This is a genomic window from Bacillus sp. F56 (genome assembly GCF_001748205.1).
GTDB lineage: Bacteria > Bacillota > Bacilli > Bacillales > Bacillaceae > Bacillus > Bacillus stercoris.
In genome coordinates, this window is record NZ_BDFC01000015.1 from 1 (window position 1) to 55,255 (window position 55,255).

The window sequence follows — 55,255 nt, forward strand, 5'->3', positions numbered from 1 at the left end:
ATCATTTTGTCCACTTCGTTCAAGCGACTTTATTATTATAACTCGTTGACTCAGTGAAGTCAATAACTTTTTTGAAGTTCTTTTTTTCGTTATCGCCTTGTTTAGCGGCAACGAATAATAATATACCACCTTGTAAATAATAGTGCAATAGTTTTTTTGAAGAAATACTAAGCAATTTAAAAAGAGCGGTATCCTCCATAGAGAAAGGATACCGCTCTTCTTTATTAGCGTTGTCTCATTTGCGGGAATAACAGCACATCGCGAATAGAAGGGGCATTCGTCAACAGCATAACCAGACGGTCGATACCGATGCCTAAACCTCCTGTTGGCGGCATACCGTATTCCAGAGCTTCAACAAAGTCTTCATCCATTAGATGAGCTTCATCATTACCGGCTTCACGTTCTTTTAATTGCTCTTCAAAGCGTTCTCTTTGATCAATAGGATCATTCAGCTCTGTAAACGCGTTGGCATGTTCACGGCCGACGATAAACAGTTCAAAACGGTCTGTAAAACGCGGGTCCTCAGGGTTTTTCTTAGCAAGAGGAGAAATTTCTACAGGATGCCCGTAAATAAACGTTGGCTGAATAAGCGTTTCTTCAATTTTTTGTTCGAAGAATTCGTTGATGATATGCCCTACTGTCATAGAATCTTTAATTTCTATACCGTGTTCTTTTGCATATTCACGCGCCTGTTCAACAGTAACCTCTTTCCAGAAATCAACGCCAGTCGCTTCTTTGACTGCGTCAACCATATGGATTCTTTTCCACTCCGGTTTAAGGTCGATTTGTTCTTCCCCGTATTGAATTGTAGTTGTGCCAAGCACTTCTTGGGCGATATGAGCGACAAGGTTTTCAGTTAAGCTCATGATATCTTTATAGTCCGCATATGCTTCATATAATTCAATCATCGTAAATTCAGGGTTATGGCGTGTAGAGACACCTTCGTTACGGAAAACACGGCCGATTTCATATACTTTTTCTAAACCGCCGACAATTAGGCGTTTTAGGTGTAGTTCAATTGCAATACGCATATAGAGTGGAATATCTAATGCATTGTGGTGAGTGATAAATGGACGTGCAGAAGCTCCCCCAGGAATGCTGTGCATTGTAGGTGTTTCTACTTCTAAGTATCCATGATCATCAAGATATCTTCTCATAGCTTGAATGATCTTGCTTCGGGTAATGAATGTATGTTTGCTGTCTGGGTTTACGATAAGATCCAGGTAGCGTTGACGATAGCGCTGCTCAACGTCTTTTAAACCATGGTATTTGTCAGGAAGCGGACGAAGCGCTTTTGTCAGCAATTCAAAGGAAGTTGCCTTAACAGACAATTCGCCTACATTTGTTTTGAAGACTTTTCCGGTTACGCCGATCAGATCACCAAGGTCAGAAGACTTGAAGATTTCATACTGGTCGTCACCGACACTGTCTTTTCTTACGTAGATTTGGATTTGCCCTTCTAAGTCCTGAATATGAGCAAAGCCGGCTTTTCCTTTGCCGCGTTTTGTCATCATGCGGCCTGCGATTGTAACTTCAATCGCTTTTTCTTCTAACTCTTCTTTGGTTAGATCTTGATATGCCGAAATAACTTCTTGAGACTGATGAGTTCTTTCAAAACGCGCCCCAAATGGATCGATGCCGTTATCTCTCAGCTGATTCATTTTATCGCGTCTGACTTGCAGCTGATCATTCAATTCTTCATGGTTATGCTCTTCTTGACTCATTGTTATCACTCCATTACAGATATTGTTTCATGAAAAAAGCAGAAAAACTGCCAGCGCAAAACTAGCAGTGAGCAGCAAATAGAGGTGGGTATTATCCTACTTTTGCATTTTGAAGCTCTTTTGCCTCAACTTCAACCGTAAACGCATCTAAAAGCTGTACAAACTCTTCTCTTGTCTCGCAATGATTGATTTCATTACGAACGTTCGCATTGCCTTTTACACCTTTCAGATACCATGCAGCATGCTTTCTCATTTCTCTTACCGCTACGTTTTCACCTTTTAAGTCAATCAGGCGGTCAAGATGCAGTTTGCATACGGCCATTTTTTCGCGTACTTGCGGCTCTTCTTTTAATTCACCTGTTTCAAGATACTGAACCGTACGGTAAATCATCCACGGGTTGCCCAATGCAGCGCGTCCGATCATGACACCGTCTACTCCTGTTTCATCAAGCATGCGCTTAGCATCCTGCGGTGTCTTAACATCGCCGTTTCCGATAACCGGAATTGAAACGGATTGTTTCACTTCCTTGATGATGTCCCAGTTTGCCGTTCCTTCATACATCTGCACTCTCGTACGGCCGTGAAGCGCAACTGCTTTACCGCCCGCACGTTCTACAGCTTGTGCATTTTTCACTGCGAAAATATGGTCTTCATCCCAGCCCATTCTCATTTTCACTGTTACTGGCTTATCAACGGCATCCACTACTGCAGAAACCATTTCATAAATCTTATCAGGATCAAGAAGCCATTTGGCTCCCGCATCGCATTTTGTAATCTTTGGCACAGGACATCCCATGTTAATATCAATGATATCAGCAGTTGTGTTCTGGTCTACAAACTTCGCCGCTTCCACAAGGGTATCCTTTTGTCCTCCGAAAATTTGTAGGCTTAGAGGCTTCTCACGTTCATCGATATAAAGCATACCCATTGTTCTTGCATTGTTGTAAAGGATCGCTTTGTCACTGACCATTTCAGCGCATACCAATCCGGCTCCGAATTCCTTTACAGTCAATCTGAACGCAGAGTTGCAGACACCAGCCATAGGTGCAAGCACAACCCGGTTTTTCAATTGAATATCTCCGATTTTGAACAATTTTTCTCCTCCTTTCGTTTGTTCTATTTTTCTGGCGGTGCCAATTCGTCCGCACTTATATTTAAAACATCTGCCGCATCTTGAATGATGACAGCCGACGGCAATCGGTTTCCGCGTTCAATTTCGCCGAGAATAGAAACTGATATACCTAACGCCTTTGCAAATCCTTCTTGAGTATAACCTTTCAGCTTTCTGAATGCACGAATTCGTCTACCCCAGATTTCTGCTTCCATACTCTTACACCTTCTTGGTTTGTTTCAGCGCTTGTAGCCTCTTTTTCAACCTGCTGGCAAATTTCCGCAAGCGGCGCAAGGACAAACAAACGCTCATACATTCTCGGATGCGGAACAATTAGTTGCTCTGTTTCAATATTTTCACGATTAAATAACAAAATGTCAAGGTCTGCCGTCCGCGGCCCCCATCTTACTTCCCTTGTTCTGCCTAATTCGTTTTCTATCTGCTGCGTCAGTTCAAGGAGTTCAAAAGGGTTTAGTGATGTTTTGATTTCAACAGCCATATTCAAAAACTCATCTTGGTCTTCGTATCCGACTGGGTCAGTTTCGTAAATTGACGACACTTTAGTGACTGTCACTGCAGCATGCTGATGCAGCAGGGCCACTGCTTGCCTTAAATACGTTTCTCTATTTCCAATGTTAGATCCAAGTGCAATATAAGCTATGTTGTTCATGACTTTTTTCTCGTGATTTCAATTGCTACTGATTTATAGTGTCCGGGAATTGGCGGATCTGGCTTAATGACTTTCACCGTACATTGCTGAACCGGCTGAAATTGTTTGAGAACAGTGTCGGCGATACGTGCTGCCAGCGTTTCCACCAATTTTACAGGCTCCCCTTCCACGATATCTTTACATACGTGATAGAGCTCAGCATAGTTGATCGTTTGCTCAAGGTCGTCTGTTTGTCCGGCTTTGCTTAAATCCAGCTCAGCGGTTAAATCGACTTTGAACCGCTGGCCAAGTTTGTTTTCTTCTTTGAACACACCGTGATATCCGTAAAACTCCATACCTTCTACATAAACTTTATCCATGGTGCACCCCTCCCTTATTCAGCATCGCGTCCATCATTTTCGACATTCTGGCAATTTGTTTTACATCATGGACCCTGACAATGTCACAGCCTTTTTGAATGCCGAGACACACAGTCGCGCCTGTGCCTTCAGCCCGCTCCTCGGGCGGAAGATCCAGAACACGTCCGATGAATCTTTTGCGGGAGGTTGCCAGAAGAACCGGATATCCCAATCCGCTGAAAATCTCCAGCTTGTTCATCACTGCCAAGTTGTCGTGATAGGTTTTCGCGAAACCGATACCGGGATCAAGAATAATGTTCTTCTCGTCTACTCCAGCCTCAACAGCAATTTTTACACTCTCCATTAAGTCCGACAGCATATCCGGCAATAAGTCATTGTAGTTTCTTTCTGGGCGGTTATGCATGAGAACAATTGGAACATTGTGTTCAGCTGCAACGGAAGCCATCCTCGGATCATGTTTGGCTCCCCAAATATCATTGATAATGGATGCGCCGGCTTTCACAGCTTCATCTGCGACAGAAGCCTTGTACGTATCTACAGAAATAGGAACACCAAGCTCCTTTGTAATTCGCTCAATCACCGGAATGACTCTGGACATCTCCTCATCCTCAGACACGCACTCAGCGCCAGGCCTTGTCGATTCTCCTCCGATATCTATGAGATGGGCACCGTCATCGATCATCTCTTTCGCGTGCAGCAGTGCCTTGTCCAAGCTGTCATACTTCCCGCCGTCCGAGAAAGAGTCAGGCGTTACGTTTAAAATTCCCATCACCAGCGTCTTCTCTTTATATGATAAAGCGCTGGGCTTGGTGTGGATGACTTGTGTTTGATTTATCGTTTGCTGCGCCATGCTCTTCCTCCCTTTTCATGTATCATGTTCTTTATCTCTTTTTTATATAGCAATTGAAGAGCGGAGACTGCTTCTCCGCTTTGGCTTCCATAGGTTACCTCTTCTATTTTAGTAAAGGGGATGATTTCAAGAACCGAGTTCGTCATCCACGCTTCGTCAGCTGTCAAGAGAGCTTCTAGCTCGTATCGGCCCGTTTTGAGATCCAGACCTGCATTCTTTGCATTTTCTATGATAAAACGCCTCGTGACGCCGTCCAGAATACCAGTATCAAGCGATGGCGTATAGATACAGCTGCCTTTTCTCCAGAAGACATTAGATATGATACCCTCTGCAACAGCTCCATCCTCCGTTAAGAATATTCCCTCGACACGCGGGTCATTTCCAATCTCCCGTTTCGCATACATATTATTTAGATAATGATGAGATTTTAACCGGAACGATCCCTCTGGAGTGTTTCTACGAATCGATAAAACCTTTCCTTCTTTTTGCAAAGGGAGGCTTTCTGGTTTCAGCTGATTTACAAAGCATAAAACAGTCGGCTTATCGTATGTCTGGGCGACAAAGCCTTTATCGCTGATCCCCGCTGATATGTTCAGTCTGACGCGGGCATTTCCATCCTTAATATCATTTAGCTTTAGCAGCTTGTCCAACATCTCAAGGATCTCATGCTTTGAAACAGTATATTCAATTTGCAGATCCTTAAGCGCGCGTTCAAGCCGTTCTATATGCCAATCAATCAAAAATGGACAGCCTTCGTAGAGCCTGAAGGTTTCGAAAACACCGATTCCGTATAAAAACCCATGGTCAAAAGGAGAAAGAACTGCATCTTTCTCCTCCATATACCGGCCGTTCACATATATCATCACGCAATAACTTCCTTGCGGTATGTCTCAATAAAATTTCTGAGCATTTCTTTTCCAAAGGAGGTCATGATAGACTCGGGGTGAAATTGCACGCCCTCTATCGGGAGGTCATTGTGGCGAATAGCCATGATTTCTCCTTCTTTCGTTTGGGCTGTTATTGTAAAACAGCTTGGCAGCGTCTCAGGTTTTACGATCAGTGAGTGGTAACGTGTCGCAACAAGAGGATTTTTCAATCCTTCAAAAATGGTCTTGCCGTCATGCTCGATATCCGAGGTTTTCCCGTGCATAAGCCGTTCTGCCCTAACCACGTCGCCACCGAACACTTGTGCAATGGACTGATGTCCGAGGCACACACCGAAAATAGGAATTTTCCCTGCAAAATGTTTAATGGCTTCGAGGCTGATTCCCGCCTCATCAGGGCTGCACGGTCCGGGAGATATCATCAGAAAGTCCGGAGACAGTTCTTCAATTTCTTCGATTGTGATGCTGTCATTGCGTTTCACAACCAGCTCTTCCCCAAGCTCGCCCAAATACTGTACCAAGTTGTACGTGAATGAATCGTAGTTATCAATCATTAAAATCATTTCTCCGCTCACCTCATCTAATTTTTGTCTCTTCTTTGCTCAGCTCTAACGCCTTTTGCATCGCAAAAGCTTTTTTGAATGATTCCCTGTATTCATGCTTTGGAACAGAATCAATCACAACTCCTGCGCCGGACTGCATAAATGCCTGCCCTCCGGTTGCATAAATGGTTCGAATAACGATATTAAACTGCAGATCGTGATTATATCCAAACCATCCTATAGATCCAGTATAAAGCCCGCGGCGTGTCGGCTCAAGTTCTTCTATAATTTCCATTGTCCTTACTTTTGGTGCACCTGTAATGGTCCCCCCAGGAAACACAGCATGAATAATATCTACAGCATCATACCCATCCTGCAGTTCACCCTGGACGTTAGACACAATGTGCATCACATGCGAGTATTTTTCAATCGCCATGAATTCATTCACGCGCACAGACCCGTAACGTGATACTCTTCCCAGATCATTTCGCTCAAGATCAACCAGCATGACATGTTCCGCGCGTTCTTTTTCGTTGTGGATCAATTCGTTTGCAAGCGCCTCATCTTCTTCATTCGTTTTCCCTCTGGAACGGGTGCCAGCGATCGGTCTCGTCTCTAATCGTTTGCCCTTTTTGCTGACAAGCAGTTCAGGCGATCCGCAAATGATTTGGAAATCAGGCGTTTCTAAATACGCCATGTACGGAGAAGGATTTACTTCTCTCAAGGTTTTGTAAATTTGATATGGATGAGCTGGCAGTGACTGTGACTGCCTTATTGATAGATTAACTTGAAACACATCTCCGTTGGCAATGTATTGTTTGATTTTCTCTACAGCTTGTGAGAATCCATCCTCGGTAAATGGCGCCGCGAAGGAACCATCTGTTTTAGGCTTCATCTCTCGCGAAGGGACAGCGGGAAGCTCATTCAGCCACATCTGCTCTAACTCAGATAGCTTCACATCCGCTGTTTCCTGATCAGAGTCATTTACATGAGTAATCAGCCATAGAGATTCTTCTTGATGGTCATAAACCGCTATATCATCAAAAACAAGAAAATAAATATCTGGCGTTTCTAGATCATCTAACGAGAGCATTTTAAAATTTTCAATATAACGTGCGTAATCATAGCTGAGAAACCCGATTGCTCCGCCTTGAAAGTCGGGGAACTCATGATTCGTTTCTGTTTCCAATGTTTTAAACCAGCTGTGGAAAGCCCGTAATGGGTCACCTTCTCTAAACAGCATGTCATCACCATGCTTAATAGTCGTTATTCCGTCTTTTCCTTTTACAGTCGCAATTGGATCAAGACCGGCTATACTGTATCTGCCGCCTCTTGCACTTTCGAGAAGTACATGGTGTTTTCGGGATTGCGCAAGTTTCTCAAATTGTTGTAAGAATGAGTCTTTTTGAAAAGGTACTTTTTTGCCTGCCGGTCTGCGTTGTGCCATTTGTATCATTCCTCTATTTTCTTTTTTGCTTGTTTTCATTGTAAAGCAATGTTGTTAGTGAAAAAAGTGAATTTCTCTTCCAAGAATAACATTCGTCGCAGACATGGCATATTTGATGCACGAAATATAAAAAAACTCCCGGCGAACCGGGAGTTTTGGCTTTTTTAATCGAATTGATACAGCGGCGTGCTTAGATAACGTTCACCGTTACTTGGAATGATGGCCAATACTTTTTTGCCTTTTCCGAGTTTTTTCGCTACTTGAAGTGCAGCATAAATTGCCGCACCTGATGAGATGCCTCCGAGAATTCCTTCTTCACGTGCAGCTCTGCGGGCATATTCAAATGCTTCTTCATTCTTCACAGGGAAAATTTCATCGTATACTTCAGTGTTTAAGATGTCCGGCACGAATCCAGCTCCGATTCCCTGAATTTTGTGGGGGCCTGGTTTTCCTCCTGAAAGCACTGGGGAATCTGACGGTTCAACAGCGTAAATCTTGATGGAAGGGTATGCTTCCTTCAGTACTTCGCCAGCTCCCGTAATCGTTCCGCCTGTGCCAATTCCGGCTACAAATGCGTCAAGCTGGTCGTCACCGAATTGCTCAACGATTTCTTTACCCGTTGTTTGGCGGTGAATTTCTGGGTTAGACGGGTTGTTGAACTGCTGCGGCACAAAGTATCCGTGCTTTTCAGCAAGCTCTTCAGCTTTCTGAATGGCGCCTTTCATGCCTTCCGCGCCAGGAGTCAGCACAAGCTCAGCACCGTATGCGCGAAGAAGGTTGCGGCGCTCCATGCTCATTGTATCAGGCATAACCAAAATAGCTTTTAATCCTTTAGCAGCAGCAACCATTGCAAGCCCGATTCCAGTATTTCCGCTTGTCGGTTCAATGATTGTATCACCGGCTTTTAATTTTCCTTCTTTTTCAGCCGCTTCAATCATGGCTAAACCGATACGGTCTTTTACACTGCTTCCAGGGTTCATGTATTCAAGCTTTAGATATACATCCGCACTGTTTTCATCTGCAAGGCGATTTAATTTAACGATTGGCGTATTCCCAATTAATTCAGTAATGGAGTTTGCTACACGTACCATTCTCGACACCTCAATTTCCGACTATTTGTATTGGTATTATGTATATAATCTATCAATTTCAAAATTTTTTGTCAATCACTTAGTACTTTTTTCCCCATAAAACCAAGATACATCAGCTTCTTTCCATAGTGTTTTAACTGTCGCTTTATCGCCAAGCTGATCCATTGCGATTTGCCGTCTGATCTGGTCCTTTACTTCATCATATGAGAATGTTCTTGCTTTTAGTTTTTCTTTCAGCTGGATAATGGCATATCCATTGCTGACCTTGATGGGTTCCTGAGACCATTCATCCGTTTTGAGTGTTTTCGCCTCTTCAATGTATGCTGACGGAATGTTGTCTGATGCCTCTGTGACAAAACCTAAATCTCCGCCGTATGGTGATGTATATCTGTCAGTAGATCTCTCCGCCGCGACAGCTTCAAAGCTTGAGCCGCCTTTCAGTTCTTTCAGGACTTCTCTCGCTTCTTCTTCATCTTTTACAACAATGTGCCGAATTCGATACGAATCATCAAACTGATATAGTTCCTTATTTTTATGATAAAATGATTCCAATTCTTTGTTTGAGATGTCGATATCCCTTGTTAACAATTGTTCAAGGAGGATATTATAACGAATTTGGTCTTTCCACTCTTTCTCAGTCGTATGTTCATCTTCGTAAAAGGAATTATTGACCGCTTTGATCAGCAAAAACTCCCGATCAATTTCGCTTTTGGATACTTTAAGGTTGTTCTTTTTGGCCAGCTGCTCAACGACTCGGACATTGATCATATCTTCAAGCGTTGACTTCCCATACTGGTCTTCCATTTCTTTCAGCCATTCTTCTCTTGTCACACTCTTGCCTCCGATAGTCGCAATAGACTCACCGGATGACGATGCGCCGGCTTGGGATTTCGTCAGCGTATACGCAACAGCAATACAGCAAACCAACAGCGCCCCTAAAATAATGGTCCAGATTGTTCTTGATTTCAAACCTGCTCTCAGCCCCTTTTCTCAAATTAAAAACCCGCTAAAGAGCTTAGCGGGTAGTTTGGTCACGAAGCCCTTCCAGCTCTTCTTTTGTAAATAAGTACTTTTCATTACAAAAATGGCATACTGCTTCGGCTTGTCCATCTTCTTCTATCATATCTTGAATTTCTTTTTTGCCTAGTCCTAAAATGGCTGTTTCGAACCGTTCTTTTGAACAAGGACAATGGAATCTGACAGGCATTGTTTCCAAAATCTCTGGTTTCTCACCTAGGACTTCTTCTAAAATTTCTTCGGGTGTCAATCCCTTTTGGATGAGCTTAGAAATCGGCTCAACTTGAGATAGGCGCTGTTCAATTTTTGTGATGGTTTCGTCATCTGTTCCCGGCATCAGCTGAATAATAAAGCCCCCTGCCGCAAGAATGGTATTGTCAGGATTGACAAGCACACCTACACCCACTGATGAAGGTACCTGCTCAGATGACACAAGATAGTAAGTAAAATCATCTCCTAATTCTCCTGAAACGATTTCTACTTGTCCTGTGAAGAACTCACGCAAACCTAAATCTTTTACAACACTTAACGTTCCGCTTGTTCCAACCGCACGTCTGACATCAAGCTTGCCTTGTTCATTTAAATCGAAATGAACTTGTGGGTTAGAGACATAGGCTCTGACTTCTCCTTTGGCATTGGCATCAGCTACAATAGCTCCAATCGGACCTCCGCCCTCGACTTTCACAGTCAGCTTATCTTCGCCCTTCAGCATAGCGCCGAGCATAAGTGAAGCTGTCATTGTGCGCCCTAATGCAGCGGATGCTGTCGGCCACGTACCATGGCGTCTCTGTCCTTCATTTACCATATCAGTCGTTCTCGCTGCATAAGCCCGAACTTTTCCGTCATACGCAAGTGCTTTTACTAAATAATCCATTACAAAACCTCCTATACACTTCCTACGCGGTTTCTTTCATAAATCAATTCCAGCCCTTTTAGGGTTAGGAATGGATCAACGATATCAATACAATCTGACTCGTTTGCAATGAGCGGCGCCAGTCCTCCTGTCGCAATGACCTTTGGTTCCTGTTTTGCCTGCCATTTCATTCGCTTAACGATTCCTTCCACTTGGCCGACATAGCCAAATAAAATTCCAGATTGCATCGCGCTTACAGTGTTTTTTCCGATAATATTGTCGGGCCGGGTAATTTCGATACGCGGTAGCTTCGCTGCACGTGAGTAAAGCGCCTCTGTCGAAATTGTAATCCCAGGAGCAATCGCCCCGCCCATGTATTGTTTATTTTCGTCAATATAGCAGTAAGTTGTGGCCGTTCCGAAATCAACGACAATTAATGGATTGCCGTATAAGTGTATCGCAGCGACAGCATTTACGATTCTGTCTGCCCCCACTTCTTTCGGATTGTCGTATTTTATATTTAAACCAGTTTTCATACCCGGACCGACAATTTGCGGTTCGATATGAAAGTATTTTGTGCACATTCTTTCTAACGCAAACATGATTGGCGGCACTACTGATGAAATAATGATGCCATCTATCTGTTCAAACATAAGCCCGGAATGCTCAAATAACGAGCGTAAAATCATTCCAAACTCATCTTCTGTTTTATGCCTGCTTGTTTCTATACGCCAGTGATATTCTAATTTTCCATCATGATATACACCAAGTACAGTATTGGTGTTCCCAACATCGATAACCAGTAACAACCTCTATCACCACTTTTGAATAGTTTCTCTACTTTACTTTTTACAAACATTCTACAATACCATACACGATCAGCGGCTCATTTGTAAACAAATCGATACCAGAATTGGATGATTGTAAAAGACGCAGCTGAGCCCATCATTTACATAAAAAAACTGCCAGCGTCAGCCGGCAGTTTTTAGAGAGAAAGCGAATTATTCTTTCGTATCGTCTTTCTTTTCTTCTGTTTTTGTCAGAATGTTTACTTTCACATCATCATTCTTCTCATCATCAGAGAAATTGCGTTCTGGCAATGTTCCATGATCGACAAGGTGTTTGATTTGTTCAGCGTCAAGCGTTTCAACTTTCAGAAGCGTTTGGGCAATCAATTCAAGCTTGTCACGATTTTCAGTCAGGATTTGTTTCGCGCGCTCATAGCACTCTTTGATGATGCGCTGAATTTCCTGATCAATTTCGTAAGCGATTTGATCACTGTAGTTCTGTTCGTTGTTGAAATCACGGCCTAAGAATACCTGACCGCCCTGAGACTGTCCAAATTGCAACGGCCCCAGTTTTTCTGACATACCGAATTCCGTAACCATTCGTCTTGCAATATTCGTCGCACGCTGGAAGTCATTGTGCGCTCCTGTGCTGACTTCACCGAAGATAATCTCTTCAGCAACACGCCCGCCCAAGAGGCCGACAATTTTATCAAGCAGCTCCGGCTTCGTTTGGAAGTAACGGTCTTCTCTTGGCAGCATAACAGCATAACCGCCAGCCTGACCCCGAGGTACAATCGTTACTTTATGAACCATATCTGCCTCATCTAAAACGAGTCCGATAACAGTGTGTCCGCCTTCGTGATAAGCCACGATATTGCGTTCTTTCTTGGAGATAACGCGGCTCTTCTTAGCAGGTCCGGCAATTACACGGTCCGTCGCTTCGTCAATATCACGCGCATCGATTTTTTTCTTATTTTGACGAGCCGCCACAAGCGCAGCTTCATTCAAGAGATTTTCTAAGTCAGCGCCTGAGAAGCCTGGTGTTCTCATGGCAATTGATTTAAGGTTAACCGTTTCATCCAGCGGTTTGTTTCTCGCATGGACTTTCAATACAGCTTCACGGCCAATGACATCTGGACGATCCACTGTGATTTGACGGTCAAAACGTCCCGGACGAAGTAAGGCTGGGTCCAAGATGTCCGCACGGTTCGTCGCAGCAATGATGATAATTCCTTCATTAGCGCTGAATCCGTCCATTTCAACAAGCAATTGGTTTAGCGTCTGTTCACGTTCATCGTGTCCGCCGCCGAGACCCGCTCCACGCTGGCGTCCCACTGCGTCAATTTCATCAATGAAAATCAAACAAGGCGCATTCTTTTTCGCATTTTCAAACAAGTCACGCACACGGGAAGCACCGACACCTACAAACATTTCAACGAAATCAGATCCGCTGATGCTGAAGAAAGGTACGCCGGCTTCACCTGCACAAGCCTTGGCGAGCAATGTTTTACCGGTACCCGGAGGTCCGACTAAAAGCACGCCTTTCGGTATTCTGGCGCCAAGCTCGGCAAACTTGCGGGGATCTTTCAGAAACTCAACAACTTCAACGAGTTCTTGCTTTTCTTCGTCAGCCCCTGCAACGTCTTTAAATTTGACGCGTTTCTTTTCCTCTGTATACAGCTTCGCCTTACTCTTACCAAAGTTCATGACACGGCTGCCGCCGCCTTGAGCCTGATTGAGCAGGAAGAAAAACAGAATAAAGATAATAACAAACGGGATGATGGTCGTCAGGAATGTCACCCATCCGCTTGTTTCTTGAGCGGGATCAACCTTTACGTCCGTTTTTTTCAAAGCGTTAAATATCTGGTCTGCTCCCTTTCCTTCAGGAACATGAGTCAAAAAGTATTGATCTTTGTCGTAGTTTTTCAGCTGCCCTTTTACCTCATAAACACCTCTGACAGGCTGAACCGATACGCTATCAACTTTCCCGTCATCCAGGTTTTTGATGAACGTACTGTACGACATATTTTCTGTTTTCGGATTTGAGGTCTGGAAGTAGCTCACAACCCCGATTACTACTAATAAAATAAGTAAATAAAAAATGGTATTACGGAAGACCCGATTCATTCCTTACCTCCTCCCACAGTAAGCACAACTATGTTCAATAGTACCATAGAAAATCATTCCAATACAAACAATAACCATCTCGGAAGCAGGCTGCCGATCAGCTTTCATAAACTGCCGGTTTTAACACTCCGATATAAGGCAGATTGCGATAGCGCTCAGCATAATCAAGTCCGTAACCCACTACAAACGCGTCAGGAACTTCAAAACCTACAAAGTCTGCTTTGATGTCCGCTTTTCTTCCGCTCGGTTTATCCAAAAGGGTAACAATCTTAATTGATTTTGCTTTACGGTATCGGAAGAGCTCTACGAGATAACTTAAGGTTAACCCACTGTCGATGATATCTTCAATAATTAAGATGTCCCGGCCCTCTACAGATGTATCCAAATCTTTAATGATTTTGACTTCTCCAGAAGAAACCGTAGAATTTCCGTAGCTTGATACATCCATGAAATCCATTTCCAAATATGTATCAATATGCTTGATAAGATCCGCCATAAAAGGAAGTGCTCCTTTTAACACACCGATTGCCAACGGAAATGTATCTTGATACTCGCTCGTTAATTCTGCGCCTAACTCTTTTACTTTCTCTTGTATCTCTGCCTCTGAGATCAGTACTTTCTCGATATCATGTTTCATCATGATTTTGCTTGCCCCCTACACTTTTCATGCTGTCTATATTGTAATACAATGCGGTCGCTGTTTGGAATCACAAGATCTTCAAAAATTGATTTTTTCAAGCCAGGTATCCAGATAATTTCACCGCTTGCGTCCGTCACAATCGGCCAGTTGTCTCTTTCTTGGAGAGGCATTTTCTTATCAATAAATATATCCTTTACCTTTTTTGAGCCGTTCATCCCTTTTAGTTTGATCCGGTCTCCAGCTTTTCTCGTCCGGATTGTTAAGGGAAATTGCACCTTTTTTTCACTTGTGATAAAAACAGCATTCCCATGTTCTTCAGGCGAATCCGTATAATGCTTTGCCTCTATCAGATATCCATTGGGGAGCACTGCCGTTTCATCAGCAGCTCCGCTTATTTGGTATTCAAAGGGAACATTTTTGCACTGCCATTGTTCAAATGTAAACAAACATGTCTGATATGATTTGACCACCTTCAGCCCTTTCGGAAAGTCCAATACTCCTGAAGGACCGCCATTTTCCGCCCAATCAAGAAACTGTTGAATGTGATGGGCTGAAAAGGATGATGGAACGTTTTCATAAAGATAGTTTAATATTAGTTGAACTCCTCTTCTTTGTAAAGGCATCGGGAGGGCAAGCAATTGAGAGGAATTGATTTCAACTGATGTATTAGACTGGCTTGTGATTACTTTATTCATTTCATCTTTCGTTAATGACTGTAAGAATTGCTCATCTTCCGTCAGTGCTTCACTCACTTTTTGAAACCTTTTATGCACATCCGGAGACTCCTTTTTCAAGAACGGGAGCACTGTTTTTCTGAATCTGTTTCTCGTGTAGTCATCTTTGGCGTTGCTTTCATCCGTCCGGTAGCTCAAGCCGTTTTCACGGCAATAGCGAAGGATCTCTTCCTTTGTAATCGTTAGGAACGGCCTGATGATCCGCCCCGTCCCAAAACGTCTAACCGGCTGCATTCCCGCAAGCCCCGTTCCAAGCGCGCCCTTAGCCAATCTCATAAGCATTGTTTCAACCTGGTCATCTCCATGATGAGCAAGCGCCAGATAGTCCGCTTGTTGCTTTGACATGATTTCCTCAAAAAACTGATAGCGGCAATCACGTGCTGCAGCCTGCTTATTGAGTCCTTTTTCCTGTGCATATGCGGTTACATTGATTTGAGCCGTTTCACACACGAGCTGTTGAGCCTTACAATAAGCTTGGACAAAACGCATATCCTCCTCGGATTCCGCGCCTCTGAACCGATGATCAACGTGAGCTGCAATAATATTTGCTGAACGGCCGCATAAAGTATGCAATGCGTGAAGAAGAGCCATTGAGTCCGGACCGCCGGAAACGCCTACAATAATTGTCGCCCCTTTTAACGTAAGATTGTGTTTGTTTAAAAAATCTTTGACACTTTTCACAATGTCCTCCTCACAATGAGCAGGTATTTTAAAGATATTCATATCCTATCACTTTCAATCCCTCCAAGCAAAGAAGAAGCATAGGCTCTGGAGTTTGCGCCATTCAGATTAAGAAAAAGATAATGTAGGCGAAATAAAGCGCTAAAACACTGATCACGATGAGCGTTGTTTCAAATAGCCCCCCCGGCTTAGCCGGTTTCTGTTTTGGGGTGTACCGGGTCTTCGCTACTTTTCCTTGACGAGGTTTTTGCTGCCTCTGTCGTGCGGCAGGCTGAGGTGATGTTTTTATAGGTTGTTTTCTTTGTACTGCTTTTTGCCCCGCGTCGAGCATATCCTTCTTCATTTCATCTGCGGATTGATATTCTCCGTTCAAGGCTGAAAGAAGCACTTTTTTATACTTATGCAGCAACGGGTTACCTTCAATGAGCGACCTAAGCTGTTCTTGGGGCTGGTTTGTTTTCTTAAATTCTTTTTTGTGCACACTGTTGATCATAATCATAGCAACCGCGAACAAATCGTAGGATGGCTCTGCCTTTCTTGTTCCATACCCCCAATAGCCTCTGTCATAAAACTCCGTATACTCTTTTATCGCCCGGCCTTCCTTTGTCGTGCCGCCCACATCAATACAGCGGATCCTTGCGGGAGGGCCAGTTACGATCAGATTATCAGGTTTAAGATCGCCGAATATCCATCCTTGCTGGTGAAGCAGCGATAAACTGGATAATAGCTGAATCATTAATACCGGTATCCATTCTGCTCCTTTATCACTGACATACTTCAAAAGCAGCGGCCCTTTTATGTATTCCATTGCATAAAATGAAACTTTCGTATTGGCACTGGGAATATAGGCATCATCCGTATCAAAAAAAGAAGGCCCCATCGTAACGGACTGGGCCTTTGAGAAAGATTTCAAGACATTCACTTCAGAAGTAATAGACAGGCTGTCATCACTCACCTTTAAGGCAACATGTCCATCTGATGCTTCTGCCAAATACACAATTCCATTGGCCCCTTTACCAAGCTGTTTACGCAATGTATAAGTGTTTCCATTCCACTTGCCTTTGATTGTCGTGCCAGGCTTTAGGCTACATGCCAAACTCGTCAAAGCGTCGTTCATCATCTGCCAGCATGCCCCTTCTTGAGCGTATTTTTTCAAATTGCAGTGTCGCTTCACGAATCGCCGGACCTGTCGGCGTGATGCCCCCTGTCGAAAGCTTTGCAAAGAGGGTGGAAAGAGATTGTAGCTTCGGTGTCCAGTTCAGCACAAGCTCGACCTCTTGTTTTTTCCCGGGAAATATACACATCGCAAATTCGTTATTCCCGATTCGGGAATTGAGGCTGACAGACAAATCAATCAGCGCCTCTTTTACTGTTGGAAGCTTTGGCGCCATGCTTGCACTTGTATCAACAAGAACCAAAACCTGAAGATGCACCGTTTCTCCAAGCTCGTCTACCACTTCCATGACTTCGCCGCGTTTTTCCGGAGAAAGCTCTTCCATTTCCACATTCTTTCCGAGAATTTGTTTCAGTTCTTGATTGACGACACCTTGCAGGGTTTGCGTCATCGCTTTTTTTGTTACCATTTGAACGGTTTGTGAAAGCTGAGATGCATAAACGACCTGGTGCACGCCGCCTCCGGCAAGTGCAATCCCTTCTACTTCCTTCATAGCCTCAGGGTCAATTTGATTTTCTTCCATTATACCTATGACGTTTACCGTAATCCCCTGCTCTTTAGCAAAAGCAGCCATTGCAAGCGGGTCTTCCCCATGGTTCGAGCAGCCATCCGTTATCAGCAAAATTTGATTTAAATGTCCGTTATTCACATTCATTCCTCCTGGAGAATACGAGGATTCTCAGATTCATATATTCCCATCTTCGCCAGAAGAAATTTGATTTATACGAAAGCGTTATGAAATTTCTTGTTTGTTTTGAAAGATTGCCGGAACAGGAATGGATGCCCACTTCGGTGTATTGTGATCAATCCGGACGACAACAACAGTCATATCGTCCTCAATTTGGCCGGACCTTGTGCGGATGACTTCTTCCATAAGCAAATCGGCAATCTCCTGCGGGTCATTTGTTTTTAATCCTTTCATTTTACGCTTCATCCATAAGTCGTGATTTTCCACATGCTTAGGCCCCTCAAAAATGCCATCACTCATCATAATTAAGAGGTCACCCGCTTTTAGCTGTTCACTCACAACCTCCACATCGAATTCATTAATAATACCGATTGGCAGATTGCTCGCTTGAACTTTCATGACCTGGTCACCCCGTTTGATAAAGCTAGGCGTCGATCCAACCTTCAGAAATTTACAGCTGGCATCTTGAAGATCGATAATAGACAGGTCAAGCGTGGAATATATCTCATCAGTTGTCCTTAGGGACAATATACTGTTAATGGTTTTAATCGCTATTTTTTCATCAATTCCTGATTCAAGGATTTTTTCAAGAAGCTTAATCGTTTCATTGCTTTCAAAGTGCGCTCTTGCGCCATTGCCCATTCCGTCACTGATTGCCGCAGCATATTTTCTGGCTCCAAGCTCCATCATGCTGTAGCTGTCGCCGGAGACAAGGCCGCCGCCCTTCGCAGCGTGAGCCGCCCCTGTGGACACCCTGTATGATTTTGTTGACCCAAAGGCGACATGGCTGTATCCATTCGGATGCGGAGAGTGCTGTTCGGCTTTCACAAGAATTTGTTCTTCCAGAATGTCAGAAAGCATAGGGGCAATTATTTTTTCACTTTCTCCATGTCCGCTGAACGGAATGGTCATTTCAATATCGATATTTCCTTGTTCAAGGCTATAGATCTCCACATGCTGAATCTCAATTCCGAAATGCTGAAGTGCCTCTATGATTTGCTCTTCCTGCAGAAAATGCTGTTCTCGCTCTCTTTTTATTTCCCGAGAAAAGTCGGCCATGACCTCAGAAACGCCTAAAAGCTGTTCGGCAACAAGACGCCTGCTGTCCTGGACTTTTTTCTTGAGCGTCAAATGGGCATGATGATGTGCGAGCTCATCCTCAATCAGCTCTTCAACCTGCTTTGATTTAGAACAATGCTGATGAAACTCTTTTTTCAGCCTTCGGTTTGATGCATATTCTTTTTCTTCTGTTTCAAGCATAACTTGTTTCATTAAGTCATATGTTTTATCAAAGTTCTGTACCCAGCACCTGTTTTTCTTGTAACACGTCTGACAGGAATGCTCCGTGATTTTGCTTAAAAACAGATCCACTTCGCTGTCATCTGTCTGTTCGTCTGATGCTTGGTAAAAGGTTGCAAAGCTTTCAGACAGCGCGTGAAATACATTGGAGAACTGGTCTACCTTCTGAGCAGTGACATCTCGGATTTTTCTTGCGTATTGCTGCTGCTCTTGAAGATGCTCCACAGTTCCCGGAATATATCTCGCCACTTTCCTTGTAATAGATTGAGGTGTGAGCAAAAACAGGCCGACTGCGATTAGTGACTCATAGAGCGTTGTCATCAGACCGGCGGAGCCTTCACCATATAAAGATATAAGAAGCGACCCAACGATCAGGCCGATCGCCGCACCTGCTTTTTTCCCTTCCTTCAGCAAGCCGCCTAATAAACCGGAAAAAGCAAGCAGACTCATTTGATAGAGGTTTCCGATATTCGCCAAGCCAAGAATCAGGCCGGTCACGACGCCAACCGTACAGCCAATGCTTGCTCCGCCAATAAAGGAAAAACTCAATACAACATAGCGAGCCAATATATGTTCTGCCTGCATCCCTTGGTAGGACAAGCCGGCCAGTCCCGTTAACACAGAAGCAATCAGGATCATAAAGCATATGATTTCCTCTATTTTTAATGATTGTTTCACTTTTTTCACAGTGAAAACTGGAAGGCTCTGAAGGAAAATCAATGTTAAGATAAACGATAGTCCAGCCTCAACGACAGCCATTACATAATCATAGGTTGTAAATGCGCCATTTTGGGCATAAACAAACCCGGCTCTTGCTGCAGCCATGGAAAAGAACACGACAATCGGGAGTGCTTTTACACGATCGTCGGTAATGAAGGCGGCCACTTTAGAAAACACGAAGAATGCCAGCAATGCCGCTAGTATGAGCAATGAGTGCTTCGGAGATATAGTCAGCGCACCTGCAAGCACGGCCAAAACCGCATAAAACGCTTTGTCTCTTCTGATGAGAAGCATCGCTCCAAAGAAAGGAAGTGCGAAAGGAAGCACCTCGGATAATATGAAAGCTCGTCCAAGCAAAAATCCGATGACGACATAAATGAATCCTTTATAGAAAAACAGTGAATGCAAATGATGGGTCACCAGCTTCGTTCCCCTGTTAAAAAACGATTGGAGTTTTTCCAAAGCCTGTCCCGCCATTGGCCCGTTCACTCTTCTTTCTGCTTTTTCCATTCCTCTCATCTCCCACCTGTTATATTCGTTGCCTGTCATTATAGCGAATGCACAGATAGGATTTTGTCAAAAGAAGGTAACAATACCGAAGAAATCTTCGACGGTTTCTGCCTTGATATTCGTTTATCAAAAGAATTTCTGGAATGTTGTCTAAAAATGAAAAAAATCGGTTTCTGCAAGAGAAACCGATTTTTTAGGATGACCCGTACGGGATTCGAACCCGTGTTACCGCCGTGAAAGGGCGGTGTCTTAACCGCTTGACCAACGGGCCAAACAAATATGGTAGCGGCGGAGGGGATCGAACCCCCGACCTCACGGGTATGAACCGTACGCTCTAGCCAGCTGAGCTACACCGCCATATTGTTTTGTGCTTCTAAGCACAAGTTATATAATACAAAGGTTTGTCTCTTTCGTCAACAGAAACTTTAATGTTGTAATTTTCTGACTCTTGGAGAGGGTGAGGATAATAAAAAAGCATCCGTCGGGATGAACGGATGCTTCATTTATTTTATAGAAAGCAGCAAGTTATCCTCTTCTTGCTCCGCGCCCTCCACGTTTTGATTCCGTATTGCGTTTTAAAGATGACAAGCGATCTTCGCTGTCTTTTAAAAACTTATTCATTTTCTGTTCAAAAGATTCTTTCGGACGGAAATCATTTCTAGGTCTGGCTTGCGGACGGTCTTTAGCTTTTTTAATAGATAAACCAATTTTCCCGTCTTTTTCAACGTTGATGACTTTCACTTCAACTTGGTCGCCGACTTTTAAGTGGTCGTTAATGTCTTTGACATAATTATCAGCTACCTCACTAATGTGAACGAGACCGGTTGAGCCTCCAGGCAATTCAACAAATGCTCCAAAATTTGTAATACCTGTAATTTTCCCTTGCAACTTGCTGCCAACTTCAATCGACATAAAAAAAGTGCTCCTCCTTAGGCTTATAAAAAGATCGTTTGCTTAATTATACCTAAATAAAAATTTAAGTGTCAACAAGGCTACTTGCTCTTCTTCTCCACATTGAAGATAATTTCTCCGTCTCCAGACATGAATAAGTCCCTTCTGGCAAGCTCTGTGACGTAATCCTCATCCTTCAATTTGGATATTTCTTCTTTTAAATCCGCTTGTTTTGTCTTTAAATTTTTCAGTTCTTTTTCAAGCTGTTCTTTCTTTTCTTCTTTTGCGCTAAGGGAAGATGTTTGGGACCATACAGAGCTTGCCAGCACAATTGCAGTCAGGAATACTAGGGCGCCGAATACAGTCAACCGTCTGTACAGCCCTTTGCGTCTTCTTTTCTTCAGCTGATTCTGCCGTTCCACTTGTTCTTTATAGTCGTTTTGTATTTCAGTTATCGTTCGTTCCCTGGAAAAATTCAAACCAGACGGTCCTCCTTTCATCTCTTCAAAAAACTTGTGATGGTCGTTCTTATGGTTATCAATAGTTTCTTCTTCTTTTTAAGAAATCCTGCACCTTTTTCAAATAAACGTCTAAAAGTTAGACGCATTCTCACAGGAAGAAGTTTCAAACATTGTTTCACGATAAAACGGATCGGAAAACACAGAACCATGACTATTTTATAAAGACACAGCAGGAGAAAACCGATCAGGCGGTATGTTTTCTTGAATAAAAATGCCGCCATCCAGATGATCGCTCCGCATGTCCACACAATAGGACGAAATAACACGTGCTGAATGAGTTTTTTGAAGAATTGATAAACAGAAACAACAAGGTAAATGACGAATTTCAGTATTTTTATATAGATTCGTTTGCAAAGGCTCTGATACGTCGCAATGCCCAGCAGAACCGCTAAAAAGATGTAAATCCTGAATTCTCCCTCATTTACATGAAGCAAGACATAAAAGAAAAGCAGCCCTTGCACAATCCAGAAAAGAATATCATGAATAAATAATAGCCATCTGGCTGTTTTAGCACGAATGACAAAGAGCCGGTATGTATCAAGCGAAGCACCAAGCCAGAGACCCATACCGGCCATCGCCAGCATTGTATAGAATTGTGTCGTCAGCGTCATTTAAACAACTTGCTAAAAAATCCTTTAGCTTTATCCCCTTGTTGTTCGTCTAAGTACACTAAATCAAATACCCTGCCTTTAATAGAAACAATCCCTTTTTCCACATCTAGATTTTTCATCTGCAGGTTTTGGCCTCTGACGGAGAGCATTCCCATCACCGTTTCTAGCAGGAATTCTTCATTATCGAAGCTCTCCACATGCTTAACCCCAGAAATATCTAAATGCTTCCGGCCTTTCATTGTCACATCATGCTGTTCCGGAACAGACGAAGAACCTTTTTGATCATAATATGAATTCATCTATTCAGCCCCCATATCCTCGATACTTTTAGCACTATTACTGCATTGTATGAGGAGGGGGATTTTTTTAGAACAAGCCTATTCGCCGAGTTTTTCTTCTTTTAGAATCGTATACATGTTTGCAGCTTCTTCTTTTTTCGTTGTGTCTTTCAATTCATTAACTTGAACCGTTACAAGCTTTTGGCCGAAGCGGACCGTTAGTTCATCTCCCGGTTTTACGTCAGAACTTGCTTTCGCCTGGTTTCCGTTTATAGAGATTCGTCCTTGGTCAGCTACTTCCTTCGCTAGTGTACGTCGTTTGATCAGCCGTGATACTTTTAAAAATTTATCTAATCTCATATCTATGATCTCCTCTCAGTTTCTTTTGCTTCGTTCCACAGTTTGTCCATGTCCTCAAGAGACATATCAGCCAGCTCGATTCCCTTTTCCTTCGCTGTTTCTTCAATGTATGAGAACCGTCTCCGGAATTTGTCATTAGTCATAGTCAGCGCTTCCTCTGGCTCTATTTTGTAGAAGCGGGCTACATTCACCAGCGCGAACAAAATGTCGCCAAACTCGGCTTTAAGATTATGTTCATGAGGAGCTTCAGAAACCTCAGAATAAAATTCCTTCATTTCCTCACTTACCTTTTCCCAAATATCACTGACGTCTTCCCAGTCAAAACCGACCTTCGCTGCTTTTTTCTGCAATTTAGCTGCTTTCGAAAGAGCTGGAAGAGTCTTCGGTACGCTGTCTAATAACGATGATTCAGATGTGTTTTTTTCGGCCTTTTTTATATCTTCCCAATTTGCCAATACATCGTTCTCATCCTGAACCTTAACATCTTTAAACACATGGGGATGTCTTCGGACCATTTTTTCACTGATTCCTTTTATGACATCATCAATTGTGAAATAACCTTCATCTTCACCAATTTGCGCGTGAAGCAAGACCTGAAGCAAAACGTCGCCAAGCTCTTCGATCATATGGTCTGTGTCTTCTTCGTCAATTGCTTCGAGAAGCTCATAACATTCTTCAATCATGTACTGCTTTAATGACTGATGCGTCTGCTTTTTATCCCACGGACATCCATTAGGTCCGCGAAGCTCTCTGATGATGCTTCGGAACGTGGAGAATTCGTGATAAAGCAGCTTCTCTTCTTTAATCGGCGGAATATACACACTTGTTAAGTTATTCAAGGCGACATTGCGGTCCAGCTCAAATAATGGCACTGTCCTGATATCTTCGTCACGGCTGCCTGCTGCAGTCACGATCACGACCTCATAATCATCAGGCAGCTTCTCCATTAATGTCAGCTTCACTTCTGAGGCCGTCATTTGGTCGTAAACCTGACATATAATCAAATGATGGCTGAGCTCTAGCTCATCCGCGGATAATGTGCCGGCATCCACAAATTGAAAACCTTCAATCGGGTCGATTTGCAAGGCATTGAATGTGGCATCAAGGAAACTTTGTCCCCCTGCGACTTTCACTTGAACATTTTCCTTTTCCTGCCGCTCCGTCAGCAGCTGAACTGTTTTTTCTGCGACAAACGGGTGTCCCGGTACAGCATAAACCACGTCCTCACGCTGCGCCGCTTTAAAGAGGATGTCAGCAATTTCTTCATATACCGCCTCAAACTGATCATGCTTCTCATATATATCGTCAAAGTAACGGATGTTCTTCGTTTCTTTTTCAAGCTCCTCAATTAAAGGATGATCCTTGGTTCTGACATACAGCGTATCTGCCTTCGTCAGCAGCTTGTGTATACCAATTGTCAATTGGTCCATGTCTCCGGCACCAAGTCCGACGACAGTAATTTTACCCGCCATTTTGTTCTCTCCTTCTCACGAATTTGCTTAACTTGCTGCCGAATGGCACACTGTTCAGCTCTTCATCTGTAAATATTCCCAATCTCATCATACAATAAATAAACACCGCGCCACCAATAGCAACAGCAGAAAGACTCTCTATCACAGCCGATCCTCTTCCTGTTGCAGGAAGCAAGAAAGTCCAGAGACGCGTATACGCAAGCAAAACAGCTGACATCAAAAGAGCAGATCCAATAATCGGAATCAAAACACCTCTAAGCTTATCGAGCCATTCCTTTTGCCGAAGCTGATACAAGTTAAGGCCGGCGACAGCCGCAAAGGAAGCCGCTGTCGCAAGCGATGCACCTTCAATCCCATAGCGCGGAACCAAAAGGGTGTTTAACACCCATTTCACTGCAACACCCATGCCTACCGCTATCGCAGGAAAAACTGTGTACCCCGCGCCCTGTAAGACTGCTGCTGCCGTTACCGCCATAGATGCAAACAAAATAGAGCTGCTAAATATTTGTAACGCACCTGTCCCTTCTCCATTTTGAAACAGCATGATATTCACCGGCTTAAGAATGCAAATTAACCCAGCCGATGCGCCTGTACCGAGCACAAGGCACAGTTTCAAAGATGACGTGATTTTTTCTTTCATGATCTTCAGCTCTTTGTTTTTTACAGCCATAGAAATATACGGAACGAGTGACGTCGCAATGCTTATGGCAAACACTGAGCCGAGCTGCAGCAAGGGCTGTCCCCGATCATAAATTCCCTTTAGGCGTTTCGCTTCTTCGCTTGCCTCACCACCTGATAGCAAAGCATATAAATTCAAGGCATCAACAAGCTGGATAAACAAAAGCAGCAAACTGCTTACACAAATTGTAACCGAATATAACAGCAGTTTTTTCGTCAATTCTTTTGTTGTGATGTCACTTTCATTTTGTCTACCCGTTTGCTTGTCTCTTTTCATTTTGAACCAAAAAAATCCGAGTATTATCAATGCAACGAAACTTCCGGCAAGAGATCCGGAAGCTGCTGCCGCTCCCGCAGTATAAAGTGAGGCTCCTTTTTTGACGAGCCAAAATGATAATCCTAAGAGCACCGCAACTCGCAGAAACTGCTCTGTCATCTGTGATAGGGCCGAAGGGAGCATTTCGTGCCGCCCTTGAAAACCGCCTCTAAGCAACGCGACAAATGGGAACAACAGAAATGCATACGCGGTCACTTGAATTAACTCAGCGAGATGCGAATCCCCCATAAAGAGCGCGATGGGAACAGCACCCAAATATAAACAAAGAAATAATAACATACCGATTAAAGACAAAAACCACGCTGATATTTTTAATATAGTGTGATGATTTTTTTCGCTATAATCATTCATCAGTTTCGAAATAATGACCGGAAATCCTGATGTTGACAGCATAACCGCAATACCAAGAAAGGGATATACCTGCTGATATATATAGAATCCAACATCGCCGACAATGTTTTGAAACGGGACTCTGTAAACGGCGCTTAAAATTTTTGTGATGACGCCTGCCAGAATTAAAACAAATGCCCCCTGCCAAACCCAATGCCGTTTAACGCCTATTGAATCGTCCATCCAAAAGCTCCTTCCCAACGTCAAGGGCAATACGGTTCACGTATTACCGCGGCACAAATAAAAACGAGGTTATTATACCATATCCCAACCCTTGGAATCCTATTTCGGCACGCATGAAAAAGAACAGCGTCCCAAAGGAGAGCTGTTCTTTTCATACCTATTTTCGATAAAAGGAATAAGACCTACTGTTCCATTTGACGAGCCAAAAATCCAGCTGCTGTTTCAACGGCTTTATGCTCTACTTCGCCCATTGATTGATCTTTTGAAAAAATCACCACAGCACCTATCGGATCGCCATTCGCCACTATTGGGCCGACAGTATAAGAATTCATGTCCTCATCTATGCCATTCACAAGCTGCACTGATTTCGCATCACTCTCAAGCACAGAGCTGCGCTGATCCATTATTCTTTCCAGCATTTCGCTGATTGACTTGTTTAAGTAATCTTTTTTGGAGCTGCCAGACACGGCAATATATACATCACGATCACAAATCAGCACTGAATGGCCGAGACTGTCGTAAAGCGCGTCTGCATACTCTTTTGCAAAGTCTCCAAGCTCACTGATCGGAGAGTACTTTTTCAAAATCACTTCTCCGTCACGATCCACAAAAATCTCAAGCGGATCGCCTTCCCTGATTCTCAGAGTTCTTCGAATTTCTTTAGGAATCACGACCCGACCTAAGTCATCAATACGACGTACGATACCGGTTGCTTTCATCTCTGGTGCCTCTCTTTCATTTGATGGTATATATGTGGGAAAGACCTAAAGCAGTTACTTTATGTACCTTCCGCCTCGCTTGAAATTAGTATCCGTCACATCAAATGTAATATACACCAGAGAGTAACAAAATTTACGTTGATGAAATGGTTTGCTTTTTCACATTTTTTAAGCCCTTCAGCATGCCCAGCACGGTGTCGAGCCACTCATCGGCACTACGGCCTTTCGTCTGTATGGAGATTTTGAGTTTTTTCCCTTCCATTCCCAGTCCGATTTGTCTGCCATATTGATTGCCAAGCTCAAACAGCTTCTGTCCGTCAATTTCAGCACTTGCTTCTTCAGAGATCGTCAATCTGACAGCGTCTTTATCCTGCTTAATCAGCTCGACACGTTCCTGTCTCGCATAAACCTTCATTTCTGCAACAGTGAACAAGTATTCGACTTCTTTTGGATAGTTTCCAAAGCGGTCGATCATTTCATCCTGAAGCTCATTCTTCTCTTCGATTGTCGCCACAGACCTAAAGCGTTTATACATATCAATTTTCTGTTTGCCGTCTTGAATATATGTTTCTGGAATATACGCATCAAGCTCGACATCAATTTCTGTTTCAAACTGCTCTGTCTTCGCTGTGTCTCCTTTACGTTCTTCAATGGCCTCTTTCAACATTTGGGAATAGAGGTCAAATCCGACCGAATCGATGAAGCCATGCTGCTGGGCGCCAAGAAGATTCCCGGCTCCGCGAATGGTTAAGTCACGCATTGCGATTTTAAAACCGGAACCTAGCTCTGTGAATTCTTTAATGGCCTGCAGCCTTTTTTCAGCTACTTCTGTCAGCACTTTATCCCGACGGTACGTGAAGTACGCATATGCCACACGGTTAGAACGGCCGACACGCCCCCGCAGCTGGTAAAGCTGAGAAAGCCCCATCTTGTCGGCGTCAAATACGATCAGCGTATTGACGTTCGGGATGTCCACACCTGTTTCAATAATGGTTGTACTGACGAGAACGTCTGATTCTCCTTCAAGGAAACTCAGCATAACGGTTTCTAATTCATTTTCTGTCATTTTTCCGTGGGCGTACGTCACCTTTGCGTCCGGGACAAGCATTGAGATCTCATCCGCTTTCCGCTCGATGTCCTCTACCCGGTTGTACAAGAAATAGACCTGGCCCCCGCGTGCAAGCTCACGTTCAATTGCCTCTCTGACAAGAGCGCCATTGTATTCCACAACATACGTCTGTACGGGGAAGCGGTTTTCCGGCGGAGTTTCGATGACTGAAAGATCCCTTACGCCAAGCATAGACATATGCAGCGTACGCGGAATCGGCGTTGCTGTTAGCGTTAAAACATCAACATTGGCTTTAATTTGCTTGATCTTTTCTTTATGGGTTACACCGAAACGCTGCTCTTCATCAATGATGAGGAGCCCTAAGTCTTTATACACGACATCTTTTGATAGCAGCCGATGCGTCCCGATGACGATATCAACCGTCCCGTTTTTCAATCCTTTGATTGTTTCGTTTGCTTCTTTTCTTGTTCTGAACCTGCTGAGAAGGCCGATATTAATCGGATAGTCCTGGAAGCGCTCTTTAATGGTTTCATAGTGCTGCTGTGCCAAAATGGTTGTCGGGACGAGCAGAGCTACCTGCTTTCCGTCGCCGATCGCCTTAAAAGCGGCACGTATGGCAACCTCTGTTTTACCGTAGCCCACATCTCCGCACAGCAAGCGGTCCATCGGACGTTCTCTTTCCATGTCTTTTTTGATTTCGTGAATCGAACGGAGCTGATCCTCAGTCTCTTGATAAGGGAAAGCTGATTCGAATTCACGCTGCATCTCATGGTCAGGAGAAAACGCGTATCCCTTGCTCGCTTCTCTTTCGGCATAGAGCTTAATTAAGTCATCAGCAATATCCTGAACGGATGTCTCTACTTTTTTCTTAACCCGTTTCCATTCGCTTCCGCCTAATTTATACAGCTTCGGCTCTTTTCCTTCGGAGCCGACATATTTTTGCACCTGATCAATTTGTTCTACAGGGACGTAAAGTTTGTCACTTCCCTGATAATGAATATTTAAATAGTCTTTATGAATTCCGTTGATTTCAAGGGTTTCAATTCCCAGGTATTTTCCGATCCCGTGATTAATATGAACGACATAATCACCAATTTGAAGCTCAGAATAGCTCTTGATGCGCTCTGCATTGGTAAGCTTCTGTTTTCGCGGCTTCTTTTTCACACGGTTTTTGAACAGTTCTTCTTCCGTAATAACGGCAAGCTTCATTAATGGCAGCTCAAATCCCGATTGGAGCTCGCCTTCCATGATATAGACCTGTCCCTGAACAAGCGCTTTTTTGCTGTCTGTCACGGCGGCCTCGATATCATAATCAGCCAGAACAGATGACAATTTCTGTGTACGTTCCTTGTTTGCTCCTAAGAACACAACAGTGAAATTTGATTTTTTAAAACGCTCCATTTCACCCGCGAGCACATTCATTTGCCCATGGAAACTCTGCATTTGCCGGCCTGACACATTGACGATATTTTGCGGACTCGTATGCTGTACATGCCGCAAAAATAAAGAATAGTACAGCAGAGGCCGTTTTTGCTCAGCCACTATTTTTTGGAAGCTGAATGACAAACGAATGTCATGCAAAATCTTGCCTTCCTCAAGAAGATTTGTTATAAACTCCGCTTCTTCTTTTTGAAGCTGTTCTTCCATCTCATGAATCCGGCTGACTTCATCCAAAATCAGAAGTGTATTTTCAGGTGTATAATCTAGTAAACTAGCAGGCTTTTCATAGAAATATGAGAGATACTTCACGAGCTCCTGATCTGTCTGGCCTTCAGACAAGCGTTCTTTATCGTGAGAAATATTCGCATGAAGTATTTCTTTTTGCTTGTCAGCCTTTAATTTTTTCAAGCTCGCAGCAAGACCGCTATCGATTTTCTCCATCGCCCGCGCTTTTTCTTCCGGTCTGATAATTAATTCCTTCGCGGGACCGATATTGATCGAAGTAAGGGTCTCAATTGACCGCTGATCATCTGAGTTAAAGCTGCGGATTGAATCGACTTCAGTGTCAAAAAGTTCAATTCTCACCGGATTTTCTGAAGTCAGCGGATAAATATCAATGATTCCTCCGCGAATACTGAATTCTCCGGGTGCAGATACCATATCAGACCGTTCATACCCGATCTCCACCAGCCGTGACGCTAGCTGGTCAGGTTCGATATCATGACCCACTTGAATGAGCATCTGGCTGCTTTTCCACACCTCTACAGGCGGCAGCATTCTTCTGATGGCAGCTACAGGAGCAACGACAATCGGCGCTTCTCCATTCGTTAATCTATTAATGACATCTAATCGCTGCGCCCGCAATTCAGGGCTTGCCACTGCGATTTCTGATGAAATGAGTTCATTGACGGGGTACAAAAGGACAGACCGATCCTCTAGAAGTGAAGTCAGATCATCTGTTACTTTCTGGGCTTGATATAAGTTATGGGTGATGAGAAAGATAGGCTTATTCGTTTCATTAGCCAGGGCAGAAGTAAAAACAGAACGCGCGGAACCCGACAGACCCGCGAGCAGTTGTTCCTTCAGGCCCTCGTGTAAACCGTTGATGATGGATTTAAAGTCATCGCTTTCTTTTATAAAGGTTTGAATGTTGTCCATATGGCCCCTCCTCTCTGTTTCCTGTGAGAACAGAAAAACGCTTTGGTCTAGTGTCTACACCAAAGCTTTTTATTGAATAAATGTGTGATATTCGTGGTAATGCGGATTTCGGTCAAGCGCCTCTTGGCAGTCTTCACATATCGTCAAAACATGGACATCTCCATTTTCTTTATAAGAAATCATATCGTTTCTTTCCTCATTTGTTAAGTGCTGAAATCCAAGTGAGTCTGTCGATACCATTGAAGATTCGAGACTGCCTACTTTCACTCCGCAATGACGACAATAATAATGCAAAGCCATACAAGGGACCTCCTGATGAAAAAGTCATTTTGGTGTAGTATGGACTTTGTTGTTTCATTTTATACCTTTGCGTTAAATTCGTTCATGACTTCTAAAAACGGTTTACTCAGAGAAGCCTCACAAGCCTTCACAGATTTATCAACCGCTTCCCCGATCTCAGGTGCCTCCTCCTTTGTAAAGGAGCCTAACACATAATCAACGACCTTCATGCCGTTTACAGGCCGGCCGATTCCGATGCGGATACGGTCAAACTCGGATGTTCCAAGATGCTGGATCAGTGATTTGATGCCGTTGTGCCCTCCGGCGCTTCCTTTCGTTCTTAACCGAATCTTGCCAGTCGGAAGGTCAAGATCGTCGTAAATGACTGTCAAATCTTCGTTATCCACATCATAGTAATCCATTAAAGGCCGCAAACATTCTCCTGATAAATTCATATATGTAAGCGGTTTAACAAGTAGAACCTTTTTGCCGGAAACAAATCCGGTTCCGTATAATCCGTTAAATTTATTTTGATTCAGCTCTATATTCCATTCCTTTGCAAGCTGATCTATCACCATAAATCCGACATTATGCCGTGTATTTTCATAGTTCTTCCCCGGGTTTCCGAGACCGGCAATCACAAGCATGGCGAATCCTCCCTTAGTCACAAAACTCCCGTCTTCATAAACGGGCTATAATTCTTCTCATTCTAGCACAAAAGACGTAACCGCGGGAGGGTTACGCCTTAAGCTATTATTGTTCTTTGTTTTCACCTTCAGGCTGAGCATCTGCAGATTCCTCTTCATCGATCTCAGCTGCTTCCTGCTGCTGCGGAGGAAGGATAGAAGCCACGACCTCATCTGATTCATGATGAAAGGAGTAGTCACCGCCAGCAGGCAAATCCGCGATCGTCAGTACTTCATTTACATCGAGATTAGAAATATCAGCCTCAATCGTTTGCGGAATGGCTTTTGGCTTAGCCTTTACAGTAAGTGCATATAGCGGCTGCTGCAATACGCCTCCGTTTTTCACACCAATGGCTTCTCCGGTCAGATGAATCGGAACTTCCACTTCAATGTCCTCACTCATATTGACTACTTGAAAATCAGCATGAGTGATTTCATTTTTCAGCGGGTCCGTTTGCAGGTCTGTCACCATGACAGAGTGTTTTTCTCCGCTGACCTCAAGCGTAATGACTGCATTTTTGCCTTCGTCCCTCAGCGTTTTGATCAGCTCCACACTGTCTAATGACACTGGTTTGTTGCCAGTATCCTTCCCATATATGATACCTGGAACATGTCCTGAAGTACGGATATTCCGAAGAGATGAACGAGTAAAGTCCGTTCTTTCTTTTGCCGTTAAAGTTGCCATATTCAGCACCATCCTATTATCGTTTTAATTGTCCTATTACAAACAATACCCATAACGATTAGGATTTAAACCTCAAAAAACGGTTTAGCTGAACAGATAGCTGACTGATTGTTGCTCATGAACGCGAATAATCGCCTCAGCCAGAAGCGGTCCGACTGAAAGCTGCTTAAAGCGTTCAATTTTCTTTTCTTCAGGAAGCTTGATGCTGTTTGTCACAACGAGCTCTTTAATTGTTGAATTATTAATTCGTTCAACCGCAGGGCCTGATAGTACAGGGTGTGTACAGCATGCATATACTTCTTTCGCTCCGTTTTCTACGAGCGCATTAGCAGCAAGTGTAATCGTACCTGCAGTATCAATAATGTCATCGATGAGGATAGCAGTCTTCCCTTCGATATTACCTACAATATTCATAACTTCCGCCACGTTTGGACGCGGACGGCGTTTATCGATAATCGCAATCGGCGCTTTTAGTCGGTCAGCCAGTTTGCGGGCACGTGTCACACCGCCGTGGTCTGGTGAAACAATGACGATATCTTCAAGGTTTTTTCCTTCAAAATATTCTCCTAAAATCGGAACACCCATTAAGTGGTCAATCGGTATATCAAAGAATCCTTGAATTTGCGGCGCATGCAGGTCGAGTGCAATCACACGAGTCGCACCAGCTGTTTCAAGCAGGTTAGCGAAAAGTTTAGCTGTGATTGGCTCACGGGATCTTGCTTTTCTGTCTTGACGCGCATAACCGTAATAAGGAATAACAATGTTAATCGTTTTTGCAGAAGCGCGTTTTAACGCATCTACCATAATCAGCAGTTCCATAATATGCTCGTTAACGGGGTCACTTGTAGACTGGATGATGTAACAATCACATCCGCGAATACTTTCTTCGATATTAATTTGGACTTCCCCGTCACTAAATCTTGTGACAGAACATTTCCCTAATTGAACTCCAACTATATCTGCGATTTCTTTTGCAAGCTCTGGATTCGAATTCAAAGAAAAAATCTTTAAATTCTTATCTCCGTATTGATTAGACATGGATAAACCTCCGAATTTAGGATTATTTTTTATGAATATTTTTCACATAATCGTCTTTATTAACTTGTCTCGCTCTGGCAATAGCAAGCGCTTTTCCAGGTACATCTTCCGTAACAGTTGAACCTGCCGCCACATAAGCGCCTTCTCCGACTGTGACAGGGGCAACCAAGTTGGAGTTGCAGCCGATAAACGCGCCATCTTCAATTTTTGTCAAATACTTATTCTTCCCATCATAATTGACAGTAATTGAACCGCAGCCCAGGTTTACATCAGTGCCTACCTCAGCATCACCGACATAGCTTAGATGAGATGCCTTGCTTCGGTCTCCGAATTGAGTCTTTTTAATTTCAACAAAGTTGCCGATCTTCACTTCATTCCCGATGACAGAATCAGGTCTGATGTGAGCAAAAGGTCCTATGTTTACATCATTCCCCACTTTACTGTGATTGACTACCGATTGTTTAATAACCGTACGGCTGCCGATGGAACTATTCATAATCTCCGTATGAGGGCCAATTATCGTATCTTCTCCGATTTGCACCTCACCTTTAATTACAGTTCCAGGATAAATCACAGTATCGCTTCCGATAACAGCGTCGGGAGAAATATACGTATTCATCGGGTCAATCAACGTCACGCCATTTTGCATATGCCGTTTATTAATATGCTCTTTCATAAATTGTTCTGCTTGAGAAAGAGCAACTCTATCATTAACTCCGAGCGTTTCTTGGAAATTACCAGTCTGGTAAGCGGCAACAGTTTCGCCTTCATTTTTAAGAATCTCTATGACATCCGGCAAATAATACTCGCCTTGGGCGTTATCATTAGACACCTGATCAATAGCCCGGAATAGCGCTTCATTGTCAAAACAATACGTACCGGTATTGATCTCAGTTACAAGACGTTCTTCTTCAGAGGCGTCCTTATGCTCAACGATTTTTTGAACCGCTCCGTTTTGGCTGCGAATAATGCGGCCATATCCGGTTGGATCTTCTGCAACCGCAGTTAAAATCGTAGCTTTCGCTTCTCTTTGTGTATGTTCTTTCAGCATCTGTTCCATCGTCTCTGCTGTTAAAAGCGGCGTATCTCCGCAAATGACAATCGTGACGCCTTTTTCGTCAGCAAGAAATGGCTGTGCCTGTTTTACAGCATGAGCAGTGCCAAGCTGTTCTGCTTGAAGCGCATACTCGCTTTTATCACCAAGCTGCTTTTTCACTTCTTCCGCACCATGTCCGACAATCGTGACAAGCTTCGATAAAGATAATTTTAAGGCTTCGTCCACGACGTGCTCTACCATAGGCTTACCGCAAACTGGATGAAGGACTTTATAAAGCTTCGATTTCATTCTCGTTCCTTGTCCAGCCGCTAAAACAACTGCAAACCGCTTATCCATTTATTGGCCTCCAATATCCCTTTTATCCATAGAAAAATATATCCTAAATATCTTCTGATTTCAAGGAGACTTCATGAAGTGCAAGAATTTTCTATTGAGTGCAAATACGTTTGAAAAATCAGAATTAAAAAAGGACCGCTGGCAAAAGGCTTATGTCAGCCCTTTCAGCAGTCCTTGCTTTTTGGTTATTTTTTAAGAAGCTCCAGCTTCTTCGAATTCTAATGCTTCAGTGTCACCCAGACGATGATACTCATTTAACACGGCATCTTGAATCTTTCCTCGCGTGCTTGAATTAATAGGATGAGCAATATCGCGGAACTCTCCATCAGGGGTGCGTTTACTCGGCATCGCAACGAAAAGACCATTGTTTCCATCAATCACACGAATATCATGTACAACAAATTCGTGATCCAGCGTGATGGATGCAATCGCTCTCATGCGACCATCGGTATTCACGCGGCGTAATCTTACGTCAGTAACTTCCACAGTAGTTCACCACCTTTTCCCTATATAAAAGCATTAGTGTATCAATTCCACGATTTTCTCTGAAATCCTGCTCGTTTTTAAAATATTTTTTGAAAAAATAGGATATAGTTACACAATTAGGTCATATCGCTTTTATTTCGGGCATAAGGTAAATAAAAAAGTGATCCCGGGCACCCCCAGAATCACTTTTCTTATTATTTTACCAATGCAATAACTTCAATTTCGACTAGCGCATCCTTCGGGAGTCTTGCGACTTCCACACAAGATCTCGCCGGTTTGTGAGTGTCAAAATATTGTCCGTACACTTCGTTTACTTCCGCAAACTGTTCCATATCCGCGATAAACACAGTTGCTTTTACAACTGTTTCAAAAGAAGCACCCGCTTCTTCCAGAACCGCTTTTAAGTTGCTGAATACTTGATGAGTCTGCTCCTTAATATCTCCGTTCACCATTTCGCCTGAAGTAGTCAAAGGAATTTGGCCTGAGCTGTAAAACATATTGTTGACGATAATCCCTTGTGAATAAGGCCCAATTGCCGCTGGGGCATGTTTTGTGTGGACTGCTTTTGTCATGATTCTGTCTCTCCATTCTTCAAAAGATTGTCTTTAAAAAAACGCAGAAAATTGCCATTCTGAATTTCAATGGACTTCTCTTTCATGTTGATGGTTGAAAGAGTAAGAAGTGACATATATTCATCAACAAGACGTTCATCTACTCCTTCGGCCTCTACTAAGACGCCGATTCCCGCCACATTTGCGTTAAACTCATCCAACAGGTTAATCATACCATTTATTGTGCCGCCTGCTTTCATAAAGTCATCAATAATGAGTACGTTTGAACCCGTTTTCATGCTTCTTTTCGCAAGTGACATTGTTTGAATGCGGTTTGAGGAGCCTGAAACGTAATTAATGCTGACTGTGGAGCCTTCTGTTACCTTATTGTCTTTACGAACGATCACAACAGGCACATTCAAATAGCTCGCAGCTGCGTACGCAAGAGGGATGCCTTTCGTGGCAACGGTCATGACAACATCAATATCGCGCTCTGCAAACACGGAAGCAAAAAGCTTCCCTACCTTGGAGAGTACAGATGGCTTTCCTAAGATATCCGTTAAATATACATAACCGCCCGGAAGGATACGTTCAGGATTTGCCAGCGACTGTCCAAGAGTCTGCACAAACTCTTCAGCTTCAGCCTGCTTCATTTTCGGAATATATTTAACGCCTCCGGCAGCACCGGGAACAGTAAGCAAAGTACCGATCCCCTGCTGTTCAAAGGTTTGTTTAATAATTGTTAAATCTTCACTGATCGATGATTTTGCAGATTCATACCGCTCAGAGAAAAAGGTTAGCGGTATTAACTCGTGCGGATGGGTTAACAAGTAATTTGTTAAGTCCACCAATCTGCCGCTGCGACGAAACTTCATGAACTTACCCCCAAAATCCGAATATTTTAAGATCAATATAACTTAACATACGGATTTAATCAAGAGCGTTCTGTTCGCCGATCATTCTCACCGCATAAACTTGATCGCAGAAGCCTCTTAACCCGTTATAAATTCTCTGCACCTTCGACTCATACTGAACCAGTCCAAACACTGTCGGACCGCTCCCGCTCATTAACACAGCATCTGCACCAAAGCGTTTCATCTGGTTTTTGATCATCGCGACTTCAGGATGCAGATCAAGCGTAACAGATTCGAGCACATTGCCTAAACGGCTGCACATCTTCTGAAAACTCTTTTCCTCTATCGCCTCGATCATGCCTTGTACATCAGGATGTTCTATGTCATCCAGTTTCAGCGCTCTGTACACTTCAGCAGTCGAAACACCGATTGTCGGCTTCGCTAAAATGACCCAGCAGTGCGGAGGCGTGCTGATATGTTTAATTTTCTCGCCGCGCCCTGTTGCAAGTGCAGTTCCTCCATAGACACAAAATGAAACGTCGGAGCCAATTTCCGCTCCAAGCTCAGCAAGCGTTTCCGCAGAAAGATTTAAATTCCACAGTCTGTTCAGCCCTCTGAGCGTCGCCGCCGCATCACTGCTTCCGCCGGCAAGACCGGCAGCCACCGGAATTACCTTCGTAATCATGATGGAAACTCCCTTTTTCACGTTGTATCTGTCCTTGATCAGCTTGGCGGCCTGATAAGCTAAGTTTCTTTGGTCATCAGGCACAAAACGGTTGTGGGAGGAAACCCTCACTTCATCCTCTGCCAGCTCCGTCAATTCAATTCGATCAGCTAAATCAATTGTCGTCATGATCATTTCGACTTCATGATAACCATCCGGGCGTTTTCGGGTGACGTCAAGTGACAGATTAATCTTGGCTGGCGCTTTTTCTAAAATACGCATAGCTTTCACCTACTTCTCCATCTAAACATAAGTATGAACATTGTATCACATTTGAAGTACAGGATGAACATATCCATATTCAGCCCATTATGTATTTATATCCAATATAAAAAACCGGGGAACGGCACGTCCCCCGGGTCACATCCTTATCGGTTATTATGATTCTGAGCCATTTGCTGTTCAGCGATTTCAATGGCGCGCTTTACCATATTACCAGCATCGCGGGCCCGAATTTCGCCCCAACCGCCATTTTTTACTGTGTCATAAAAACCAAGGTCCTTAGCCAGCTCATATTTAAACTCATCTGACATAACTCCACGACGTCTGCCCAAACGAAACAACCCCTTTTTTAGAAGTGATAGCCATTCGTGCACGTCACGATAATATGTGACTGTTTTATCTTTTGTTAAATCAAATGGAACTTTCGTTAAAATTACTGGAAACCAAAAAAGGGCAAAACAAAAAGCAGTAAACAAAAGGTTCACTGCCCGTTAAAATGCCACTGAGCTTGCTGCGTCATCATTAAATGTCAGCTCAACAGTCTCAGTCAAAATATCAGCATAACTGTATGAAACTCTTTCAAACGAGTTCTCGTCTTGATCTAGTTGTATCACAAAAACAGAAGGGTACGTCTCAGCTAAAATGCCCGAACGCTCAATCGTTTTTCGGCGGCCACCGTTTGCTTTTAACGTCAGCCTTTTACCTAAATTCCCATCAAGCGATCTTTTAATATCGGACAACGTCTTCGCCATTGCATCCACCTCACTACATTTATTGTACAACACGAGCCCATTTTTGTCAAATAAAATTTAAATTATATCAACGTTAATAAGACGTTGTCAATAAAATTATTTTGACAAAATTCTATGATTCCTCAATTATGTTCCGCAAGTTTCGGTAAATTATGTATCATTATGCAAAATAAAAAACCCGCATAGATCTACTATGCAGGTTTTCAACTGTTAATTGGACTTATAAGGCATACCAATTCTCAGTACTCCTCTTGTTTCAATACCTCCAAGCCCTTTCTCTCTTGTCAGCGTATTACGGAGCACTTCCCATACATTGATCCGTTCCATAAACGGTGTAAAGCTGATCTTCGCGACGATATATACCGGATCAAGCGCATGAATATTTACTCTTGATGGTGAACTCGCAAAATTTGCACCCGCTCTGATGAGTGATTCAAAATGGGATTGGCAAGCCCCCGCAAAAATAACAAGCTGATCTAAGTGAGGGATCTTTTTTCGGGCTTTATGAACGGTTTCAACAAAGTGCTTAGAATGTCTGTACGCGTTCAAATCATCAATGCCGCCCTTTTGCTTCGAATACGCATCATGCCCTGTGATCACCAGGATATCTGGTCGATATTTGTCGAGCAATTCTTCAATAGAAGCAGACATTTTCTTTTCGTGGCAATGGATGCCATAGACCGGCACTCCAATTTTTTTATAGACATTCAGGCATTTTTTCAGATATGCTTCGTCACCATCCAGATGAAGCACTTTGCCAGGCATATGGAAATAATGCTCCTGATGCTGATATTGGCTTGTCGCAAAGTACTCCTGCTTTTCTCTGAGCAGCTTATAATCCTGGCGGAGCAATTCGAGCGACTCATTCATCCTGCTCTCATCTTTCTTTTTCCGCATCATCTGCTCATCCTTTTTCACTGCCACCAGATCAGAAAAATCCGAATCAGCAATCAGCCTGACTTCATCTCCATGCAAAATGGCAATTGAATTTCCTTTGCTTGTTTGCTCTATTCCTATAATTCGAAACAAAACATCCATTTGATAGGATTTTCTGGCTACCATATCCCCTATTTGAAATTGCACGTTCCTCACTCCACACATAGACTAAGCCTCATCATGAAAGAAAGAGCCTTGAGAAAGCGCCTTTTTTCGCTGAGTCCAAGTTTTTTCTTATCATTGAATGAAAGGTCCTTCTCTAGCCTATGTAGCGGCAGTCCATGTGGTGCGCAAAACAAAAAGCCCTTTTAGAAAAGGGCTTTCCTATTGTTGAAAAAACGCTAAAACGGTTTCTCTTTAGCGTTTTTTCTCCTTTCAGCGTGATTGAAAACCCTTGAAGTCTAGGAAAGGCGAGCATCGGAGCGCAGCGAATGTTATAATTCGTGAGCATTGAAGCGCAGTCTTGACAACGAATGCGAGGGTTTGTCGATACGCTGAAAGCCCTTTTAGAAAAGGGCTTTATACAATCCGTTAGACAGCGCTGCGAACTCCTCGATAGACAGGGATTCACCTCGGCGTTTGCCGTCAATATTTGTTTCTTTAAGCACTTGCTCAATCGTTGATTTTTGTGCTTTTCCTTCAGGCAGATTGTTAACTAAGTTATTGAGCAGCGTTTTACGACGCTGTGCAAAGCTTGCCTTGATGAGCTGAAAGAAAAAGGATTCGTTTTCTACGTCCACTGCCGGGCCGTCTCGGAGAATCAGACGGATGACTGCGGAATCGACATTAGGCTGAGGGACAAATACGGTTTTCGGAACGATCATCACCGTTTTGGCTTCTGTATAAAACTGCACCGCGATTGAAAGCGAGCCGTATTCCTTAGATGAAGGATCAGCCGCCATGCGCTCAGCCACTTCTTTTTGCAGCATGACCACAATCCCTTTCAGCGGAAGATGCTCTTCAAGCAGTTTCATGATAATCGGTGTTGTTACGTAATAAGGAAGGTTGGCTACTACCATGATCTCATCGCAGTCTTGAAATTGTTCTTCAATGACCGATTTGACATCAGCCTTTAACACGTCCTGATGAATGACAGTGACATTGTCGTAAGGTAACAGCGTGTCCTTCAGAATCGGCAGTAAACGCTGGTCAATCTCAAATGCCACGACTTTTTTCGCCCGCTTGGCAAGCTGTTCGGTTAAAGCACCGATTCCTGGGCCGATTTCAATGACACCTGTTTTCTCCGTCACTTCTGCGTGATCCACAATTCGGTTTAAAATGTTCGTATCAATTAAGAAATTCTGTCCTAAGCTCTTTTTAAAAGAAAAACCGTATTTCTTCAATATCTCTTTCGTTCTAATCGGTGTCGCAATATCTTTATTCATTCTGTTCCTCCCGCATAACGGTATCGAGCGCACTCATAAAATCACTTTTTTTAATTTGAAACATTTGCAGCCGTTTTTGAAGTTGTTTGCCATTTGTATAGCCGATTTTCAACAGATCACCCAGTCGTTCGCGGCGGCGTTTGGCCGCAGATCCGCCTATTAGTCCGGCATGAATCAAATCCTCAGCCAAAATCTCACTCGGCTGCGCTTCCATCTCCTCATGGACATTTTCTAAACATGCCCTAATGCTTTCAACCGATGCATGCTCCACACCAATTCCCCGCTTGTTTTTAGGTTTGGCAAGGTGCTTTGGCAAAAATGCATGCTTACAGCCGGGTACAGCCTCTGAAATGGTTTTGCGGATCTTCTCTCCCGGAAAGTCCGGATCCGTTAAAATAATCACGCCTCTGGTCTTCTGAGCCAAACGGATTTGGTCAATCACATGATCGTCGATAGCTGAACCATTTGTTTCAATTGTGTCTGCATCAACAGCCAATTTGATGCGGGCCGTATCGTCACGCCCCTCGACCACAATGATCTCTTTTATTTTCATTATTTCCTCCAAGACAAAATAAAAACTTTTGTATATTTATGAAACTTTTTCTTATGTCGAGCGTCTAATAAGCATAAAATACACTTTGTCTATTATAACGAAAAAAACAGAGGGCGCAAAACCCTCTGAATCATAAGTATATATTAATTTAAGACTTTAATTTTGACTGTTTTATTTCCCCATCGGTACGCCGATGATTTCTCTGGGAAAAAGACGTCTATTTTGTTCCCTTTAATCGCTGAACCAGTATCTGCAGCAATGGCATATCCATAGCCTTCCACGTGGACTTTGGAGCCTAGCGGAATGACATTGGGATCCACAGCGATGACTTTGGCATTCGGATTATTTTTTAAATTGACGCCTGTCGCTGTATGTCCTGAACAGCCGCTGCAGCTTGCCGTATAAGCCGTAGAAGATACAGTCATGACTTTTCCTGATGATTCATTGCTGCGGGACACAACTGTTTTTGAATCACCTGAAGCGCTGACCTTTTCAACTTTTGGACTGCTCTGCTTTGTGCCGACAGCAATCACTTTATCTTTGCTTTGTTCAGCTGTTTCTTCTTTTACAAGCTCTCTGGACACTTCTTTGCCGTTTTCTTTAACGACCTCGAAATGTTTCTTAAGCTTGCCTTCTTTTCCTTTTTGGACGACCTTTTCTTCCCCTTTTTCAAGAGAAGCGTCTTCTTGCTTTTTCACATCGAACGCAATCTTCTCTTCAACTACATCGGTGACCTTTTCGATACGAGTAATTGTAATATCAGCCTTTCCTTTCGTCAGCTTTGCATCTAACGCAGGCTTGATTTTATCTTCGTCTTTTATGTGCATCTTTTGCTGTTTTAAAAAGTCAGCGACCGTAGTCGAAGTCGTCCAGATCTTCTTTTGTTTTCCTGCATCATTCACAATAACCTGAAATGCGGGCTCTATGTTAATCTTCATGTCTTTCGAAATATCTGTATCTATTGCGGGATCAACTTGATCTTGTTCTTTCACATCAACATCTTGTTCGTCCAGTAATGCACCGACCGTTTTTGCTGTTGACCATAATGTCTTTTCTTCCCCGTTTATTGTAAGCTTCACAGGTTTTGCAGCCTCATACACAACGTCCATATCTGCTGTTATCTTTGTCTGTTTAGCAGGTGTGATCTTGTCTTCGTCTCTTGTTTTGATATCAAGCGTCTCCAAAAGATCACCGACTGTACTTGCATGTGTGCGTATATGTTTCTTTTTGCCATTGATAGAAACTGAGACTGATTGTTTCGTCAGCTCATGAGCCGCGTACGCAGTCCCGCTTCCTGCCAAAAGCAAACAAGCAGCAACCAGAATGACTTTGCTTTTGCTAAGCTTTACGGAAAACAGCTTTTTCATTTTTTGTGTGATGAAAAACGCCTCCTTCTCCTCGGAGAGATTATATAGAGTATCTAAAAGGCTGTCAACCCTCCCTTCTCTTTCTCCCAAAAGCTCAGTGTCTTCTTCATTATCCTGAAATACACTGAGAAACGGAAGAAAGACTTGTCGACAAACCTATCCTATGAGGAGAAGAAAGCATGTAGAACTTTTATAGAAAAACGCTGTAAGGGACAAGCTCTTACAAAACCCGCTAGCGTTTTTTGTCAGTTTATACGGAAAAGTCTTTTCGCATTTTCAGTCGTGATTGAGGCAATCTCCTCAAAGGTCATTTCTTTTAATTCTGCGATTTGTTCTGCCACATATTTCACATAGCTCGGTTCATTTCTTTTCCCGCGGAAAGGGTGAGGCGTGAGAAACGGGCAGTCCGTTTCAATCAGCAACCGGTCATTCGGAATTTCCTTCACTACTTCCTTCGGTTTCTTCGCGTTTTTGAATGTCACCGGCCCTCCAAATGATAAATAAAAATTCATTTTCATGCATTCTCTTGCCACTTCCGCACTTCCTGTAAAGCAGTGCATGATTCCGCCCACAGCTTCTGCGCCTTCCTCTTTCAGAATAGTCACGACATCCTCCGTTGCATCACGGTTATGAATGATAATAGGCAGATTGACCTCTTTCGCTAAGGCAATTTGTTTTCTAAACACCTCTTTTTGAATGTCTTTAGGTGATTTATCCCAGTGATAATCAAGTCCCATTTCACCTATCGCTACCACTTTCTCATGAGCAGAAAGCTCTTTAATCCAAGCTAAATCTTCCTCTGTCATGTCAATCGCGTCAACAGGATGCCACCCGATAGCTGCATAAATAAAATCATATTCCTCAATCATTTCCATCGCACGGGTAATGGTTGGACGGTCAAAACCAACTACGACAATTCGTTCAACTTTTTCAGCTTTTGCCCGTTCAATAACCTCTTCCAGATCAGTATCATATTGTTCCGCATTTAAATGCGCATGTGTGTCAAACAACATAAGTGAAAAACTCCTTTCTTGTCGAAACACAAAAGGTGTTCGACGAATTGTTACACGTGAAACACCTTTTGTTTATCATTATTTAATTCTTGTGCCTTTTGGTAACGACTGATCGATAGATACGACTTTTAAGACGCCGTCTGCTTCCCCTGCAAGGATCATACCTTGAGAAAGCTCGCCTCTCAGTTTAACCGGTTTTAGATTTGTTACACAAACGAGTTTCTTTCCAACAAGCTCTTCAGGCGTATAATGCTTCGCTATTCCGGATACCACTTGGCGCTTTTCAAAACCAAGATCCAGCTGCAGCTTCAATAACCTGTCTGCTTTTTTTACTGGCTCTGCCTCAATGACCTCAGCTACGCGAAGCTCTACATCCATGAATTGATCAATCATAATTTCAGGTAAACGATCGACCTCTTGCGGCTCTTCTTCTTTTGTTTCTTCTTTCGCTGGTGCCGAACCTTGCATTTTCCCTTTGATATAAGCAATTTCTTCCTCTGCCTCTAAACGTGGGAACAACGGCTCGCCTTTTTGTACTTTTGTATCTTTCAGCTGGCCGAAAGCTGTAATGCTGTCCCAAGCTTTTAAAGATTCATCAGTAATGCCCAGCTGCTCGAACATTTTTTCCGGTGTTTTTGTTAAGAATGGCTGAAGCAGTACCGCTGAAATACGCAATGATTCAGCTAGATGATACATAACGGATTGCAGTTCTTCTTCTTTTGCCGGATCTTTTGCAAGCACCCATGGAGCTGTTTCATCAATGTATTTATTAGTGCGGCTGATGAGCTGCCATAAAGTCGAAAGTGCCACCGAGAACTCCATATTTTCCATTGCTTTCTCATAAGCTTTCACTGTTTCTTCAGCAACCGAAGTGAGCGTTTGGTCAAATTCCGTAACAGCACCTTTGTAAGAACCGATCTGTCCGTCAAAATACTTATTGATCATCGCAACAGTACGATTCAATAGGTTTCCTAAATCATTCGCTAGATCATAGTTGATGCGCTCAACAAATCCTTCCGGCGTGAATACACCGTCAGATCCGAACGGCACTTCGCGAAGCAGGTAATAGCGAAGCTCGTCTAACCCATAGCGTTCAATTAATGTAACCGGATCTACAACGTTTCCTTTTGATTTCGACATTTTTCCGTCTTTCATCAAAAGCCAGCCATGAGCGAATACTTGCTTTGGCAGAGGCAGATCCAGAGCCATCAGCATAATTGGCCAGTAAATCGTATGGAATCGTACAATCTCCTTACCGACTAAATGAACATCGGCAGGCCAATATTTTTGATAAAGCTCATCATTTTCTGTATCATAACCTAGTGCTGTTAAATAGTTAAATAGTGCGTCAATCCAAACATATACAACGTGCTTTGGGTTTTCCGGCACCTTTACGCCCCAATCAAAAGTGGTACGTGATACTGCCAAATCCTCGAGTCCAGGCTTGATAAAGTTATTAATCATTTCATTTTTGCGTGATTCCGGCTGGATGAAGGTCGGATTTTCTTCATAGTATTTCAAAAGACGATCCGCGTATTTGCCCATACGGAAGAAATAAGACTCCTCTTTGATCAATTCAACTGGGTGACCGCTGTCAGGGCTTTTTCCGCCGATGACCTCTCCCTTTTCATTCCGCTCGATATCAACAAGCTGAGTTTCCGTGTAGAACGTTTCATCAGGGATGCTGTACCAGCCTTCATACTCATCAAGATAGATGTCCCCATTATCAAGAAGCTTTTGAAACACCTTTTCAATGACAACTTTATGCCGTTTTTCTGTCGTACGGATGAAGTCGTCGTTTGAGATTTCAAGCTGCTTCCACAGTTTTTGAATATCTGCCGCTGCACGATCCACATACTCCTGAGGTGTAATGTTTTCCTGTTCAGCTTTTTGCTGAATCTTTTGTCCATGCTCGTCCGTTCCCGTTAAATAGCGAACATCGAACCCTTTTAATCTTTTGTAGCGTGCCATTGCATCTCCCGCGACTGTCGTATATGCATGGCCGATATGTAATTTTCCGCTCGGATAATAAATCGGTGTTGTAATATAAAATGTATTGTTTTCTTGCGGCATCTTGAAACCTCCTAATCAGAATGTCAAAAAGCTCCCGCCCAAAGGACGAGAGCGGCGATAAGTGCAAATCATATATGAATATTATTTATATTTATCCTTTATCTATGATACCATCTTAGCCTTTAAGATCAAGAATATATACATATGCCCTGAAAAAGAATAATTAAAATTAAAAATCTTTAATGAAAATAAAAAAAGTCTGTTCGTGTCGAATTTTGTCGTATATAATCAAATGAAATAAAAAACTTTGGTTCGAAAGTCTTGATTTAAAAGGATTTTTAGTAGGATAATAGCTTTATTAAATATTTATAAAATGCTGTTATTTCGGTAGTTTCCAAGACATTACTGACTATAAGAACTAATTCTTACAATCAATAGTAAACAAAATGATTGACGATTATTGGAAACCTTGTTATGCTATGAAGGTAAGGATTTTGTCGAATAATGACGAAGAAAAATATAATTTAAACAAATAAGTATCTCTTGGGAGGAGAATGTTTATGAAATCTACTGGTATTGTACGTAAAGTTGATGAATTAGGACGTGTAGTTATTCCTATCGAATTGCGTCGTACTCTTGGAATCGCAGAAAAAGATGCTCTTGAAATTTATGTTGATGATGAAAAAATCATCCTTAAAAAATATAAACCAAACATGACTTGCCAAGTAACTGGTGAAGTTTCTGATGATAACCTTAAACTTGCAGGCGGTAAATTGGTTCTTAGTAAAGAAGGCGCTGAGCAAATCATCAGCGAAATCCAAAACCAGCTTCAAAACCTTAAATAATCATTTCTTGTACAAAAAACGTTCTTGTTATGACACAAGAACGTTTTTTTATTGCTTAATATGGTAAGCATCGTACATTTCACGCTTTGGTACATTGCGATCGACTGCTGCTTTTTTAATGGCTTCTTTAGAAGTAGCGCCTTTCGAGATGTAATGCTCGACATGTTCTTTCGCAGTGAGGGTTTCCCACCATTGTTCTTCCTCATCTGCTTCTTCATTATTACTTCCTTCTACGACAAGACAAAACTCGCCGCGTATCTGATCCTCGTTTGCCCATTCGATGACCTCGGATATCGTTCCTCGGATAAACTCTTCATATTTTTTAGTGAGTTCACGCGTTACAGCGATTTCTCGATCCCCTAATATCTCTGCCATCGCTGACAAGGTTTCCTTCAATCTGTGAGGCGCTTCATAAAAAATGATCGTTTCCCGCCGTTTTTTAAGGGCTTCAAGCTCCTTCTTCTTTTCTTTTTTCTGTCTGTTGAGAAAACCATAAAAGAAAAAAGGCTGCGGTACAATACCTGAAGCAATAAGAGCTGTTAATGCAGCGTTAGCTCCCGGCAACGGAACAACATAACCGCCTATATCCGTAAAATCTTTCACGATTTCAGCTCCAGGATCAGAAATTGTCGGCAGACCGGCATCACTGACAAGAGCAATGTTTTTTCCCGATTTCAGCCATTCAATAATTTTGTGCCCGCTGCTTTCTTTATTGTGTTCATGATAGCTGACCAGCGGTGTTTCAATTTCATATACATGACAAAGCTTTTTCGTTTGCCTCGTATCTTCCGCAGCAATCGCATCCACTGATTTCAGCGTATCGATCGCCCGGAATGTCATATCCTCTAAATTTCCGATTGGGGTTGGGACCAAGTAAAGAATTCCCATGTCCGACTTTCCATTAAAGCTCATTTGGCGCCTTAACATATACAGCCTCCTTGCTGTTCCGCTTTTCTTCTATATAAAGCTCTTTTTTCTTTCGAGTTAGTTTTTTGAAATAATATTCAGCCTGCATAGCTTCTCGTTTGGTATCGAAAGCTTCAGCAAAAATCAATTCAACCGGACGTCTTACTTTTGTATACTTTGCGCCCTTTCCGTCATTGTGTGTTTTCACCCGTTTATGCAGATCGTTGGTATACCCGGCATACCAGCTATTGTCCCTACATTTCACGACGTAGAAGAAATGATTATTTGTCTCCATATAAAATGGTCCTGATCTCTTTTGTGTATTCATTTTGTTCATCATAAACGAACAAAGGAGGAAGAATTTTTAAATCTGGACGCCCGCCTTTGATCCCTTCAACCAAAATGGTATTGGCTTCTTTCCCTTGCTTCGGATAGACAAATTGCACACGCTTTGGCTCGATTTGATAAGCCTTCATCAGTTCAAAAATCTCCAAAAGCCGTCCCGGCCGGTGAACAAGCGCTGCTTTTCCTCCTTGTTTGAGCAGCTTGCTGCTGACTGAAATGACATCCTCCAGTGTGCAGTGAATTTCATGTCTTGCAATTCGGAGATGCTCGTTCATGTTTTGTTCAGTTTGTTTCGGCGTTTTAAAATACGGCGGGTTGCAGGTGACAACATCATATCGATTATGTCCAAGTTTCTCCGGCATGTTTTTCAGATCATCATGTATGATCTGAATCTGACCCTGCAGCTTATTGTACTCCACACTGCGAATAGCCATATCATGCAGCCTTTCTTGAATTTCGACTCCAAGAATGTCTGCTTTTGATCTTGTACTGATCAGCAGCGGCACAATGCCATTGCCGGTGCACAAATCAACAATTTTTCCTTTTTGTATCGGAACGTACGCAAATTTGGACAGAAGCACAGCGTCCAATGAAAAAGCAAACACCGTTGGACTTTGTATGATTTTCATGTCCTCTGCCAGCAAATAATCTAATCTTTCATCATCACGTAATGAAACCATCTTCTTATCCTTTCAGTACCTTTGAAAAAGGCTCCCGTCTTATGCGGAAGCCTTTTCCCTATTTTTTATTTAAGAATGACAGACAGAAAAGACAATCTTCTTTTCGAACACTTCCATAGTGGACATTGCAGATATGAAATCCTTCTTGATACAGTCGTGCCAGATTATCATATCCTTCCCCTATATCAGTTTGCTCTGTCTTTTGTGTTTTTGATTCTTTTTTATCAGCTTTGAACTTTTCAATCTGCTGCGTCGTATCGTCCAGCCGTTTGCGCAAATGCTTGTTTTCAAGCTGTAAATGATGATTTTCCTCAATCATCTCACCGATATGCTGCTTCAAATCCCCCAGCTGCCGGTACAGTGAACCAATTTGTTCTTCTAAGTTAATGACTGTATCAAATAACTCTTTTTTATCCAAGGTTCCACACCTCGTTAATCTGTGGTTTGTGCGGATACGACGCCCTCTTCCAAGAGCTCTTCCCAAGTATATTCTATCACTTTTTCACGGTTTATCAGTTCCACCTGAAGCACCCGTTCCAGAATATTTAGTCCGACGACCTTCGCGGGACCGTTTGCTGTCGTAATCATTTCTCCAATATCCGGAAGCTGTTCTTTTGCGGTCTCATACTCATCGTTCTCATATTTTAAACAGCACATCAAACGTCCGCAAAGACCTGAAATCTTCGTAGGATTTAAAGACAAGTTCTGATCCTTGGCCATTTTAATGGAAACGGGTTCAAAATCTCCAAGAAACGTTGAACAGCAAAGCATTCTTCCGCAAGGACCGATTCCTCCGAGCATTTTCGCCTCATCCCTCACTCCGATTTGGCGCAGCTCAATTCTTGTCTTAAAGATAGAAGCCAAATCCTTTACAAGCTCTCTAAAATCCACTCGGCCGTCAGCAGTGAAGTAAAAAATGACTTTATTGCGATCAAACGTGAATTCAACATCGACCAGCTTCATATCCAAGCCGTGTTCAATCACTTTCTTTTGGCAGATATCAAATGCTGATAGTGCTTCTTGTTTATTCTCTTCTACAATGAGAAGATCGCGCTCGTCAGCCACACGTATCACTTTTCGAAGGGGAAGCACCACATCATGCTCATCCACCTGTTTATTTGCAATCACGACCTGGCCGTACTCAACGCCTCTGACAGTTTCTACAATTACGCAGCTGTCATGTTCTATATGAAATCCATTCGGATCAAAATAATATATTTTACCCGCTTTCTTAAAGCGGACACCAATTACATTGTACAAGCTTATCCCTCCTGCAACATTAACACCAAGTGCTCCATTAATCCTTGTACATTCACATTGGAATGAAGCCGTTTCTTTGCTTCTAAAACAGCAAGTATCTGATTCGTAACGCTTTGTTGTGTTGATTGTAGCGCATGCTGTTTTATTGATTGGAATAAGTCTTGATAAATCAATTTATCTTCATTTCCTATTTGGATGGACAACACATCACGATATATCAATAAGAGCATATCAAGACCCATTTCTTGATGGGTTTTTTCTTTGAAAAAGGGCATCCATTGATCTTGAATAAAGAAAAAAGCATGTCCTTTCCGCTGGTGTAGGACTTCATACAATTTTATCACTTTCGCTCTAGACTCTGCAAACTCATCATTTCGACTTAATTCGACTGCTTCTGCCACATTATTGGTCATGTTGGCCAGAAGCCTTGCCATATGAGGCGAGACGTCCTGTTCGATCAGTCTGTCTTCAATTGCTTGTGGCTGCAAAGGCTGAAAGGGAAGGGTTTGGCATCTTGAAATGATGGTATCCAATAACCTTTGGGGCTGCTCAGTGATGAGGATGGCCATAGTGTCTTTATTCGGTTCTTCTAAAAATTTCAGCAGGCTGTTCGCCGCATTTGCTGTCATTTGATCTGCGTGCGAAATAATATACAGCTTTTTATGCGATTCAAGTCCAGTCTTAGAAAACTCTTCTTGCAACGCTTGAATTTGCGCCTTTTTGATCGATAAGCCATCAGGCTGAACAAGATGGAGATCGGGATGGTTCCCCGACTCTATCCGTTTACAGTTTCGGCAGCTCTCACAAGGCTCCGCGCCATCCTCCAAACAAAAGAAGCTTTTTGCAAGAAGGAGCGCGGCATCAAGCTTGCCTGTTCCTTTTTTCCCCTCAAACAAATAAGCGTGTGATAATCTGTCCTTCTCAATACTATTATATAAAAGCTTCATCACTCTGGGCTGAAGCTCGTTCATTTCCTTCCAGGATATTGCCATTGTATCACTCTCTATGTGTAAAGGTTAATCAATAAACCTTTTATTTCGCCAATACGCTCCAGCAAATCAATTGCCGGTTTTTCCTGATCCATCATATCTTCTGTAAGCTGTATCAATTTTTCATCTATTTCTTTCACAAGTCCCAGCGTTCTGCTGTTCCCGTAAAGATCAAAGCTTTTCGACGTTTCATGTGAAAGGCCGCTGTCCACAGCTTCTTTGACAAAACGTTTCACAAGTCCTTTAAATCTCGCTAAGTCTTTAAAGTTCCGCGATTTCGTTAGCCTTTTTCCAAATGCCTCTATGTCGGATAACAGCCTGGTAAGCTGATCAAGCTTCAATTTGCTGCTTTGGTTTTCCATTGATGTTTTAAATGATGCTGTGATCTCAGATGTTTTCACAGAGGGAAGCTGCTTATTATCTATAAATGTACGTATATCTTTATTAATTTTCACAGTTTCAAATCCTTAAAATTGATGAAATTCATCGACTGGAAGGACAAATACTGTCGCTCCGCCAACTTCAACTTCGACTGGATAAGGGACATAAGAATCAGCATTTCCGCCCATTGGAGATACAGGGGCAATCATTTGGTCACGTTTCTGTCCGTTTTCTTTAATAAGACTCAACGCTTTATTGACGCGTATATCCTCAACACCAATCATAAACGTTGTATTGCCTGATTTAAGAAATCCTCCCGTCGTCGCAAGCTTTGTGACCCTGAAGTTGTGATCCGTTAAGGTTTTCAAAAGTCTGTTGCTGTCCTGATCTTGTACAACTGCCACTATCAATTTCATCTGTGAAGGCCTCCTTTAGATTGGAAACAACATGATCTCGTTTACATTATTATATCAACTATTGGGAAACAGGTCACAATTGAATTTTTTTCAATGCTTCATTGATCACCTTTAGAACATCCTGAACGACAAGGTCTTTAGATTGCCCGGCATCAACTGAATGGAATCTTTCCGGAAATCGTTTCATCAGCTCTTGATAACCTTCCTGTACCTTTGTATGAAAGTCCAGTTTTTCTAAATCGAGCCTATTTTTCTCCCGTGAGCCGTTTGCATAAATACGCTTCAGTCCTTCTTCCGGATCAATTGAAAAATAAACCGTTACATGGGGCATCATATCTCCAATGGCAAATTCATTAATGGACAGAACCTCATCGATTCCAAGTCCTCTTGCATATCCTTGATACGCAAGCGAACTGTCTATGAATCTGTCGCAAAGAACGACATGCCCCTCTTCTAAAGCAGGTTTTACTTTTTCAACTAAATGCTGGCGTCTCGCAGCCGCATATAAGAGAGCTTCTGTTTTTGGGTCCATTAATGTGTTGTGCTCATTCAGAATAACCTCTCGAATTTGTTCTGCAATATCTATTCCGCCCGGCTCTCGAGTTGCCATAACCTGAAGGCCTTCAGCTGACAGTATGTTTTTGATTTCCTGGAGAACAGTTGTTTTCCCCGCCCCTTCAGGACCTTCGAATGTAATAAATAAACCGCTCATGATTTCTCCTCTTCTATATAAACAAGTAGTTGTTTCTCTTTGATTTTCATATTCCCTTGAACATGCGTTTTCATGCTGATCAAGCGGCTGAGCTTTTGCACACTTTCTTTTGTTATTCTTTCTCCTGCCATAATCATCGGGATACCCGGAGGATAAGGGATGATATCCTCTGCATTCAGCCGGCCTGCTGCTTCCCCAAAGTCCACATATTCATTCTTAAACGAATATAAAACCTTTTTTTGATAAGGCAAGACAGTAACAGGCTGCGCTCCCCATTCTGCAGGCACAAAAGGCTGATCCGGAGGCGTTTTCTCAATCTCCTCATCAATGCTTCTAATGGTTTCAGCGTTTATTCTCCGTTTTCCTCCCAGTGGGAGAACGAGCAGTACTTGATTTTCGTCAGCAAGCTCAGTGAATATGTTAGCACGCTCTAATATGCTTTGCAGTGTATAGCCAGAATGCCCGCGTTTTGAACGAATGGTAAGCTTCAGCGGGTCCGCTATAACCTGTGTATTAGCAGGGTTAACAGCTTCTGCATTTGTAAGTGAATCAAACGTTTGTTTAAGTGTTTGTATTCGCTGCAAAATGTCAGGAAGCTTTTGTTCTTCTATAATATGCTGTACATAAGCACGGGCAATGTCTAACGAAGCCATAATCGGATAAGACGGGCTGCTGCTTTGTAATCGGTTTAAATACTCTGCCACCCGATCCCTGTCAACTCTGCAGCTGCTGTTGAGGTGCAAATAAGAGCCCATCGTCATGGCAGGCAACGTTTTGTGGGCCGACTGAACAACAATATCTGCCCCCATTTTTAAAGCTGAGACTGGAAAAGGCTCTCCTAAAATAAAATGTGCGCCATGTGCTTCGTCCACCAAAACAGGAATCCCGTAATGATGGGCCTCCGTAATGATTTCGGTCAAATCAGCACTATGCCCATAATATGTGGGATTGGTCAGTACCAAGCCTTTCGCATCAGGATATGCTGCCAAGGCTTCTTTAATTGTACCAAGCGGAACATGCATAGGCACATGCATCGCTGGATCAACGTCAGGTGCGAGATAAACCGGCTCTGCACCAGCCAAATCAACAGCATGAAATACAGACTTATGACAGTTTCTTTGAACCAAAATTGTATCACCAGGTTCACAAACAGATAAAATCATCGCTAAGTTTCCGACAGTCGTACCGTTCACCAGAAAAAAACTTTCGGCCGAACCATATAATTGACTGACAAGCTCCTGAGCTTCCTTAATTACCCCGGAAGGATGATGGAGATCATCCAGCCCTGCCAGTTCAGTTACATCAATGGTGAGAAGAGGATCGAATATTGACTTGGCGTCATCAAAAAAGACATCTCCATTGTGATGTCCCGGAACATGAAATGAATGAGAATTTCTTCTCGCATGTTGAATTAATGCTTTATATAAAGGTGTGTTCATGAAAACAATCCTTTGAATGTGTCTTCTTACACTTTATTATATCGTGCCTCTGACAGAACTTAAAGCCAGACTTACTGGTAACTACCTTTCCTTTATTGTAAGCAGCTTTTGCTTTAGGTCGCCTTCCATCATCATGAGCTCTTCTTCTGCCTGACGGCGTTTGATTCGTCCTTCTTCTTGTATAGTCAGCGTTTCTTCAAGCGTGCTTATTAAGCTTTCCTGCACCTTTTTTAAGGTATCTATATCAACTAGGCCTCGTTCATTTGCCCGTACGGTTTCAATTGTATTGGTTTTTAAAAGCTCCGCATTTTTCAGCAAAAGCTCATTGGTTGTATCCGATACTTTCTGCTGTGCATCCACTGCATTCCGCTGCCTTAAAAGTGTCAGTGCGATCGCAACTTGATTTTTCCAAAGCGGAATCGCTGTCACAATGGATGACTGGATCTTTTCAGCTAACGCTTGGTTTGTATTTTGAATCAGTCTGATTTGCGGAGCACTTTGGATTGTAATTTGCCTGCTCAGCAGCAAATCGTGCACTCTTTTATCTAATCGGTCAGCAAATTGCATCAAATCATTTACTTCTTGAACGGCCATTTGGTTATGATCACTCGATTCAGCCTGTTGCTTCAGTTCAGGAATTGTTTTTGTTTTTAATTCCTCCAGCTTCAGTTCTCCTGCAGCAATATAAACATTCAGCGCTGCGAAATACTCTTTATTTTTAACATACAACTGCTCTAATAGCTTATTGTCACTGATTAAAGCATTTTTAGAGTGCTCCAGCTTCAAGCTGATTCTGTCTATCTGCACGCTGGTCTTTTGATATTTAGACAGCACCTCTTGAAGAGAATTTGATACTCTTCCAAACATGCGTGCCAAAAAACCCTTTTTCTTAGATTGAAGATCATCAGGATTTACTTGCTCCAGCTTTTTCATCAGCTCTCCAAGTATTTCGCCAATCTCTCCGACATCCTTCTTTTGAACATGGTTAATCATATCATGAGAAAAGTTCAGCAGTTTAGACTGAGCTTGTGAACCGTATAAGACAATGCTTTGCATATTTTTATGATCAATCTGTCCAGCAAGCTGAATTGCTTTTTCCTTGTTTTCCTCAGGAAGAACATCAACAAGCCGTACTTGCTCTTTCTCTGCTTTTACAGCCTCCGAACCTGATATCTCTATATCACCACCAAAAGGGTCTGCCAATAATTCATCTATATGAAGGTCGCTTTGATCTCGGTTCATCGCTTTTACCCTCTTCCATTATTTCTTTAATGAATGTTTTGCTGCATCTAATTCAAATTGCAACTCGTCAATTTCATCACCCATTACTTGAGTTAAATCTTCCTCTAAACGCTTGGTCAATTCAGTAAGAGTGATGCGTGTCTCACTTAACGACATCAACAATTCTTTGCTTTTTTTCGGGTGAGATGATAGAAAAGCATACTTCTCTGTCAATTCAACAACCGAATCGAGAGTTTGATAAAAAAATCGCTCTGCCTGATAAAACCGCTTTGGCTCTTTTTTGGTTAGCAAATAAATCCTTCTGACAAGCCTAAGGATTTCCGCATTTTGCTTAAACATTTGAATGCTTTTAGCCTGAAACAATGCTTTTCTAAGACGTATGATTTTCCGCCTTGCTTCCTCTAGGTTTTTCTTAATGTAAGCATACTCTCTTCCTGTCAATTCATGCTTTTTAAGAAATAACCGTCTTGCATTCCAGATACCGGCTGTGTATACGACTGCCCCTGAAGCAAGCCCATAAACAAAAGATAAAAAAAGCGACTGATTTAAACCGAAAAAGCACAATATCCCTATGAAAACAAAAGTCGCACTGCTAGTTAAACTCCACATCAAAAAGTGAAAAAATCTCTGCATGAGATAATCGACTCCTGTGTCTATACTCAGTTTTAATATTATTATCTACTACGTTCAATTCTTAAACAAGTTTCATCTTCTTTTTATTATGAAGCGTACAAAAAAAGACCTTTTCAGGTCTATGAATATAATGGCGGTGTATGAATGCTCTTTAGTTTTTTTACGTAAAAGGCATATTCAGGATCAGAAGTTGATGTAGAAATTACTTTTCTCTCACAATCTAAGCATATGAATTTCGTATAAAGATGAATGCCTCTATTCTTCTCTTGATCACAAATCACACATGTATGATTAAGTTTAGCTGTTTCGTCCACCTTCTCCACCTCCATACAATTAGCCTCTCCTTAAAACGGCTATTGTATACACTATTTAGATCTTTTTGAAACTTGGAATCAGTATATGGGCTATATAAGCTCTCGGTGTTTGTATTTGTTTGTTTTTCTCGATCTTGAGT

Annotated in this window: 59 protein-coding genes and 2 tRNA genes; 1 reads left to right on the forward strand and 60 read right to left on the reverse strand. The window is 42.7% G+C overall.

The genetic code is table 11. From position 1 onward, the window contains the following. Positions 1–224: 224 nt before the first annotated feature. The 47 genes from lysS to metG all read right to left on the reverse strand — a co-directional run bounded on the left by lysS (position 225) and on the right by metG (position 45,013). Positions 225–1,724: a lysine--tRNA ligase gene (gene lysS, locus BFW96_RS20435; RefSeq protein WP_069840425.1), complete on the reverse strand. Its 1,500-nt coding sequence runs from the start codon at positions 1,722–1,724 to the stop codon at positions 225–227. A gap of 91 nt (positions 1,725–1,815) precedes the next feature. Then, entirely contained in the window at positions 1,816–2,817 is a 1,002-nt protein-coding gene (gene dusB, locus BFW96_RS20440) for a tRNA dihydrouridine synthase DusB (RefSeq protein ID WP_069150738.1), read from the reverse strand. A gap of 23 nt (positions 2,818–2,840) precedes the next feature. Further along, a complete protein-coding gene (locus tag BFW96_RS20445) occupies positions 2,841–3,050 on the reverse strand; it encodes a helix-turn-helix domain-containing protein (RefSeq protein WP_014662507.1) in 210 nt (69 codons plus the stop codon). Beyond that, positions 3,002–3,505, reverse strand: coding sequence for a 2-amino-4-hydroxy-6-hydroxymethyldihydropteridine diphosphokinase (gene folK, locus BFW96_RS20450; protein WP_014662506.1), 504 nt, complete (start codon positions 3,503–3,505; stop codon positions 3,002–3,004). The genes BFW96_RS20445 and folK overlap by 49 nt, the downstream gene beginning before the upstream one ends. Then, complete coding sequence (gene folB, locus BFW96_RS20455) at positions 3,502–3,864, reverse strand: dihydroneopterin aldolase (protein WP_069840426.1); 363 nt, start codon at positions 3,862–3,864, stop codon at positions 3,502–3,504. Before folB ends, folK begins: the two co-directional genes overlap by 4 nt. After that, positions 3,857–4,714 carry a dihydropteroate synthase gene (folP, locus tag BFW96_RS20460; protein WP_040081051.1) on the reverse strand — a complete coding sequence of 286 codons (858 nt, stop codon included), beginning with the start codon at positions 4,712–4,714 and terminating at the stop codon, positions 3,857–3,859. Before folP ends, folB begins: the two co-directional genes overlap by 8 nt. Then, on the reverse strand, positions 4,696–5,577 hold the full coding sequence (gene pabC, locus BFW96_RS20465) for an aminodeoxychorismate lyase (protein ID WP_069840427.1): 882 nt from the start codon (positions 5,575–5,577) through the stop codon (positions 4,696–4,698). The genes folP and pabC overlap by 19 nt, the downstream gene beginning before the upstream one ends. After that, on the reverse strand, positions 5,577–6,161 hold the full coding sequence (gene pabA, locus BFW96_RS20470) for an aminodeoxychorismate/anthranilate synthase component II (RefSeq protein ID WP_069840428.1): 585 nt from the start codon (positions 6,159–6,161) through the stop codon (positions 5,577–5,579). The genes pabC and pabA overlap by 1 nt, the downstream gene beginning before the upstream one ends. 13 nt (positions 6,162–6,174) lie before the next feature. Then, positions 6,175–7,587, reverse strand: coding sequence for an anthranilate synthase component I family protein (locus BFW96_RS20475; RefSeq protein ID WP_069840449.1), 1,413 nt, complete (start codon positions 7,585–7,587; stop codon positions 6,175–6,177). A 164-nt stretch (positions 7,588–7,751) separates the two neighbouring features. Further along, positions 7,752–8,678 (reverse strand): cysteine synthase A, encoded by a 927-nt coding sequence (gene cysK / locus BFW96_RS20480; protein ID WP_014662501.1) that lies wholly within the window; start codon positions 8,676–8,678, stop codon positions 7,752–7,754. Between the two features lie 75 nt (positions 8,679–8,753). After that, complete coding sequence (locus BFW96_RS20485) at positions 8,754–9,647, reverse strand: peptidyl-prolyl cis-trans isomerase (protein ID WP_040081053.1); 894 nt, start codon at positions 9,645–9,647, stop codon at positions 8,754–8,756. A gap of 46 nt (positions 9,648–9,693) precedes the next feature. Then, positions 9,694–10,569, reverse strand: coding sequence for a redox-regulated molecular chaperone HslO (gene hslO, locus BFW96_RS20490; protein ID WP_014662499.1), 876 nt, complete (start codon positions 10,567–10,569; stop codon positions 9,694–9,696). A gap of 11 nt (positions 10,570–10,580) precedes the next feature. Continuing rightward, entirely contained in the window at positions 10,581–11,357 is a 777-nt protein-coding gene (locus BFW96_RS20495; protein ID WP_003218395.1) for a type III pantothenate kinase, read from the reverse strand. A gap of 192 nt (positions 11,358–11,549) precedes the next feature. Further along, positions 11,550–13,463 carry an ATP-dependent zinc metalloprotease FtsH gene (gene ftsH / locus BFW96_RS20500; RefSeq protein ID WP_014662498.1) on the reverse strand — a complete coding sequence of 638 codons (1,914 nt, stop codon included), beginning with the start codon at positions 13,461–13,463 and terminating at the stop codon, positions 11,550–11,552. 97 nt (positions 13,464–13,560) lie between these two features. Further along, complete coding sequence (gene hpt, locus BFW96_RS20505) at positions 13,561–14,103, reverse strand: hypoxanthine phosphoribosyltransferase (protein WP_014662497.1); 543 nt, start codon at positions 14,101–14,103, stop codon at positions 13,561–13,563. Next, the gene (tilS, locus tag BFW96_RS20510) at positions 14,100–15,518 is read right to left on the reverse strand and encodes a tRNA lysidine(34) synthetase TilS (protein WP_069840429.1); all 1,419 of its coding nucleotides are present in this window, start codon (positions 15,516–15,518) and stop codon (positions 14,100–14,102) included. Before tilS ends, hpt begins: the two co-directional genes overlap by 4 nt. A 103-nt stretch (positions 15,519–15,621) precedes the next feature. Next, on the reverse strand, positions 15,622–16,638 hold the full coding sequence (gene prkT, locus BFW96_RS20515) for a serine/threonine protein kinase PrkT (RefSeq protein WP_069840430.1): 1,017 nt from the start codon (positions 16,636–16,638) through the stop codon (positions 15,622–15,624). Continuing rightward, on the reverse strand, positions 16,604–17,341 hold the full coding sequence (locus tag BFW96_RS20520; RefSeq protein WP_003243782.1) for a vWA domain-containing protein: 738 nt from the start codon (positions 17,339–17,341) through the stop codon (positions 16,604–16,606). The genes prkT and BFW96_RS20520 overlap by 35 nt, the downstream gene beginning before the upstream one ends. Positions 17,342–17,425: 84 nt before the next feature. Further along, positions 17,426–19,909 (reverse strand): stage II sporulation protein E, encoded by a 2,484-nt coding sequence (gene spoIIE / locus BFW96_RS20525; RefSeq protein WP_040081059.1) that lies wholly within the window; start codon positions 19,907–19,909, stop codon positions 17,426–17,428. Between the two features lie 199 nt (positions 19,910–20,108). Beyond that, positions 20,109–20,180: transfer RNA gene (locus tag BFW96_RS20530), tRNA-Glu, on the reverse strand. Positions 20,181–20,189: 9 nt separating this feature from the next. Continuing rightward, positions 20,190–20,266: transfer RNA gene (locus BFW96_RS20535), tRNA-Met, on the reverse strand. A 168-nt stretch (positions 20,267–20,434) separates the two neighbouring features. Continuing rightward, entirely contained in the window at positions 20,435–20,821 is a 387-nt protein-coding gene (locus tag BFW96_RS20540; protein WP_003218379.1) for a S1 domain-containing RNA-binding protein, read from the reverse strand. Between the two features lie 80 nt (positions 20,822–20,901). Further along, positions 20,902–21,279, reverse strand: coding sequence for a cell division protein DivIC (gene divIC / locus BFW96_RS20545; protein ID WP_040081060.1), 378 nt, complete (start codon positions 21,277–21,279; stop codon positions 20,902–20,904). Positions 21,280–21,296: 17 nt separating this feature from the next. Then, positions 21,297–21,932: a spore cortex biosynthesis protein YabQ gene (yabQ, locus tag BFW96_RS20550; protein WP_069840431.1), complete on the reverse strand. Its 636-nt coding sequence runs from the start codon at positions 21,930–21,932 to the stop codon at positions 21,297–21,299. Next, the gene (gene yabP, locus BFW96_RS20555; RefSeq protein WP_003226714.1) at positions 21,929–22,231 is read right to left on the reverse strand and encodes a sporulation protein YabP; all 303 of its coding nucleotides are present in this window, start codon (positions 22,229–22,231) and stop codon (positions 21,929–21,931) included. Before yabP ends, yabQ begins: the two co-directional genes overlap by 4 nt. 78 nt (positions 22,232–22,309) lie before the next feature. After that, the gene (locus BFW96_RS20560) at positions 22,310–22,570 is read right to left on the reverse strand and encodes an RNA-binding S4 domain-containing protein (protein ID WP_003226716.1); all 261 of its coding nucleotides are present in this window, start codon (positions 22,568–22,570) and stop codon (positions 22,310–22,312) included. A gap of 2 nt (positions 22,571–22,572) precedes the next feature. Beyond that, the gene (gene yabN / locus BFW96_RS20565; RefSeq protein WP_069840432.1) at positions 22,573–24,042 is read right to left on the reverse strand and encodes a bifunctional methyltransferase/pyrophosphohydrolase YabN; all 1,470 of its coding nucleotides are present in this window, start codon (positions 24,040–24,042) and stop codon (positions 22,573–22,575) included. Further along, complete coding sequence (locus BFW96_RS20570; protein WP_069840433.1) at positions 24,032–25,630, reverse strand: putative polysaccharide biosynthesis protein; 1,599 nt, start codon at positions 25,628–25,630, stop codon at positions 24,032–24,034. Before BFW96_RS20570 ends, yabN begins: the two co-directional genes overlap by 11 nt. 182 nt (positions 25,631–25,812) lie before the next feature. Further along, positions 25,813–26,349: a stage V sporulation protein T gene (gene spoVT / locus BFW96_RS20575; RefSeq protein WP_014662490.1), complete on the reverse strand. Its 537-nt coding sequence runs from the start codon at positions 26,347–26,349 to the stop codon at positions 25,813–25,815. Between the two features lie 133 nt (positions 26,350–26,482). Continuing rightward, positions 26,483–30,016, reverse strand: a complete 3,534-nt coding sequence (gene mfd, locus BFW96_RS20580; protein WP_069840434.1) for a transcription-repair coupling factor — start codon at positions 30,014–30,016, stop codon at positions 26,483–26,485. A gap of 69 nt (positions 30,017–30,085) precedes the next feature. After that, complete coding sequence (gene fin, locus BFW96_RS20585; protein ID WP_003243417.1) at positions 30,086–30,316, reverse strand: anti-sigma-F factor Fin; 231 nt, start codon at positions 30,314–30,316, stop codon at positions 30,086–30,088. A 59-nt stretch (positions 30,317–30,375) separates the two neighbouring features. Beyond that, positions 30,376–30,942 (reverse strand): aminoacyl-tRNA hydrolase, encoded by a 567-nt coding sequence (gene pth / locus BFW96_RS20590; protein WP_040081067.1) that lies wholly within the window; start codon positions 30,940–30,942, stop codon positions 30,376–30,378. 106 nt (positions 30,943–31,048) lie between these two features. Further along, positions 31,049–31,666, reverse strand: a complete 618-nt coding sequence (locus BFW96_RS20595) for a 50S ribosomal protein L25/general stress protein Ctc (RefSeq protein ID WP_041521232.1) — start codon at positions 31,664–31,666, stop codon at positions 31,049–31,051. 84 nt (positions 31,667–31,750) lie between these two features. Next, positions 31,751–32,704, reverse strand: a complete 954-nt coding sequence (locus tag BFW96_RS20600; protein WP_003218353.1) for a ribose-phosphate diphosphokinase — start codon at positions 32,702–32,704, stop codon at positions 31,751–31,753. A gap of 22 nt (positions 32,705–32,726) precedes the next feature. Then, positions 32,727–34,097 (reverse strand): bifunctional UDP-N-acetylglucosamine diphosphorylase/glucosamine-1-phosphate N-acetyltransferase GlmU, encoded by a 1,371-nt coding sequence (gene glmU / locus BFW96_RS20605; RefSeq protein ID WP_069840435.1) that lies wholly within the window; start codon positions 34,095–34,097, stop codon positions 32,727–32,729. A gap of 192 nt (positions 34,098–34,289) precedes the next feature. Continuing rightward, positions 34,290–34,583, reverse strand: a complete 294-nt coding sequence (spoVG, locus tag BFW96_RS20615) for a septation regulator SpoVG (protein ID WP_003218346.1) — start codon at positions 34,581–34,583, stop codon at positions 34,290–34,292. 194 nt (positions 34,584–34,777) lie between these two features. Then, positions 34,778–35,155, reverse strand: a complete 378-nt coding sequence (ridA, locus tag BFW96_RS20620) for a 2-iminobutanoate/2-iminopropanoate deaminase (RefSeq protein WP_069840437.1) — start codon at positions 35,153–35,155, stop codon at positions 34,778–34,780. Continuing rightward, complete coding sequence (gene purR / locus BFW96_RS20625; RefSeq protein ID WP_014662485.1) at positions 35,152–36,009, reverse strand: pur operon repressor; 858 nt, start codon at positions 36,007–36,009, stop codon at positions 35,152–35,154. The genes ridA and purR overlap by 4 nt, the downstream gene beginning before the upstream one ends. 55 nt (positions 36,010–36,064) lie before the next feature. Next, positions 36,065–36,934: a 4-(cytidine 5'-diphospho)-2-C-methyl-D-erythritol kinase gene (gene ispE, locus BFW96_RS20630; protein ID WP_040081072.1), complete on the reverse strand. Its 870-nt coding sequence runs from the start codon at positions 36,932–36,934 to the stop codon at positions 36,065–36,067. 146 nt (positions 36,935–37,080) lie between these two features. Beyond that, the gene (locus BFW96_RS20635; protein WP_040081073.1) at positions 37,081–37,266 is read right to left on the reverse strand and encodes a small, acid-soluble spore protein, alpha/beta type; all 186 of its coding nucleotides are present in this window, start codon (positions 37,264–37,266) and stop codon (positions 37,081–37,083) included. Between the two features lie 159 nt (positions 37,267–37,425). After that, entirely contained in the window at positions 37,426–37,686 is a 261-nt protein-coding gene (gene veg, locus BFW96_RS20640) for a biofilm formation stimulator Veg (RefSeq protein WP_003218330.1), read from the reverse strand. Positions 37,687–37,896: 210 nt separating this feature from the next. Then, entirely contained in the window at positions 37,897–38,769 is an 873-nt protein-coding gene (prtG, locus tag BFW96_RS20645) for a sporulation-specific protease PrtG (RefSeq protein ID WP_040081075.1), read from the reverse strand. 359 nt (positions 38,770–39,128) lie between these two features. Further along, positions 39,129–40,007 carry a 16S rRNA (adenine(1518)-N(6)/adenine(1519)-N(6))-dimethyltransferase RsmA gene (gene rsmA / locus BFW96_RS20650; RefSeq protein ID WP_069840438.1) on the reverse strand — a complete coding sequence of 293 codons (879 nt, stop codon included), beginning with the start codon at positions 40,005–40,007 and terminating at the stop codon, positions 39,129–39,131. Further along, positions 40,000–40,560 carry a ribonuclease M5 gene (rnmV, locus tag BFW96_RS20655; RefSeq protein WP_069840439.1) on the reverse strand — a complete coding sequence of 187 codons (561 nt, stop codon included), beginning with the start codon at positions 40,558–40,560 and terminating at the stop codon, positions 40,000–40,002. Before rnmV ends, rsmA begins: the two co-directional genes overlap by 8 nt. Positions 40,561–40,703: 143 nt before the next feature. Continuing rightward, the gene (locus tag BFW96_RS20660; RefSeq protein ID WP_069840440.1) at positions 40,704–42,017 is read right to left on the reverse strand and encodes a ubiquitin-like domain-containing protein; all 1,314 of its coding nucleotides are present in this window, start codon (positions 42,015–42,017) and stop codon (positions 40,704–40,706) included. A gap of 155 nt (positions 42,018–42,172) precedes the next feature. Beyond that, the gene (locus BFW96_RS20665; protein ID WP_014475570.1) at positions 42,173–42,940 is read right to left on the reverse strand and encodes a TatD family hydrolase; all 768 of its coding nucleotides are present in this window, start codon (positions 42,938–42,940) and stop codon (positions 42,173–42,175) included. Between the two features lie 78 nt (positions 42,941–43,018). Further along, positions 43,019–45,013, reverse strand: coding sequence for a methionine--tRNA ligase (gene metG, locus BFW96_RS20670; RefSeq protein ID WP_069840441.1), 1,995 nt, complete (start codon positions 45,011–45,013; stop codon positions 43,019–43,021). 494 nt (positions 45,014–45,507) lie between these two features. Here metG and abrB point away from each other — a divergent pair, with 494 nt between their 5' ends. After that, complete coding sequence (abrB, locus tag BFW96_RS20675) at positions 45,508–45,798, forward strand: transition state genes transcriptional regulator AbrB (protein ID WP_003226760.1); 291 nt, start codon at positions 45,508–45,510, stop codon at positions 45,796–45,798. Positions 45,799–45,846: 48 nt separating this feature from the next. On the opposite strand, the gene rsmI is transcribed toward abrB, so the two are convergent. From rsmI to csfB, 13 genes are all read right to left on the reverse strand, one after another. Then, a complete protein-coding gene (rsmI, locus tag BFW96_RS20680; RefSeq protein WP_014662478.1) occupies positions 45,847–46,725 on the reverse strand; it encodes a 16S rRNA (cytidine(1402)-2'-O)-methyltransferase in 879 nt (292 codons plus the stop codon). Beyond that, positions 46,700–46,999, reverse strand: coding sequence for a GIY-YIG nuclease family protein (locus tag BFW96_RS20685; RefSeq protein WP_014662477.1), 300 nt, complete (start codon positions 46,997–46,999; stop codon positions 46,700–46,702). Before BFW96_RS20685 ends, rsmI begins: the two co-directional genes overlap by 26 nt. Then, positions 46,986–47,729, reverse strand: a complete 744-nt coding sequence (locus tag BFW96_RS20690) for a tRNA1(Val) (adenine(37)-N6)-methyltransferase (RefSeq protein ID WP_069840442.1) — start codon at positions 47,727–47,729, stop codon at positions 46,986–46,988. The genes BFW96_RS20685 and BFW96_RS20690 overlap by 14 nt, the downstream gene beginning before the upstream one ends. 58 nt (positions 47,730–47,787) lie before the next feature. Continuing rightward, positions 47,788–48,147: a replication initiation-control protein YabA gene (gene yabA, locus BFW96_RS20695; RefSeq protein ID WP_003218308.1), complete on the reverse strand. Its 360-nt coding sequence runs from the start codon at positions 48,145–48,147 to the stop codon at positions 47,788–47,790. 14 nt (positions 48,148–48,161) lie between these two features. Next, the gene (gene ricT / locus BFW96_RS20700; protein WP_003226767.1) at positions 48,162–48,989 is read right to left on the reverse strand and encodes a competence/sporulation regulator complex protein RicT; all 828 of its coding nucleotides are present in this window, start codon (positions 48,987–48,989) and stop codon (positions 48,162–48,164) included. Positions 48,990–48,991: 2 nt separating this feature from the next. Next, a complete protein-coding gene (gene holB / locus BFW96_RS20705; RefSeq protein WP_069840443.1) occupies positions 48,992–49,981 on the reverse strand; it encodes a DNA polymerase III subunit delta' in 990 nt (329 codons plus the stop codon). An 11-nt stretch (positions 49,982–49,992) separates the two neighbouring features. Then, entirely contained in the window at positions 49,993–50,433 is a 441-nt protein-coding gene (locus BFW96_RS20710; RefSeq protein ID WP_069840444.1) for a YaaR family protein, read from the reverse strand. A gap of 12 nt (positions 50,434–50,445) precedes the next feature. After that, positions 50,446–50,775, reverse strand: a complete 330-nt coding sequence (gene darA, locus BFW96_RS20715) for a cyclic di-AMP receptor DarA (RefSeq protein ID WP_003242755.1) — start codon at positions 50,773–50,775, stop codon at positions 50,446–50,448. Positions 50,776–50,848: 73 nt separating this feature from the next. Continuing rightward, complete coding sequence (gene tmk / locus BFW96_RS20720) at positions 50,849–51,487, reverse strand: dTMP kinase (protein ID WP_014662473.1); 639 nt, start codon at positions 51,485–51,487, stop codon at positions 50,849–50,851. Further along, a complete protein-coding gene (locus tag BFW96_RS20725) occupies positions 51,484–52,926 on the reverse strand; it encodes an aminotransferase class I/II-fold pyridoxal phosphate-dependent enzyme (RefSeq protein WP_069840445.1) in 1,443 nt (480 codons plus the stop codon). The genes tmk and BFW96_RS20725 overlap by 4 nt, the downstream gene beginning before the upstream one ends. Before the next feature lie 81 nt (positions 52,927–53,007). Next, complete coding sequence (locus tag BFW96_RS20730) at positions 53,008–54,168, reverse strand: toxic anion resistance protein (RefSeq protein WP_069840446.1); 1,161 nt, start codon at positions 54,166–54,168, stop codon at positions 53,008–53,010. An 18-nt stretch (positions 54,169–54,186) separates the two neighbouring features. Beyond that, positions 54,187–54,801, reverse strand: a complete 615-nt coding sequence (locus BFW96_RS20735; protein WP_069840447.1) for a 5-bromo-4-chloroindolyl phosphate hydrolysis family protein — start codon at positions 54,799–54,801, stop codon at positions 54,187–54,189. 119 nt (positions 54,802–54,920) lie between these two features. Next, positions 54,921–55,115 carry an anti-sigma-G factor gene (csfB, locus tag BFW96_RS20740; RefSeq protein ID WP_014662469.1) on the reverse strand — a complete coding sequence of 65 codons (195 nt, stop codon included), beginning with the start codon at positions 55,113–55,115 and terminating at the stop codon, positions 54,921–54,923. Positions 55,116–55,255: the final 140 nt, after the last annotated feature.

Excerpts from the sequence above, each read along its gene's own strand:
- folP (WP_040081051.1), bottom strand. The coding sequence starts at position 4,714 with ATGGCGCAGCAAACGATAAATCAAACACAAGTCATCCACACCAAGCCC.
- abrB (WP_003226760.1), top strand. The coding sequence starts at position 45,508 with ATGTTTATGAAATCTACTGGTATTGTACGTAAAGTTGATGAATTAGGA.
- folK (WP_014662506.1), bottom strand. The coding sequence starts at position 3,505 with ATGAACAACATAGCTTATATTGCACTTGGATCTAACATTGGAAATAGA.
- ispE (WP_040081072.1), bottom strand. The coding sequence starts at position 36,934 with ATGCGTATTTTAGAAAAAGCGCCAGCCAAGATTAATCTGTCACTTGAC.
- BFW96_RS20560 (WP_003226716.1), bottom strand. The coding sequence starts at position 22,570 with ATGAGATTAGATAAATTTTTAAAAGTATCACGGCTGATCAAACGACGT.
- BFW96_RS20735 (WP_069840447.1), bottom strand. The coding sequence starts at position 54,801 with ATGCAGAGATTTTTTCACTTTTTGATGTGGAGTTTAACTAGCAGTGCG.
- ridA (WP_069840437.1), bottom strand. The coding sequence starts at position 35,155 with ATGACAAAAGCAGTCCACACAAAACATGCCCCAGCGGCAATTGGGCCT.
- spoIIE (WP_040081059.1), bottom strand. The coding sequence starts at position 19,909 with ATGGAAAAAGCAGAAAGAAGAGTGAACGGGCCAATGGCGGGACAGGCT.
- yabP (WP_003226714.1), bottom strand. The coding sequence starts at position 22,231 with ATGAATTCATATTATGATCAAAAAGGTTCTTCGTCTGTTCCGGAACAG.
- ftsH (WP_014662498.1), bottom strand. The coding sequence starts at position 13,463 with ATGAATCGGGTCTTCCGTAATACCATTTTTTATTTACTTATTTTATTA.
- yabQ (WP_069840431.1), bottom strand. The coding sequence starts at position 21,932 with ATGACGCTGACGACACAATTCTATACAATGCTGGCGATGGCCGGTATG.
- veg (WP_003218330.1), bottom strand. The coding sequence starts at position 37,686 with ATGGCGAAGACGTTGTCCGATATTAAAAGATCGCTTGATGGGAATTTA.
- folB (WP_069840426.1), bottom strand. The coding sequence starts at position 3,864 with ATGGATAAAGTTTATGTAGAAGGTATGGAGTTTTACGGATATCACGGT.
- spoVT (WP_014662490.1), bottom strand. The coding sequence starts at position 26,349 with ATGAAAGCAACCGGTATCGTACGTCGTATTGATGACTTAGGTCGGGTC.
- BFW96_RS20570 (WP_069840433.1), bottom strand. The coding sequence starts at position 25,630 with ATGGACGATTCAATAGGCGTTAAACGGCATTGGGTTTGGCAGGGGGCA.
- yabN (WP_069840432.1), bottom strand. The coding sequence starts at position 24,042 with ATGGCGGGTAAAATTACTGTCGTCGGACTTGGTGCCGGAGACATGGAC.
- BFW96_RS20685 (WP_014662477.1), bottom strand. The coding sequence starts at position 46,999 with ATGGAGACAAATAATCATTTCTTCTACGTCGTGAAATGTAGGGACAAT.
- rsmI (WP_014662478.1), bottom strand. The coding sequence starts at position 46,725 with ATGTTAAGGCGCCAAATGAGCTTTAATGGAAAGTCGGACATGGGAATT.
- hslO (WP_014662499.1), bottom strand. The coding sequence starts at position 10,569 with ATGGATTATTTAGTAAAAGCACTTGCGTATGACGGAAAAGTTCGGGCT.
- mfd (WP_069840434.1), bottom strand. The coding sequence starts at position 30,016 with ATGGACAACATTCAAACCTTTATAAAAGAAAGCGATGACTTTAAATCC.
- fin (WP_003243417.1), bottom strand. The coding sequence starts at position 30,316 with ATGGCTTTGCATTATTATTGTCGTCATTGCGGAGTGAAAGTAGGCAGT.
- rnmV (WP_069840439.1), bottom strand. The coding sequence starts at position 40,560 with ATGAAAATAAAAGAGATCATTGTGGTCGAGGGGCGTGACGATACGGCC.
- BFW96_RS20730 (WP_069840446.1), bottom strand. The coding sequence starts at position 54,168 with ATGAACCGAGATCAAAGCGACCTTCATATAGATGAATTATTGGCAGAC.
- pabC (WP_069840427.1), bottom strand. The coding sequence starts at position 5,577 with ATGATATATGTGAACGGCCGGTATATGGAGGAGAAAGATGCAGTTCTT.
- cysK (WP_014662501.1), bottom strand. The coding sequence starts at position 8,678 with ATGGTACGTGTAGCAAACTCCATTACTGAATTAATTGGGAATACGCCA.
- pth (WP_040081067.1), bottom strand. The coding sequence starts at position 30,942 with ATGCTTGTGATTGCCGGTCTCGGAAACCCGGGGAAGAACTATGAAAAT.
- BFW96_RS20595 (WP_041521232.1), bottom strand. The coding sequence starts at position 31,666 with ATGGCAACTTTAACGGCAAAAGAAAGAACGGACTTTACTCGTTCATCT.
- prkT (WP_069840430.1), bottom strand. The coding sequence starts at position 16,638 with ATGATGAACGACGCTTTGACGAGTTTGGCATGTAGCCTAAAGCCTGGC.
- lysS (WP_069840425.1), bottom strand. The coding sequence starts at position 1,724 with ATGAGTCAAGAAGAGCATAACCATGAAGAATTGAATGATCAGCTGCAA.
- pabA (WP_069840428.1), bottom strand. The coding sequence starts at position 6,161 with ATGATTTTAATGATTGATAACTACGATTCATTCACGTACAACTTGGTA.
- darA (WP_003242755.1), bottom strand. The coding sequence starts at position 50,775 with ATGAAATTGATAGTGGCAGTTGTACAAGATCAGGACAGCAACAGACTT.
- tmk (WP_014662473.1), bottom strand. The coding sequence starts at position 51,487 with ATGAGCGGTTTATTTATTACATTCGAAGGTCCTGAAGGGGCGGGGAAA.
- holB (WP_069840443.1), bottom strand. The coding sequence starts at position 49,981 with ATGGCAATATCCTGGAAGGAAATGAACGAGCTTCAGCCCAGAGTGATG.
- BFW96_RS20600 (WP_003218353.1), bottom strand. The coding sequence starts at position 32,704 with ATGTCTAATCAATACGGAGATAAGAATTTAAAGATTTTTTCTTTGAAT.
- purR (WP_014662485.1), bottom strand. The coding sequence starts at position 36,009 with ATGAAGTTTCGTCGCAGCGGCAGATTGGTGGACTTAACAAATTACTTG.
- BFW96_RS20475 (WP_069840449.1), bottom strand. The coding sequence starts at position 7,587 with ATGGCACAACGCAGACCGGCAGGCAAAAAAGTACCTTTTCAAAAAGAC.
- BFW96_RS20690 (WP_069840442.1), bottom strand. The coding sequence starts at position 47,729 with ATGGTTTCATTACGTGATGATGAAAGATTAGATTATTTGCTGGCAGAG.
- BFW96_RS20540 (WP_003218379.1), bottom strand. The coding sequence starts at position 20,821 with ATGTCGATTGAAGTTGGCAGCAAGTTGCAAGGGAAAATTACAGGTATT.
- glmU (WP_069840435.1), bottom strand. The coding sequence starts at position 34,097 with ATGGATAAGCGGTTTGCAGTTGTTTTAGCGGCTGGACAAGGAACGAGA.
- BFW96_RS20725 (WP_069840445.1), bottom strand. The coding sequence starts at position 52,926 with ATGAACACACCTTTATATAAAGCATTAATTCAACATGCGAGAAGAAAT.
- hpt (WP_014662497.1), bottom strand. The coding sequence starts at position 14,103 with ATGATGAAACATGATATCGAGAAAGTACTGATCTCAGAGGCAGAGATA.
- metG (WP_069840441.1), bottom strand. The coding sequence starts at position 45,013 with ATGCCGCAAGAAAACAATACATTTTATATTACAACACCGATTTATTAT.
- rsmA (WP_069840438.1), bottom strand. The coding sequence starts at position 40,007 with ATGAATAAAGATATTGCGACACCGATTAGAACGAAAGAGATATTGAAG.
- BFW96_RS20665 (WP_014475570.1), bottom strand. The coding sequence starts at position 42,940 with ATGTTGTTTGACACACATGCGCATTTAAATGCGGAACAATATGATACT.
- BFW96_RS20445 (WP_014662507.1), bottom strand. The coding sequence starts at position 3,050 with ATGGAAGCAGAAATCTGGGGTAGACGAATTCGTGCATTCAGAAAGCTG.